Consider the following 57,671-nt stretch of genomic DNA (forward strand, 5'->3'; position numbering starts at 1 on the left):
AAGATGCGGATAAACTAGCGCTTATCAACAAACTTATGCCACGCTTACGCGGTGTGAGACAAGCCAAAGAAAGCAAATACATCATGCTTCACGCGCCAAAAGATAAACTGGATGAAATTTGCGATATTTTACCAGGCTCTGGCCAACCAACGGTATTAGCCCTAGCAGGCTCTGATGAATACGTTGCACTGCACATGGTGAGCAGCGAAACCTTATTCTGGGAAACGATGGAGCAATTAAAAGCGCTAGGCGCAAACTCTATCTTAGTTATGCCAATTGAAAAAATGATGGAGTAACTCAATGCTGCGCTGGAATGAGGTATCCGCAGATGCACAAAGTGCGGCGCTTATGCGCCCTGCTGTCAGTGCAAGTGCTGAAGTTGAAGACATTTGCCAAACGATTATGGCGAATGTAAAAGAGCAAGGCGATGGTGCCCTACTCGATATGGCGAAGCAATTTGATAACCGTGAAAAGCCACGGTTATTAGTGCCACAAGACGAGATAAATAATGCTGTGCAACAGCTAAGTCCTGAGCTTAAATATGCGATTGATACGGCTTATGCCAATGTGAAACGTTTTCACCAAGCACAACTACCTAAAGATATTAAGTTGACCACTCAACCTGGCGTGTTGTGTGAACTAAAATATCAAGCTATCGAAGCGGTTGGTATTTACGTACCTGGTGGTAGTGCACCTTTACCTTCGTCGGTGATTATGCAAGGTGTGCTTGCACAGTTAAGCGGCGCAAGTACTGTAGTGTTAGCAACACCAGTACAAGGCGACTTACCAATCAATCCAGCAATTTTATATGCGGCTAAATTATGCGGTATCAAAACAATCGTCGAAAGTGGCGGCGCCGGTGCAATCGCCGCAATGGCCTATGGTACAGACTCTGTGCCTAAGGTGAATAAGATCTTTGGTCCAGGTAACAGCTTTGTGACTATGGCTAAACAACTTGTTGCACAAACAATTCCTGGTATGGCAATAGATATGCCAGCGGGCCCTTCTGAGGTATTGGTGATTGCTGATGAGCGTGCTAACCCTGAATTTATTGCCGCAGATTTATTATCTCAAGCAGAGCACGGTGCAGACTCACAAGTTATTTTACTGAGTAACAGTGAATTGACTATCACCCGAACTGAACAAGCTATTGAGCGTCAGCTAGCCAAACTATCACGACAAGATATTGCAGCAAAAGCATTGGCTAATTCATCGCTTATTTTGGTTGATTCAATCGAGCAAGCATTTGATGTATCAGCGCAATATGGCCCTGAACACTTAATTTTGCAATTAGCGGACGCGAACCCGTATTTAGCTAAAGTAAAAAATGCCGGCTCTGTCTTTGTGGGTGACTACACGCCAGAGTCCGCAGGTGATTACGCCTCGGGTACGAATCACGTGTTACCGACATATGGTTACAGTGCCACGTACTCAAGTTTAAATTTACTGGATTTTTTCCGTACTTATACCGTACAAACAATCACCCAAAATGGGTTAAGAAACTTATCAAAAGCAATATTACCTCTGGCTGATGCAGAAGGACTTGATGCCCACGCAAATGCTGTAAAGGTACGTTTAGAGGCCATGAATAGAGGTAATGAACAATGAGTAATAACCCCTTATTACCAGCCAATATTGATGCATTAGCAGCATATAGCTCAGCAAAAAGTGAAAAACTTACCGGCACAACATGGCTAAATGCCAACGAAAGTCCGTATGTAAAAAGCGTTAATATCAGTATTGAAGATTTAAACCGCTACCCAGATCCGCAGCCTGCAACTGTGATAAACAGTTATGCAACTTACGCGCAATTAACACCTGAGCACGTATTGATGACCCGCGGTGCAGATGAAGGAATTGAGCTTCTGGTGCGCACCTATTGCCAGCCAGGGCAAGATTCAGTTGCGTTATTCTTACCAACTTATGGTATGTATAAAGTAACGGCAGATACTCACAATGTAGCGATTAACGGTTTAAGCCAAGCGCTGCTGTTAGATGGCTCAGTTGATGAAATAATCACAGCTGTTGGTAATAGTAAATTAGTGTTTATTTGCAACCCCAATAACCCTACTGGCAGTTTAACATCGCTTGATAAAATCAAAGCCATTGCCACAGCCTTAACTGATAAAGCCTTGGTGATTGTTGATGAAGCATATATTGAGTTTTGCCCTGAGCAAAGCGCAAGCAGCCTTATTAATGAATTTGCCAACCTAGTTGTGCTGCGTACACTTTCAAAAGCGTTTGCGTTAGCAGGCCTTCGTACTGGCTTTACCCTAGCCCAAGCGTCGGTACTTGCGCCAATACGTAAAGTGATCGCGCCGTATCCTGTGTCAACTGTGGTCGCGAGTATTGCTGCAAGCGCTCTAAGCCCAGATGCAATTACCTCAATGCGTCGCCAAGTCACCATTTTAAACGCCCTAAAAGTTAAGCTTAAGCAATGGTTAGCAGCGTCTCCTGCGGTTTTACACGTGCTCAGTGGTGAAGGTAACTTTGTCACACTTAAGCTTGCCGATAAAAACAGCTTTCACGTTGCACTTGAGCAAGGTTTAGTGATGCGTGCATTTACTTTATACGGTGAAAACGATTGGTTACGCATTTCAATTGGTAATGAACAAGAATTAGAACAAGTAAAAATTTGGTTAGATGGCTTAAGCCAATCTACCACGCAAAAAGAGCAGGAAGTATCATGAGTAACCCGTATTTATTTATCGACCGTGACGGTACGATTATCGAAGAGCCAATCACAGACAAACAAGTAGACAGCTTAGAAAAGCTGGCCTTTTTGCCCAATGTGATCCCTGCATTATTACAATTACAAGCTGCTGGTTATCGTTTAGTGATGGTGTCAAACCAAGATGGTTTAGGCACAGACAGCTTCCCAACCGCTGACTTTGATATCGCTCAAGATAAAATGATGGATATTTTATCAAGCCAAGGGATTAAGTTTGACGACGTATTAATTTGCCCTCACTTTGATCAGCAAAACTGTGATTGCCGTAAACCGAAAACCGGCCTACTCACCGAGCTTATGCGCTCTGGTAAAGTTGATTTAGGTCGCTCTTTTGTGATTGGCGACCGCCAAACGGATATTGGTCTTGCGCAAAACTTATGCTGTGAAGGCATTTTGTATGACGGCGATTGGAATGCAATTGTCACTAAACTCACCACTGCAGATCGCCAAGGCCGAGTTACTCGTAATACCAAAGAAACGCAAATAGATGTAAAACTCAATTTAGATCAAACTAAAAACGGTGAAATAAGCACAGGCCTTGGCTTTTTTGATCACATGCTCGATCAAATTCGTACTCACGCCAACATCGGCCTAGATATTCAAGCTAAAGGTGATTTACACATTGATGAGCACCACTTGGTTGAAGACATTGGTATTGCGCTGGGCCTTGCATTAAAAGAAGCACTAGGTACTAAATCGCAAATTGCTCGTTATGGTTTTGCGCTACCAATGGATGAATGCAAAGCGGAAGCGCAAATCGATTTATCAGGGCGTGCTTCGTTTGTACTAAACGCCAACTTTAGCCGTGAAAAAGCCGGTGATCTAGATGTGCAAATGGTTGAGCACTTTTTCAAAAGTTTAAGCGACAATGCTGCAATTAGTTTAATATTGTCTGTGAGCGACGGTAACTGTCATCACCAAGTTGAAGGTTTGTTTAAAGCGTTTTCTCGTGCGCTACGTATGGCCATTGCGGCTGATGCTAGCCAACAAACAGCCAGCTCTAAGGGGTGTTTATGATTGCCATCATTAATACCGGTTGTGCCAATATCAACTCAGTGCGCTTTGCATTTGAACGCCTTGGCCAGACGCCAGAGGTGATCACTTCACCTGAGCAACTTAAAAACTTTGAACGCGCCATTTTACCGGGCGTAGGCCACGCCTCTGTTGCCATGAAACGCTTGGTAGAAGGCGGTTGGCAACAGGCAATCAATGAATACCAACGCCCGCTGATGGGGATTTGTTTAGGTATGCAGCTTTTATGCGACAGCACTGAAGAAGGTAATGTACAGTGCTTAGGTAAAATCCCAGGACAAGTTAAAGCGCTGGATGTTGGCAATTTAACCTCGCCGCACATGGGCTGGAATAACCTGAACGTTAACCGTGCGCATGCGCTCACTAAAGGCCTTGATGTCAATGACCAAGTGTATTTTGTGCATAGCTTTGCTCATACCGTAAATGATGCCACCCTTGTGAGTGGCGAATACGGGCAAACCTTTTCAGCAATTGTTGCCAACGACAACTACGCAGGTATGCAATTTCACCCGGAGCGTAGTGCTAAAGTCGGCACACGGTTATTACAAAACTTTTTAGACTGGCAAGTTTAATCAACTATTAATAAAGAGAATTCAACGTGATTATTCCAGCATTAGATGTATTACAAAATCAAATCGTACGTTTATACCAAGGTAAGTACGACACAGCGCAGTTTTATCCCTTTGAACTTGGTGCACGATTACAAGAGTATGCACAAAGCGGCGCAGGTAAATTGCACTTGGTTGATTTAGAAGGTGCCCGCGATCCAAGCAAAAAGCAATGGCAACACATTCAAGCGGCCACCAAAGCACTTAATGTACCCTATCAAGTCGGTGGCGGTATTCGTACTGAGCAAGACGTAAGCGACTGGCTTAAAGCCGGTGCTAACCAAGTAGTAATTGGCTCTATGGCGGTTGAAAAACGCGATGAAGTAAAAAGCTGGATTGAAAAATTCGCTGCCAAGCACTTTGTAATCGCCCTAGATGTTAATAAAACCACAAGCGGCTGGGCCCCTGCTACCCACGGTTGGTTAAGTGAGTCTGAGTTTGGCTTATTTGAATTAGTCGATTTTTATGTGGCATTGGGCGTGATTGATTTTCTATGTACGGACATCAGTAAAGATGGCACCATGACCGGCCCCTCTTTCGCTCTGTACCAAGATTTAGCGAACCATAATGGCGACATTAAAGTGCAAGCATCTGGTGGCGTAAGCTCACTTGATGACATTAAAAAGCTTAAAGAGCTGGGCGTTGGCGGCGTTATTTTAGGTAAGTCACTGCTTGATGGCGCATTTAATGTTGAGGAGGCGTTAGCATGTTATCAAAACGCATAATCCCATGCTTAGATGTCAAAGACGGCCAAGTAGTGAAAGGCGTAAAATTTAAAGGTCACGAAATCGTTGGTGATATTTTAACGCTTGCGCAAGCTTACAGTGAAGCTGGCGCAGACGAATTGGTTTTTTATGAAATTAGCGCAAGCGTTGAAAAACGCCTACTCGATGTAAATTGGGTTGAAAGCATAGCGCGTCATATTGATATTCCGTTTTGTGTAGCCGGTGGTATTAAATCTGTAGCCGATGCAGCGCGCGTACTTGAGCGCGGCGCGGATAAAATCAGTATAAACAGCCCTGCTATTGCGCGCCCTGAGCTCATTAAAGAACTACATGATGAGTTTGGTAAGCAATGTGTGGTGGTCGGTATTGATAGCTTTTATGATGAAACAACTGGTGAATACCTAGTTTATCAGCTTACTGGCGATCCGAATGCATCAAGCCGCACCCGCTATAAGACCGAGGAGTGGGTAAAGCGAGTGCAAGACTTAGGTGCAGGAGAAATCGTACTAAACTGCATGAACCAAGATGGTGTACGTAATGGTTATGATAACCAGCAGCTATCTAAAATGCGTGCTTTGTGTGATATTCCCCTTATTGCCTCAGGTGGTGCTGGCACCATGCAAGATTTTGTTGATGTATTTAAACAAAGCCACGTTGATGGTGCACTCGCAGCCAGCGTATTTCATAAAAATGTGATCAACATTGGCGAATTAAAACAATATTTAACCGATAACCAAGTGGCGGCGCGACTATGCAACTAACCAAACAAAACCTTACCCAAGTTGATTTTGCAAAAAGCGAATTGATCCCAGCTATCGTACAAGATGCTCGCACTGGGGTTATTTTAATGCAAGGTTTTATGAACCAAGAATCACTTGAAGTCACCTTTGAAAAGCAAAAAGTGACCTTTTACTCGCGTTCAAAAAATCGTTTATGGACCAAAGGTGAAACCTCTGAGAATTACTTAGAAGTGGTGTCAGTGCATACTGATTGCGATTATGACTCTATTTTAGTGCTTGCCAATCCACTTGGGCCAACGTGTCACTTGGGCACACAAAGTTGCTTTGGTGATGCTGCAAAACCTGCATTAAGCTTCTTAGCCCAACTTGAGCAAGTGATTGTTGAACGTAAAAACGATGATCCAGAACAAAGCTACACTGCTTCTTTGTTTGCGAAAGACTTAAGCCGTAGCTGTCAAAAAGTCGGTGAAGAAGGTGTTGAGGTTGCCCTAGCTGCGATGAAACACGATAACGAAGAGTTGACCAATGAATCTGCTGATTTGCTATATCACCTAATCGTGTTACTACAGCGCCAAGGCTTAGAATTAAAAGACGTGGTTGCGTGTCTGCAAGGTCGTCATAAATAATATTTTGCGCGGCCCTGGTGCCGCGCTAAGTATTTTTTAGCTACTAAATTGTAGCTCAAGCTTTATCATCTAATGCTGCAAGTACATCACGGGTAAAATCATGTTCGCTAAATCCTTGTTGGCCAGCAAGATCGTAACCTCGCCTAACTATGATCAATTGTTTACTCGGAATAATAACCAAATATTGACCACGATTACCCCGTGCAGCAATGGTGTCATTAGGTAACTGCGGAAAACGCTCATTATAAAGCCACCACTGTGCTCCGTAACCAGGCGATTTAAGTGGTGGTTGTGCCATCGCTGGTGTACTTATGTAAGTTAGCCAATTACTTGGCAGTAATTGCTCATTATTCCATTTTCCGTTATGCAAATGTAATAACCCCAAACGAGCCAAATCCCGTGATGTGGTCCAAACCTGCGACGATAAAATAAAATCACTGCGCCAATCAGTTTCCAAAAAGGTATGTTGCATCCCAATTTTATCGAGTAAATTTTTATACGGATAAGTAAGGTAAGTTAATTCATCATCGAAAGTCTCACGTAGCGTACGCATTGCTAACATAGTATCGTTATTGGCATACTTCCAACGGCTACCAGGTTCAACCTCTAATGCCGTATGAGTTGCGGTATCTGAGACTAAACCACCGCCCATATACACTCTGTCTGTACGATTTCCTGCAACATTACTATCAAGCCCGGAAGCCATATGTAATAAATGCTGTAGCGTAATTTTATTACGTGGATCTAACGCATGTGACCAACTGCTTAGGCCCGCAGACTGAGTAACCTCAAGGCGCTTTTGTTGTAGCGCAACACCTATTATGCTTGCCCCAATACTCTTTGCTACTGACCAAGTACGTTGAGCCGTCTCTGGGGTAAACCCAGGTTTATAGTGTTCAGCTAAAATAGCATCAGGTGTCGCAATTAAAATAGCCGAGGTTCTTGCCCCTTCACCGTAATGCTTAGTGAATGCTTGCTCGATGACTTTATTCAATGCATGGTTAGCTGTTTTGTTATTCACCCCATTACGTTTAGTCCAAGGCGCACCGGTATCAGGCTTATCAGCTAAGTTTTCACTAAATGGCGATAACACCAACGCAGCCTGATCCACAGTTGCACCAACAGGTAAGTCGACACACCCTAAACGCGGTCGCCATACAGATATACGCTGATGTGCGCCATTATCATAACTAACAACAACCCGCTTATGCTCTTTATCAACTTTGGCCGATAAAGCGGCGACTTTATCAGCTATGACTGAATAGATACCGGTTAGCTCATCGTGTTTAATTTGTGCTGTTGTTTTTTTACTATTAAACGTTGCACTACAGGTAAAGTTTGCCACATAACCTGCCGCATACGCATTGATGGTGGTGTCAGTTTCTTGCGCTGATGCTGTTGCAGATACGTAAAGCAGTGCACAGAGGAAATTTATTTTTTTCATTATTTATCCTACTAAATTTGTCCTACTAAGATTCAACAATACAAAGCCGTTATACTATACTTCTTTGCGCCAAATGCTGTTGTTATTATTAAAGTTAGCAGATCCTTTTAGCAATTAAATAACTTTACGGTGGCTATGCCTTTATTAGCGACCAGCAACTTAACTTATGCAACAATTAAAACTCAGCCGTTTATTTTTTATTCCTTTAAACCTTTTCAATCGCTGTATGCGACTAAACTAAAAACACCACATAATAAAAGGGAATAATAATGAACAACGTATTTACACGAGTAACACTGATTGGCGCAGTATTAGTTTCGGCTCAAGCTCTGGCTTGGTGGAATAACGATATGACATTACAAGACACAAAACAGCTGACACTTGATACTCAATCGTTAACGGCATTAAATGTCGAAGCCGGCGCTGGTTTCTTAACGATTGTTGGCACTGAGACAGATTCAATCACTGTAAAGGCCGAAATTTATCAATATGAAGCGCACAAAAATTATTGTCTAAATTTAGCGAAACAAGGCACTGCAGCAAAGCTCACCGCAAATAATTGTAATAACAGTAATGATCAACAAACACGTATTGATTTAACGGTATCAATACCGAAAGCATTTACTCTTGATATTACTGATGGTTCTGGCGCAATTGCAATTGAAAACACCGCAACTACAACAATTCACGATGGTTCAGGTGAAATACAAGTGCGTAATATCGCAGGCGATCTAGACATTGAAGATGGATCGGGGGCAATTGAGGCACGTAATATTATTGGTAATGTGAACATTCATGACGGCTCAGGAAGTATTGAGCTTGTAAATAGTGAGCAGAACGTAAAAATTAGCGATGGCTCTGGCAGTATATATGTAAAAAATACTCAGGGCGATGTCAGCATTTCTGATGGCTCAGGAGGCATTACCGTTGATAAAGCAGCAAGCTTTACCTTGTTATCTGATGGTTCTGGCTCTGTTACGGTAAATAATGTGCCAAAACAAAACCTATAAATTATTTACTAACAAGGTGCATTGGCAGTCGTCTCGCTGTGCACTTTTAAAATGTTTAATTTATAGCGTTATTTTTTAGTCTTTAATGGCATTTTTTCAAGCCCTTAGGTATCCTTTAAGGAACTTCGAAGGATTAGCTATTACAAAAGGATAGCGCACTATGAAAAAATCTTTAACGGTATTATTTACTGGTGTTATTTTAGCAGGCTGTACGTCATTAGCGCCTGAGCAACAAGCAAAAATTGATAATCTTACGCCTTGTGAAAAAATTAATGGGCTATTAGCCTCTTACGATAAACGCTTTGAAGGTTTAAAGCGTACCCGCGTTAACACTAAATACATGGAAACCTGGACAGCTAAATATAATTTAGTAGGTGATCAGTGTCAGATCACCGCACTGGATGCAGATACTGTAACCTACCGTTGCCAAGATAATTACAAAGAACAAACTCAAGCAGTTGCGATACATCAAAAAGCAGTTAATTTTACCCGAGAATGCTTAGCCGCAAACAATTGGCATGAACAACAAAAAGAATCAGCAGAATCAATGCGAACTACTTTCGTACTTGATGAATCAACGCCTGTGATCTCAATTCATACCGGTAAAACGTTATCGCGTTCAACGCCATGGTCAACGTCATTAGAAATTGGTAAGCCTGTCGAAGGTAAATAAGTATGGCCACTGCAATGTGGCCTTATTTATTTTAAAGTAACTTTATATGAGTGGCTGGCTTTGGCGCTGATAACTTAATGACGTGCCCTGCCCGCATTAAGGTAAACTCAATAGCGGTGCCAGCTTTGAGCTCTTTGATGTAGCTGGTGATACGTTCAATATTGGTCTTTTCTCCAGTGATCACATGCGGTCCTACCGCTAAAATCACATCGCCGCCAAGTGTTAAAGGTTGCCCTTGAATAACGGCCTGTACCAAGCCGCCTTTTAAACCCACTTGATCAGCAAAGCTTTGCTTAGAAACTCGCTCGATTAATAACCCTGAACGCTGTGGAATGTTTAACGCCGCAGTAATACCACTGGGTAAAGTTGTATAGTGAGTACCAAACCAAATAGTCGGTCGCTCAATCAGCATTTGCTTAACAAGGTTACTGCTGGCAGCAAAACCCAAGCCTTCATTACCGCCTGATTGTGTTTGAATATAACTGACTACACCAATCAGCTGCCCTTTTTGATTAAACATAGGGCCGCCAGAATTGCCCTGATTAATGGCAGCATCGGTTTGTAAAAATTCTAGTTTCAGATTTTCATCACTACTTGGGTGAATACGACGACCACTTAAATGCCCGACCGTTAAGGTATGACTCAAACCATAAGGAGTGCCAATTATAAACACTTCTTCGCCAATTGCTGTTTTATCAGAGTCCGCTATTTTTATAGTTTTAAAATCAGTCTCGGTACTGATCAATTTTATGAGCGCAATATCAGCAGGAGCATAACTGGCTAGTACCTTTGCTTTAAAATGTCCACGATTTGGTACATCAACCGTTAACTCATCCGCATCATTTACCACATGTGCTGCTGTTAAAATAAGTCCTTCATCATTAATAATGGAGCCGGTGCCCAAACTACTTGACGTCGTTTTTACCGCGCGATCATTTTCAATTCGCTGTAAGTCCGTATCGGCGTAAATAACCACCACTGATTGGTCGAGTTTTTCATACAAGCTGCTATAATCTTTTGCGTTTGCTAAGCTTGTAACTAAGCCTAAGCAGACTAGAAAGAATAATTTCATTACTTAACCCTTTTATGAATAATCATTATTAGTAAACCCCAGACTCTTTAAAAAGTACAGCGAACTTTCCTATTATGGCGACAAAGAAAATTAAAAAACCAACATCTGCGTATAAAACAGACTGCATAGGGCAATGCGATCGTCGTAAAGGGATTTGCGAAGGATGTGGCCGAACTAGTGATGAAATTTTTGATTGGATTATTTTATCTGATAGCGAAAAACAAGCGATCTTAGCAACCCCAAGAAAAGGCTAAAGAGTGTAACTCATATTATAAAGCGACGCTGGCTTCTCCTGCTAATCTTTATTATTACCTTAATAATTGAGATATTTAAGTCGATTGCTATAATTTACAAAGGAAAAAGGGCGCTACTCTGAGCGCCCTATTGATTTTCTTATAACTTATTTTACGATTTTCATTTCGTCTAATAAGTTTTGTGCGTTATCTACTTTATCCATCACCCACAGCATATAACGTGAGTCAACGTGGATTGAACGATTAAGTGCAGGGTTATAATCCCAATCACCAATGATACTTTCGTAAACACCATCAAACAATAAACCTACCAGCTCAGCTTTACCATTGAGGGTTGGTGAGCCTGAATTACCGCCGGTAGTATCCACATTCGATAAGAAATTAACCGGCACTGTGTTCATACCACCGGTGTAATCGCCATACAGTTTTGCTTTGATCTGTTTTTGCAGATTTTCAGGCGCATTGAATGGTTCAACATTGGTATTTTTAGCAAGTAATCCTTCCAATGTTGTGAATGGTGTTGCTACTAAGCCATCCTGTGGTGAATAACCACCGACCGTGCCGTACGTTACCCTTAAGGTGCTATTTGCATCTGCATATACAGGCTTATTTTGTGCTTCATTAAACGCTATGATAGCGCTCATTAGCTGTGGACGCGCCGCTTGTAGTTTACCTGCAAGTGCTTTGTCTTTGTCTTCTTCTGCTTTCATTACAGCAAAAATTGCTTTTGCGTATTGGATAAATGGATCTTGGTTTTGTTCAAGCTCCGCAAATGATTGCTGTGATAATGCAACGCGCACTTCTTCATCATTAAGAGTAGAATTTGCATACATTTTATCTAGCAATGCGCTATGCTTCGCTTTATCAAAGCCATTTTCTAGCTTAAAGGCTTTATCCACTTCAGCAAAACGTTCTTGCTTTGGCAACGCTGCATATAACTCTAAAAAGTGCAGTAAAATAGCTTTATCAACGTTTGTATCATAACGACGTGTCATACGTTTTAAACCAGCTTCAAAGCGAGGTAAATCACGCTCTTGATAACCAGATTCACGCTCTTCATTTGGCTTTTGCTTTTCATAAGCAAGGCGGTATAAATTGCGCGCAGTGCTGATCATTTGCGAGCGGTGTACATAACCGAGCATACGGTCACGCTCATTATGCTGTTGCGATTGCGCCACCAGTGTTGATAAATCATTTAACACAGAACCATATTGTTGTTTACGTTTACGGTCGCTGTTTATCCAAGTTGTTAAATCTTGCTCAAACTGTTTTTTACGCTCATACATAGTGCCCTTGTTAAAGCTTTCTATCATTGAACCGTAGTTTTTAATGTAGTTATTGTAGCCTGCAACGGTGCTTTCATAAGCAATACGCGCTTTACTGCCGTCTTCTGAATTCTCTTCAATCAAAGACACATATTTTGAATTATGCTCACGCGATTTCGGATAGCTGGTATTAAATACATAATCGACTTCCGCGGCAATGCGATAACGGTTAGTACGCCCCGGATAACCCGTTACCATTACAAAGTCACCTTCTTGCACACCTTTAGCGCTGACACTGAGGTATGAATCTGGCACATATGGAACGTTATCTTCGCTAAACTCAGCTGGTTTGCCATCTTTACCAACATAAGCTCGATAGAAAGAAAAATCCCCCGTGTGACGCGGCCACATCCAGTTATCTATATCACCGCCGTATTTACCTACGCCCATCGCCGGTGCGTACGCTAAACGTACATCTTTAATTTCCAACGATTTAATTAAATAAAATTCTAAGCCACCGTGAAATGAATAGACATTACAACGGTAGTTTTTATCAGCTTCACACTGGGCGACTAGCGCTTTTTCGTTCTTCTCAAGGGCATCATAACGTGCTTTGGCGCTGAGCTTTTCAGTCCCTTTTATCACCTTGTCGGTCACATCAGTGACGGTTTCTGTCACGTATACCCGAGAGCCTGGTGCGGCGGGTAAATCTTCAGCAGGTGTTTTTGCCAAAAAGCCGTTTTCTAAAATATTATTTTCTGGTGTTGAGTTATATTGTATAGAGCCATAAGCGCAGTGATGATTAGTAACCACAAGGCCTTTTGGCGATACAAATGAAGCCGTACAGCCATCGAGGCTTATCACTGCATTCATTGGAAACTCAGTTAATTTAGAAATAGATTTAGCATCGATTTCCAGCCCTTTGGCTTTAAGAATTGATTCTAGAGCTGGCAATTGATGTGGTTGCCACATACCTTCATCAGCAAATGAGCTGCCCGAGGCTGCAATAGCAAGGGTTGCTATTAGAGGTTTTAAACGCATTTTTAATCCTTTTTATTGTTTCTATAACAGGTTACGCGGCAACACAGGTGAGGGTCAATATTTCTGCGATTAATGTAAGCGTTATAATGTAACAAAATATATAAACTTAAAACCCATGGTTAGCGGGTAAGTAAGCCAGTGCAATCAAATTGTCATCATTGATGATTATGGTTTACTTACTATTACTAAAAACGTAGCCCGTTATGCCTTCAATTTTTGTGATAAACCTAATTAGCTCCCCTGATCGATTAGCAAACAGCCAACGACAATTAGCCGCACATGGGCTAAGTTTTGAGCGTATCGATGCAGTTGATGGCGCAACACTTAGCCAGGCGCAGCTAAACAGTCATTATAGCGCCAGCCTTAATAAGCAAAACTACCACTACCCGCTGAGTGTTGGGCAAATAGGCTGTTACTTAAGCCACAGAAAAGCGTGGCAAACAATCGTTGAAAGGCAGCTTGATTACGCGATTGTGCTCGAAGATGACTTTATCTTAGAAAATGATCTCAGTAATACTATTAAAAACATTGCACAACTCCCCTTTGATTGGCAGATGATAAAACTCTCTGCTTATCAAAACCGGACTAGGCCTATTGCCTACCAAGTTCCTTTGCAGCATGAACAGCAGCTAGTCATTCATAAAAAATTGATGACAGGCTGTTGTGCGACTGCTATTAGTTATCAAGGCGCCAAACAATTATTAGCTGCTACAGACACATTTGGCCGCCCTGTTGATTGTGACTTACAGCATATATGGGAAACACAAGTAGCTGGGTATTCGTTACTGCCCTATCCCTTTGCTCAAAACTGTGAGCAAGTCAGTGATATAAAATCGCGCAGTGCAGTGCGTGTTAAAAAATCTTTTTTAACACGAAAAGTTCAGCAATTAAGCAGTGCTATTAATAATCACTTTGCCACGGCTGCATTTATTAAACACACTAAGCGAAGTACATTATCTTCAAACAATAAAAAAGGAGCCACTGCTCCTTTTTACTCATAACTTTTTAAAATAAAACAGCCGTTATTTTTTAGCTAGATTTGGGTGCTCAACACCCATCCATGCTTTAAATAACGCCATTTGTTGTGTTGTTGCATCTTTATTGGCAACCAGCTTTTTGTCTTTATCAAAGTCTTCACTGAGCACTAAAGTGCTGCTTTGTAGCGCATCACGGCGGATAAAATCTATGGTCACTTTATCGCCTGCTTTGAAGGTTTCTAAGCTTGATGTTAAATCTTTGCCAACATGCTTTTTATTAATAGCGACAATTTTATCATCCGTCGTTAAACCCGCCTGCCATGCTGCGCCATCACGTCTTACATGCGTTAAGGTGAGTAACTCACCGCTATTTTTTGCACTCGCATCAATACTGGCAACCGCTTTAGCACCTTTAGGACGTACTAACTCTAAACCCACTTTTGCAAACAAAGCATCAAAATCGATAGCAGCTGGGGCATCAACATTCGTTGCCCACCATTGGCTGTAATCACGCCCTGTTAGGTCTTTTAAGATGTTTTTAACGTCTGTTGCACTAAAGCCATGCGGCATTTTATACTTATTATAAAGTGCACGATGTACATCACGGTAACTTTGCTTACCTTGGCTTTTATCAAGTAAATCGATATCCAAAGCCATTGAAATCAATGAACCTTCTAAATAGATATTGGTGCTGTAGTTGCGTGCATGATCACCACCTTGACCAATCCACTTATCAAAGCTGGTTGCTGTGGCACTTTGGACTTCACGCCCCGGTGTTAATAAATGACGGTTAACCGTTTTCGTTAAGGTTTTAAGGAACTCATCCGTGGTTGAAATACCTGAACGCACCATTAGATGATCTTCAAAGTAGCTGGTTGAGCCTTCTGCAATCCACAGTAACTTATCAAAATTCATATGCGTATAATCGTATGGTACTAGACCTTCTGGTCTATATGCTTTTACATTCCAAGTATGAATAAACTCGTGGGCTGCGGTGCTAATGAACGCAAGGTAGTCTTCACGCGAACCAAAACGATCCCGTGGGCGTTGAATAATAGTCGAGTTTATGTGCTCTGTTGCGCCACCAGCCCCTGATGTAGCGTGCACCATAAATACATAACGCTGATATGGGTAGTCATCCCAAATAACACTGCCGGTAGTTACTAACTTTTTAAGATCAGTAAGCATTTGCTCAACATCGTAGTTACCTTCGCCCCAGATCACTAATTCATAATCTCGGCCATCTACGGCAAACTTATGGAGTTCGTTGATACCTGTTTCAATCGGTGAATCCACTAATACATCGTAGTCGGCGGCTTTAAAACTATGTTTTGATCCTGCATTGTCCATCCCTGAGACTGAACGCCATGCTTTTGGCACATCAAGTTTGACGGTAACCGGTTCTTGGCGGAATGATTCACTGAACATAAAAAAGCCTGATGCATCAATAAATGCATGGCTGTCATCAATATGACGTGCACGCATGCCAAGCTCGTTAGCGTAAACTTGGTAATCAATATTTACTTCGGTTGGCTCATCAAGGTGAACACGCCATGTACTGGCATCCACTTTTTCCCATTTTAATGCTTTACCATTTTCGTCTTTAGCCTCAAAAAAACGCACCCCATTAGCTAGATTTAAAATTTCGTAACGACCTGTGCGCCACGCAGGTAATTTTACATCAAGATGTGCTTGCGCGGTTTGCGGAAATTCAACACTCACATCGCCTAAATGATGCTCAGGCTGAGTTACAGCAAGTGAATAATTAACATCGGCCCATACCGATTGAGATAATGCGGCTAATACCGACAAAGCTAAAAACTTTTTCATAAAGGCTCTTAATTCTAATATCCAGTAATTTTATTGTGCTTGAGCCTAACAACGATGATGATAAATGTGAATTAAAAGCGATAAATTCACGCCTAGATAGGTTCGATGAATAAAAATCATCAACAAAAGCTAAGTTTTTGACTTAGTAACTACATTTGTGCAATTTTTGTTGTAAACTTAGGGCTATAAAACGTTTTAATCAATGGCGGTAACTATTAGTGTCACAACAGCTCGAAGTTTTAAATAAAAAACTTAAACAAGCCATTGATACTCGAATGGTTGTTGAACACGCACGGAAACATCAAGTAGACACACTGAGCAACTTTGCTGCAAAATTATCGTTAAGTTGTAAAGGCATGGATATCGAACTTGATAACCGCTTAGCAAAGTTTCGCAGCGCCCTCACTAAAGGAGTGGATTTTGAATTATTCGCTCCGCTCATTGATGACATTCTCGCACTGCTAAAAAGCCAAGAGGCCCAACAAGCAACACATCAACGCGAACTGCACAATAGCGTCCTTGATGCAGGTAAATTACTGCAAAAAACCAAAGGCTTACCCGATGATGCGCGCAGGACTTTACGTCATCTACTCGACCATGAACTGAATAACGTACAATCAACTCGGGATTTTATCCCACTGCTTAATCGCTTAGTAACTATTTACCATCAGGCATTACAAGTTAAGCTCACGATACCTGTCGCGCAACAAGCACCGATGCAGCCAGCTCTTGCTAAAGAACTGCTTAATTTAGCCAATGATTTAGTATTTGAAGATGAAGCTGCAGCGCAAGTAAAAACGATTAAAAATAATATTTCTGAGACCGATTCAGTCGATGATTTATTGGCTTCCGCAATTGACATTATTAAAATTATTGCCGGTAATATCAGTAAAGAACGTCAATCTGCACAAAGCTTTTTAGTATCATTAAATCAAACTCTTGAAGAACTACATCATTCAATTGTCGCTACCAGTAAACACTCTGAAGCAATGGGCGCTGAGTTTGATGAACTAAACAAACGCATTGAAGGTAAAATTAATAACCTAACGGCACAAACCCAAAATGCCACGTCAATTTCAGCATTAAAAGCACTCGTTGACAACGAATTAAAATCGTTAAGCCAAGACTTAATAGAAAAAGAACGTCTTGAACAAAAAGATCGAGAAATGTTATTGAACAACTTCCAAGGGATCAATCAACGTATTAACAGCTTGGAAACTAAACTATCTAAATATAAAAAACGTTTACATGAACAGCGTTTCAAAAGCTTAATTGATAGCTTAACAAAATTACCTAATCGGGCAGCGTTTGATGAACGGTTTAATCACGAGTTTCATTTATTTGCAGTACAAGAATCAGATGTTACATTAGTTGTGATTGATGTTGATCACTTTAAATCGATTAATGATAAATACGGCCATAGCGCAGGTGATAAAACACTGCAAGTGATCGCCAAAGCGTTACAAATGTCGATCCGTAAGTCTGACTTTATCGCCCGCTATGGCGGTGAAGAATTTGTATTATTAATGCCTGGTATGTCATTAGAATATGCCAGCCAGCCTCTTGAAAAACTAAGAAAAGCGGTGAAAGGAATTCCGTTTAAGTTTAAAGATAAACAAGTAGAGATAACGATTTCAATCGGCGCCACTCAGTTTAAAAAAGGCGACACGCCATTGAGTGCTTTTGACCGCGCAGATGATGCTCTCTACAAAGCAAAAAATACCGGTCGTGACCGTTTATGTGTCAATAAATAATAGCGACCGACCACTGCTTTTAAAAGCAAGGAGAATGCCTATGTTAATACAGTTAAACCCGACAGGTGTGTTAGATTTACTGTCGCAACTCGAAGTTGATTTATTAGAGCAATCATCCACCAGTGAGCGGTATAAGTTATTCAGAAATTGTGCTCTCGCGGTTCTTAATGTGGGCAGCCACACAGATTCAAGCTCAGAGATTTACAACAAATACGAAGATTTTGACATTCGTCTACTCAGTCGCGAACGCGGCATTAAAATTGAGCTACTCAACCCACCTGCAACTGCGTTTGTAGATGGTGAAATTATCACTGGTATTCACGAGCATATTTTCTCTGTTATTCGTGACATTTTATTTATCTGTCAAAAGTATGAAAAAGATTTAAGCGAACAAAAAGCCATTACCCATATGGTGTTTGACATGTTGCGTAATGCGGCGGCGCTTCAGGTTAATAGCGATCCGAGTATGATTGTCTGCTGGGGAGGACATTCAATCAATGAAGTTGAATATAAATACACAAAACAAGTTGGTTATGAATTAGGTCTACGCGGCTTAAATATTTGTACAGGTTGTGGCCCAGGTGCAATGAAAGGCCCAATGAAAGGCGCCACAATTGGCCATGCAAAACAACGAAATACCAACAACCGCTATTTAGGTCTAACTGAACCCAGTATTATTGCAGCAGAACCACCAAATCCAATCGTCAATGAGCTGGTTATACTTCCCGATATTGAAAAACGTCTTGAAGCCTTCATACGTACTGCCCATGCTATTATTATTTTCCCCGGTGGCGCGGGTACTGCTGAAGAATTATTATATTTATTAGGTATTTTACTGCATCCAGACAACGCCAAACAGTCATTACCGGTTATTCTAACTGGCCCTAAAGAAAGTGAGAACTACTTCATTGAGCTATGTCAATTTGTTGAAATGACGCTTGGTAAACAAGCCCTAGATAAATTTGAAGTGATCATTGATAACCCTGAATTAGTTGGGGTAAAACTAAAATCTGCGATGGCAAATGTGCGCGATTACCGTAAAAGCCAAGGTGATGCCTATTACTTTAATTGGACATTAAAAATCGCCAATGAATTTCAAAAACCCTTTGCTCCCACCCATGAAAACATGGCTGGACTTGACCTACACTTAGACCAAGAAAAGCAATTGCTTGCCGCTAACCTGCGGCGCGCATTTTCCGGAATTGTTGCCGGTAATGTAAAAGACGAAGGTATTCAAGCCATTAAACAGCGTGGTCGATTTGTGATAAGTGGTGAACCAGCTTTAATGAAGGCAATGGATAGACTGCTACAAGCGTTTGTTGAGCAAGGAAGAATGAAACTTCCTGGGAGTAAGTATGTTCCATGTTATGAAGTTAAAGCATAAGGGCTAATATAGTCGTGTCAGGTCAGTTACTTTTAATAGACGCGCTTAATTTAATTAGGCGCATCTATGCAGTTGATAGTAATCAAAATAAAGGCAGTGATGAACAAATGATCAATACCTGCTGCGCGCGGGTGGCTCATGCCTGTGAAAAACTCATCAAAATTACCCAAGCAAGCCATGCAATTGCTGTATTTGATGGCGATAAAAGCTGGCGTTATCATTATTACGCACAGTATAAAAGTAGTCGCGCACCGATGCCAACTACACTAAGAAACGCATTGGATAAATTTAAACAAGCGATTGAACAAACCGGTATTGTGGTATTTGCGCCAGTTAATGATGAAGCCGATGACATCATTGCAACCTTAGCCCATAAAATGGCTGAAAATAAGTTGTATAGCACTATTGTTTCTACCGATAAGGGCTTTTTACCTAGCTTAAATAGTTACATTAATGTGTATGACTATTTTAAAAAAGACTATTTAGATCATGCATCTATCGAACAACGTTTTGGTGTTGAGCAATCAAGATTAATAGATTTTTGGGCTATGGCCGGTGATAAAACCAACGATATTCCCGGTATTAAAGGCATAGGCACTAAAACAGCTATAGAAATTATCAGCAAACATACGGATATTACACAAGCTACTGAAGATGAGACGTTATCACCTGCAGTACGTAAAAAGTTAGCCGCAGGTATGGGTGACTATATTACCTCTAAACATTTGGTTGCTTTACGTACAGATATTAATTTAGGCTTTAGTTTAAAGCAGTTAAGACTCAATTAATCGCATTCTCATAGCACTGAATTTGAACTATGCGTATACTCAATTTAAGTCTCAGTGTAAGAGTGTAAAATGTTTAAGAAAGTTTTTCGCTATCTCATATTAGGTTTAGGTGTATATGCCTTGATCGCTACGTTAGTCATTACATTTTATAAAGATGATCCGCAGGCGATGATCTGGCAAGACCGAGAAGCATTCAATAAACGTTATATCGCTAAGTTAAGTATAGAAACGCCAACTACCTTAAACACTGTTTTAGAGTATTTAGGCAGCCCCGATCTCACTTTCGCTAAACGTGATAACGAACAAGTATGGCAAATTATTTTTTACCGTACGCAGCATGTCAAGTCAGATGGGATCACTACAATGGATGAATGTACTGGTTTGCTGTTTAAAAATGGTGAATTAATTTTGTGGGGACCCAGTGCATTTGATGTATACGAGCAACATGGATAATTGATTAACTATGGATAGTCCCTGCGCACACGATCTTGCCAGCCTTTTTGAAAAAACTCATCAAGCATTGCGGTTTTATCATAATAAGAGCCAATGGCCACAGATTTATCCGCTTTTGAGTCAACTCGCTGAGCAGTATTATAAACTCTATAGTTCGCATCCAAATGCAATGCAAGCACAGCTGACTCTGTATCTCGACACCCACGGATACACAACAAATTTAGTAGTCAATCAATGCGTTATAATCAGTGCTTTGTGCCGTTCGTTAAACTACGACAGTAAAATCACACAACTTCTTATTTGTGTGTGTTTAACCAATTATTTATGTGTGCAAACACAAACCAATAAATTGGCACTGCGCCAACCATTAAATTTACAAGAGAAAAAACAGTGGCAATCGCGTCATCAGCTAGCGGTAAAATTACTACAGTCGGCTAATGTACCCACAGAGCATATTGCGGGTATTTTATCGCGTTTAAATAAATATAAGCAGGCGTTGTTAAGCACACCAAAAATTATGATTTACGATGGACGCACTACCTTAGTTGCATTGGCAAATATTATTGCGATGAACATAACTTATCGCACACAAGATGATCATATTAATATTTACAAAGCGGTGGCTGATATTTATATCCGCACCCCTAACCTTTTTGCTCAACAGGCATTAAAAGCGTTAATTGCTCACCTTGGTCCCTACTTGCCGGGCTCTTTGGTACATTATCATGATCAGCAACTTACTTATATTGGCGAGGACTCACGGCAACGTCATTTGTTAATTGCATTAAATGAGCAACACAAATCTAAATGGTATAGTGTAAAAGCCCAGTTAGCATCGAATTCAAAACAACGGCCAAGCCAAGATAAGCGATTATTATTCAGCGTATGGTTTAATGAACATCTCGCATTACCTGTTGAAGCGCTAAACGCTGAAAAACAGCAGTTATTAATGTTGATAAGCCAAGTTAAAGTACAACAAGAATATTCATACAGTGCACTTGCTAGATTACTTAATCATCACCCTACAACCGTTGAATTACTGCGAGAAGCTGTAAAACCTTACAACAAAGAGCACTTAGCCGGTAAAGATTTACGTCATTGTTTATCGATGGTTGGTTTATATAATGCGCCAGCGATCATTCAACAAGTATTGTTTGATCAGCTAGTTAGTCACCATGCACACCCACTGATGCAGCATATCCAATTTCGGTTACAGGCAATTATCCGCTTGTTAGATCTTCTAATAAGTCATGATGAACATAATCAGTTTGAACATCTTGCCTTACCCATTTATGGCTATGTAAATTATTTAATTGAGTATTGTAGTACCACTATCAGCCGTAAAACATTGTATGAAAAACAGTTAAAAAGTGATGTAAGCATGCCATTTGCGTGGTTATTTGGCGTAACTACTTATGATAGTGATCAGCTAACTGATTATTTACTTGAGCTGCTAGGCGACAACCCATGGACACAAGCGCTATTGGATGCAGAGCAACAACAAAAACAACATTTATCAGCAGAGGCGCAACTATGGGTTGCCATAAAGCTCATCGTTACACATGTATTTCAGCCAGATGCAAAACAAAGTAGTTGGCAAACTGATACTTTAGAGCGGGTACTAAAACGCCTTAATTGGCAATCAAGCGAACAATTTTATAACGAGCTACCCAGCTTAGGTTTAAGTAACAGTGTATGAATACTTATTAGACATTGTGACTAATTTAGTGCATTTTCGTGGGTTTTACTGGCAAAAAGTTGAATAAATTGCTATAAAAGCCGCTTACATTTTCAAACTCATTCACGTAAATAATCTAACAAGTAATCGCTTAATACCAATCGTGTTAAGTTATTAGCCATTTATAGCGACAGATAAATAGAGTGATAACAAGGCATAAATTTCGACATGTAGTTGTTCTACTTGATAAATTCATAACGCAGTTAGCGCTTTATTTAGCACGCTAGAATGGTTAAATATTTAAGCCGATTGGTATAATAATGCGACATATTTACGTGCATTTCTAACTCGTAATAGGAAAAGTTCATGGCCAAACAAACCATCACAGTGATCAAAGGCGACGGCATCGGTCCGAGTATTATTGATTCAGCCCTTGAGATCTTAACAGCCGCAGGGTGCGATTTTGATTATGAATTCGTTGATGCAGGTCTTGCAGCCCTAGAGAAAACCGGTGAATTATTGCCACAAGAGACTATTGATACTATTGCGCGTAATAAAATTACATTAAAAGGCCCACTAACTACACCAGTTGGTGAAGGTTTTACGTCAATCAACGTAACTTTACGTAAACAATTTGGCTTATACGCCAATGTTCGCCCAGTAAAATCATTTGTTGGGACTAAAGCACGCTATGAAGATATTGATATCATCACGGTACGTGAAAACACCCAAGGTATGTATTCAGGTTTAGGCCAAATAACCTCTGAAGATGGTAATGAAGCACAAGCAATGTCTATGATCACCCGTGAAGGTGCTGAAAAAATCGTTACGTTTGCATACGAACTTGCTGTACGTGAAGGCCGTAAAAAAGTAACCGCAGTTCATAAAGCCAACATTTTAAAATCAACGTCAGGTTTATTTCTTAAAGTTGCCCGTGAAGTAGCTGAGCGTTACCCTGAAATTGAATCAACTGAAATGATTGTTGATGCAACTTGTATGAAACTGGTAATGAGTCCAGAAGAGTTTGACGTTATTGTTACTACAAACTTATTTGGTGATATCTTATCTGATTTATGTGCAGGTCTTGTTGGTGGTTTAGGTATGGCGCCGGGTGCAAATATTGGTGAAGATGCCGCCATTTTTGAAGCCGTTCACGGAAGCGCACCGGATATTGCAGGTAAAAATTTAGCTAATCCAACGTCTGTAATTCTAGCGTCTATCCAAATGTTAGAGCATTTAGAAATGGGCGATACAGCAGAGCGTATCCGCAGTGCTGTTGCTGACGTGATCAGAACTGGCGACCGTACTACACGCGATTTAGGCGGCAGCCACGGTACGACTGATTTCACACAAGCTGTTATTGACCGTTTATAATTACAACGAACAATAATCGCTAATAAAAAAGCCAGTTTCGACTGGCTTTTTTGTCCTTGTTTTATCGTATTTTCCTTCGCAAGAAGCTCACTGGCAGTAGCACTAGCAGCAACCAAAATAAGCTTCCGCCGCTGGATCCTGAACTAGCCGCTTGTTTTTGCACTGTCACTGTAAGCAGAATCGGTGGCAATATTTCTTCAATACCGCTTGGAGAAGTATTAGATACTGTCAGAGTCACAGTGTAACTTCCCGCTTGGGTATATGTATGAGAAGGGTTGGCAAGCTCACTGACAACACTGCCATCACCAAAGTTCCAGCTATAAGCATAGTTATTAAAACCACCTTGCACATCACTGCTAAAATTAACCCGTAAATCGTTTGCGCTATACTGAGCCTGCGCGGCGAATAAAACCTGTGCAGACACTAATGTTACAAAAGACTGCATTGCATCGTTAGCATCCGTTACGGTTACGTTTATTGTGTAGTCACCACTGTGTTGATAACTATGACTAATATTTTGTCCAGTAGCCGTTGAACCATCACCAAGTTGCCATCTGTAACTATATGGTGCTTGCCCGCCAGAAATAGTGACTTGTGCAGTTACATTTCCTTTATCTACACTAGTCTCTATTTTCTGAATCGATAATGGCTCTAACAACTGAAAAGTCGTGACTTCTGCAAACTGTTGGCCTTGTTCGTTAGTACGGGTAAAATTAACGGTATAGCTACCGTAGTCGGCAAATTTATGGCTAGGGCTTAATTCTTCACTGCTTTGACCATCTCCAAACTGCCAGTTAAAACTATCAGTCGGGGTAAACGTCATGCCATTAATTTCAAAGTTCGCTTCAAGATCATTAGTTACCACAGTGATCCCAGATTGTGGTGTATAGCCTAAATTCAATTCAATTGAACTATTATCAACAGCTTGATCAACAATAGAGAAATTAAAACCATAGGGCGAAAGTTTTACGCCAGATGCCGGTTGCGGGGCAAAGCTGTAATCATTACGATCATCAAACTCGGTGATCCCTGCAAGTCGCTGATCACCCAGACCTTGGCGCTGATCATAAAGACTAAACGCCGCATCCCGTAATTGAATCGTGGTGTTTGCAGGACTGTCGGTTGAGCCGCGATTAATGCTACTTTGATCTGCATCCACAACCAGTATCATTCCCTCACCTAGGTGCTCCGGAACATTGTTATCGGTAAACGCTTCATTAGCAGACCACAGTAATAAACCTGGCGAATACTGCTCAACTTGCAGGCCACTGTCTATGCCAAAGTAACTTCGTAATTGTAAGTAGTAGTGCTGTGGCTTGGCATAAATATAAGCACCAACACGACTAAAACCAGCTAATTGTGCAGACGATGGTTGCTCTGCATTATCGTGCCAAACTAAGGTATTACCTTGGCTAATACTTAAATCATCAACCACAAAGCCAAAATAATTTGTATAAATATCAGTTTGGTATGTAAAACTGATGGTGATAGTCTGCCCAGCAAAGTCTGACAAATCAAAGCGATGGCATAAATAATTATTCGGATGCTGACTACCTGGTTTAGCGCTTGATGAGCCTGTGATATAAGGTCCAATATCGCCATAAAATGGATTGTCCGTTTCAGTATATTGTGAAGCAATTGGCTGTGAATTTACCAGTACTTGAACATAATCATAATCCACTTCAATACTGTAATACGCAGTTAAATCAAGATAAGTAGGCTGCGAACTTGCGGGTAGTTCAATAGTAAACGTCATACTATTAGCAATATTATCACCGCTACCAGAGTGATACTGAAAGCGCCCTTCTACCGCATCATAAAATGGCTCCAATGCAACGGGTAATGTTACTTTTAGCTGATTCAGCTGGGTTGATGTACCACTACTGTGCTGTAATACCTGTTGTTTATTGGTGGCAACTTCATCTAAGGTAATACTTTTTTGATTAAGCCAATTACCCTGATAACGATTTTGCAAATACTCTAAAGCATAGGGGCTAAACATCACAGGCTGTGAGCCTCTGGGAGCCCCTGCCCAACTGCCCCCCGACATTACTGACCATGACGCCACCGGCTCACCAAGGTTACTCCCTGTTAAGTCATATTCATCAGGCAAACCTAAATCATGACCAAACTCATGCACTACCACGCCTATTCCAGCATCAATAGGATTGATCGTATAACCAAATAAACGTGTTGCGCTGCCCGCAACCGCAGTTGGTTGATTATTTTCATCGTACACATAAAAGCGATGAGACCAGATTGCATCGGTGCCAAGTAAACCACCACCGGCTTCTTCACCCACACTCGAATGAAAAATCATGACATGATCGATAATGCCATCAGGCTCATTAGTTATACCATCGCCATCTATATCATCGAGATCTGTTAAATCGTAATCGGCTAAATTGATGTTAAACTGGGCTACCGCTTTTTCTACCGCTTCATGTACTAAACTGGGGGCATCTATATCATTATTTTCACCTTGGCGTGCGCCGTATGTTTTAGCCTCATTATCAGCTCTGACCCAGCCATACACTTTACCTGTGAACGCTAAACTTTGCCCTGAAGCTTGCTGATAATATTGATATGCAGTTTGCAACGTTTGTTGCTCAGGCCCTGTATAGCCAGCGGTTGCGAATAACATTTGTTGATAGTGATCAATGCTGTAGTCTGTATAGTACATATCAGTATCAGCAGCCACTAAGCCGTTTTCGTCATGCGGCAGATCAGGAAAATCAACTAAAATAGCGAGTACCTTAACGGTGTTTTTTTGCGCATTAGGTAGCTGTGCAGACATGCTTGCCATACGCTTTTGCATAACTCGCTGCTGATTTAATATTGCTGGTGTACGCGGGCGATGAAAAAGGTGCGTACCACCGTGACCAATATAATCAGTTAACACAACATGCGAGTCTGGCTGGCCATCAAGTTGCCCGCGCTTATCTAACCAATAGAGGATCCGCTCTTTATTGATTATTCCAATGTCTGTTGGACTACTTGATTGCGGCTTTGCCACAGTCGATTGACTTAACGATGCCAAGATCAAGGCAAGGAACAATGGGGCGTATTTCACTTTATCACCTGTTTACCATTTTATTGTTGCTATCATAGCGAACAATTTCACAACGCACATGTTATTTTACGTGATGAACGAACAAATGGTTTACTTACGAAAAGTCGCATAATTTCTTTTGTTTTTGTCATTTTAATTACAAATTAAAGCAACTTTAAAATAAAAATACATTTAATTTGCAAATTTAATGCAAGTTTGCACATTCTCGGTTGACATCGAATAGCAAAAGCTTTAAAAATAAGGGTATTAAAATTAGTGAATGAATTGTGTTCTTTTAGTAGCGCAATGAGATCAGTCATTAAATAATTTATAACAGCACAAATAGAAGAAAAATAGCGCTATGAATATTCAACGTCACCTTGTCAATGTACTCGTACTGGTCTTAGTCTTAAGCCCAGCGGGGATGTATTAGAAGGTGAACACGCTTTTTAAAAACCCCCGCTTTCAGCGGGGGTTTTTTTATGCATTTAAAATACAATGCCATTGCGATTAAATAGTGAGAAGAGTGAAGCTACTCTGCTCTTTATTTTAACAAAGGTATTAGGCACGCAGAGGAATGAGGATGAGTACACAACAATATAATGGCTCCGAACTAGTTGTTCAGGCATTAAAAGCATTGAAGGTAAAATATATATTTGGCTACCCTGGTGGCTCAGTATTAGATTTATATGATGCATTATTTCAACAAGATGATGTTGAGCATATTTTAGTGCGCCATGAACAAGCGGCAACCCACATGGCTGATGGCTATGCTCGCGCTACCGGCGAAGTAGGTGTTGTTTTAGCCACTTCAGGTCCTGGTGCGACTAATTGCATTACTGGCATTGCAACGGCTTATATGGATTCAATTCCAATGGTAGTGTTATCTGGTCAAGTACCCACTAATTTAATTGGTGATGATGCGTTTCAAGAAACCGATATTGTTGGTTGCTCTCGACCTATTGTTAAACATAGTTTTAACTGTCGCAACGCGAAAGACATTCCGGCCATTTTAGCGAAAGCTTTTTACATTGCCAGCACAGGCCGTCCAGGCCCTGTAGTTGTAGAGTTGCCAAAGGATATGTTAAATCCGGCACTGAAATTTGATTTTAATTTCCCTGCAACAACCGAGCTTAGGACTTACAGCCCAAATACCAAAGGCCATCCAAAACAAATTCGCAAAGCAGTTACGGCTATTTTAGAGGCAAAGAAATTAGTCATCTATTCCGGCGGCGGGATTGTTATTTCAAATACCTCAGAGCAGTTAACTCACTTAGTTGAGTCACTCAATGCACCAATCACTAATACCTTAATGGGGTTAGGGGGCATTTCCGGTGTGCATCCTAATTTCGTTGGCATGCTTGGTATGCACGGCAGTCTTGAAGCAAATAAAGCGATGGCCAATGCGGATGTGATTTTAGCATTAGGTGCGCGTTTTGATGACAGGGTAACCAATAACGTTAAAAAGTTCTGCCCGAACGCCACCATAGTCCATGTTGATGTTGATCCGACTTCAATTTCTAAAACCATTAAAGCGCACATACCTGTGGTGGGTTGTTTATCCACGGTACTTGAGCAATTACAGACGGCAATCGATAACAGCCCGCTCAAAATTGATCGTAGTGCGCAAGAAGATTGGTGGCGTCAAATCATCAGTTGGCGTGAGCAAAAATGCTTAAGCTACAACCATGAAGGCGACAAAATTAAGCCACAGGCGGTCATTGAGGCAATTTATAAAGCCACCAATGGCGATGCTTATATTAGCTCTGACGTTGGTCAACATCAGATGTTTGCAGCGCAGTACTACCCGTTTAAAAACCCGCGTCAATGGATAAACTCAGGCGGGCTTGGCACTATGGGCTTTGGCTTACCAGCTGCAATGGGGGTAAAACTTGCCTTTCCAGATAAAGAATCAGTGTGTGTAACCGGCGATGGTTCGATTCAAATGAACATTCAAGAACTATCAACCTGTTTGCAATATAACTTAGCGGTAAAAGTGGTGTCACTGAATAACCGCTCGCTTGGTATGGTTCGTCAATGGCAAGATATGGTTTATGGTGGTCGCCATTCATCTTCTTATATGGAATCACTTCCGGATTTCGTCAAGCTTGCTGAAAGTTACGGTCATGTAGGCATTCGCGTTAACACGCTTGAAGAGCTACAACCTGCTATTGATAAAGCAATGGCGATAAATGATCGTTTAGTATTTTTAGATATTTTAGTTGATGAAAATGAACATGTTTACCCAATGCAAATTAAACTTGGGGCCGTTGATGACATGTGGTTACGTAAAGGAGTGAAAGCATAATGCGCCGTATATTATCTATTTTACTTGAGAATGAGCCTGGCTCGCTATCGCGCATCGTAGGCCTGTTTTCACAACGCGCCTACAACATCGATAGCTTAACCGTAGGCACAACCGACGATCATTCGTTATCGCGGATCACCATCACCACTATGGGTGATGACCGCGTGGTGGAGCAAATCACCAAACAGGTGAATAAGTTAGTCGATGTATTGAAAATTATTGATCTGACGGAAATGGCACACATCGAGCGTGAACTGTTATTAGTTAAAGTATTTGCCCAAGATGAAACTAAACGTGCCGCTGTAACGCGAGTTGTTGATGTGTTTCAAGGTGCTATTTTAGACATGGGACGTAACAGTTATACATTACAGCTTGTGAGTAGCACTGATAAAATTGAATCATTTTTAGATACTCTGCGACATGAAACAGACATAGTCGAAGTTGTACGCTCTGGTGCTGTTGGCATTGGTCGTGGTGATAAAGCGTTAAAAGCCTAAATCAAGATTTATCGCGGACACAAAAAAAGGGCTAATTAGCCCTTTTTTAATTAATCAATTAACTCGATTAAGGATTAACTTGATCTTTAAGACCTTTACCCGCTTTAAAGCTTGGGATAGTTGCCGCTGAAATTTGAATTTCTGCACCAGTTTGTGGGTTACGGCCAGTACGTGCAGCACGCTCTTTTACAGAGAAAGTACCGAAACCAACTAGTGCAACTGAATTACCATCTTTTAAAGAAGAGGTAACAGCACCAGTGAATGCATCAAGTGCACGTGTTGCTGCTGCTTTAGAGATCTCTGCATCAGTAGCGATTTTTTCAACTAATTGAGCTTTATTCATTTGTTAAATTCCTATTCGTTATTATTTTGCCTTCGCAAAACCTATCTTTATGCATTTTTTAAGGATTGGCAACAGCAAATTGCCTTTTTTACGTAAATTCTTAAAAAATGAGTAAATTTTAAATAATTGCCCAAATAAATATTGATTTAAACATTAACCAACAGTGAATAAAATCACTTTGTTAGTAAATCAATATGACAATTTGTTTATCATTCCACTTTTTCGATAACTAAGGTCACTTCCCCGACCTCGATACCAAACTTATCAATAGCAGTGCGGTTAATCAAGCGCGATTGTGTTACCAAGTACATCCAATCATCTAAATTCACTTCAATGGTGTCGTCTTGGTAAGGTAATTCGAGGGTGTATTGCCAATGAAATACACTACCATTACTGCTTCCTTTGGCAATACCAATGACATCAGACGCGGTACCCGTAAGTGTATTATCATCGTTTAAGGTGATTTTCCATACTCGTCGCTGAGTCTCACCATCATCATAAACAAAATCTTCTTCTATCACCCCCTGATTGCCATCCCAGCTAGCGTTCATATCAACGACCATCTTACGGGTTAATTCGCCGCTGTAATCCTGCACAACGCCATAAGCTTTCAATTTGCCATTAAAGAATTGCTTAAAATTAAATTCAGGATTACTGCCTTGATAATGCTCCACATCAGGAGCAACACAGCTGACTAATAAAAAACAAAAAAATAGTGTGAAGACTGACGTTAGCTTTTTCATTTTTGCTCCCCGATTAATTGTTTACGCATTGTTGGTTCAGACGTTTGTGGTGATAGCCAAATAGCTAAAAAGTTATCATCAAACTCACTGTCATCAATTCCACCAAGCTTAGAATCATTATGATAAAAGGTGCCGTCACCTTGCTCATCAGTTATAAATGAAAGTGTTTCTCCTTCTTTTATATCTGGCCATAAAGCAAGCAGTTCTTGATCGTACTTACCGATCAAGTTTGTTTTACCTAAATGTTGCCATTGCTCGTTGGTAGCCTTAACAATATCTTTGGCTGCAAAGTCCCTTAAATAAGTTAACGATAACTTACTCGGATGTTGACCAAACTGGTACTGCCCTGAGGGAGTGGCAAGCTTTGCATCATAGACATCCCAAAAATAATACTCAAAACGGCTCTGTCCTACCTGTTTAAACTCAATTGCCATGCTATTCATTGATAACAATAACAAAGGGATACTTAGTACAGAAATGATAGATTTACGCATAACGGATCCTGTTAGTAGTCGGTATTGATACACAATTACTGCTTTGATTGATCGCCTAAAAGAAAATAGGTCGCAATTTTTTTATTCACAAAGATAATGCAATTAAACATCAGTGCCCAGCTAAGACCATACACCAACCAAAACAGCCATAATGGCTGTGCAATTGTTATTACCTCAAACCTAGCACCAGCCCAGTAACTTGCCGGTGCAAACATAGCGCACACAACAACTGATAAATACCAAGGTAGTCGAGTTAAAAATTGCATTGAGGTATTCACGGTCAAAAGCAGTGCGCTCCACAATAATACAAACCAAATTGGATAAGGGTTTGATTTAAAGCCAAGGAAATTTAATTGCACCATAAGGTATTCAAAGCCAAGCGCGATACTAAGGCCGAGCAATAATAGCAGTGAGTCTTGCTTACGTTGTTTTGATAACAACAGCATCAGCACTATCACTGCCGCAATAGCTAAATTTGCGCTGTCTTCAAGGAGTAAGGCCATAAACCAAACACCTTGAAAAAGAGCGAAATTAATAACCGAGTGCAATATCATCACCCGAGTGGCTGAAACGAGGTTTACGCGCGACTAAATGCACTGTGCTGGTTGCTCGAGTACGAAATGCACCTTCGCAGTATGCTAAATAAAACAGCCATAAACGATAGAAACGCTGATCAAACTTTACTTTGTCAATCTCTGGCCAGCTTGCAATAAACCGCGTGCGCCAATCCGCCAACGTTCTAGCGTAATGAACACCAATGTCCTTAATACTGTGTACAACCATATCTGTTTGCTGTTTGATTTGCTTATTCATCTCATCAATACATGGCAAACAACCACCAGGGAAAATATATTGCTGAATAAAATCTGAGTTTTTTAAATAGTGCTGGTAGCGTTGATCGCCGATAGTGATGGCCTGGATCAACATAACGCCAGTCTCTTTTAGTAACTCATTACACTTTTGGAAAAAGCTTGGCAAAAACTCATGACCAACAGCCTCAATCATCTCTATTGAAACAAGCTTGTCATACCGTCCTTCAAGTAAGCGGTAATCTTGTTTCAATAATGTGATTTTATCTTCAAGCCCTAATTCGGCTACTTTCTGTGCTACATAGGCATGTTGCTCATCAGAGATCGTCGTGGTGGTTACATGGCAGCCGTAATGAGTTGCCGCATGTATCGCAAATGCTCCCCAGCCTGTGCCAATTTCAATTACGCTATCGCCGTGTTGTAAATCTACTTGCTGACAAATTAAATCCAGTTTATGACTTTGCGCTTGCTCAAGGGTTGCGTCTTTTGTCGGGTAAACAGCACATGAATACAGCATCTCTGTGCTTAAAAACGATGAATAGAGGTCGTTGCCTAAATCATAATGGGCAACAATGTTCTTTTTCGAACCATGCTGCGAGTTTTTATTTTTAAAATGATTAAGACGAAAATAAATATTACTAAAAAATGCAAACTTCTTCTCAAAGGCGTCCAACTCTGCCTGATTTATCGCAAAAATTTCAATTAATGCAGTTAAATTATCGCAGTCCCAATGGCCAAGAATATAGGACTCCCCCGCACCAACACTACCAGATAAAGCAAATGCTTTATACATTGCAGGATCATTTACGGTTAACTGCATTTTGAGCTGGCTGTGCTGATCACCAAAATGCACAATATCATTGCCATGAACTAAAGTAATATGGCCAACTTTGAGGCTGCTAAACGCACCAAATACAAGCTTTTTATATACTTTTACTAGCCAATCGCGCGATTGCCCACTTTCTAGATTGGACACTTTTTCCATAACTTCACCTAAAATTTTATTGCAGTGTCTTAACTGCCGTTACCTGAATGACCAATAAAAGGCACTCGCTTACAAAACAACTTAAACGCATGGACGTAGATACCTTTAAAAATAGTCCACGTCATTGCTGGAAACCGTTTTAACAAGCGACTGATCGTTGCCTTAGTTAATGTTTGTCGTTCAAGCCTCAGTGTGGCGTCAAACAACAATTGGTCATCTTTTTTATTTTCAATATGTATCATGGTGTTATCTTTATTAAAACGGATATGCCAATGATAGTTCATATCAAGATCCATGAAAGGTGATACGGAAAAAGTCTTTTTAAAGTTCACTTTTTTTTCAAGTGGTACTAAATAGTAATGTCGTTCATTCCATGGAGTATTACTCACCTCAGCAACCATGTGAGTAAAGTCACCTGTTGCGATTTGGTAGAAATAGAAATTTACCGGGCTAAAGTAAACCCCTAAGCAACGTAATTGCCCTAGCATATACACACCCGTAAATGAGTCTGAAACGCCAAGTTGGGCAATTCTAGTAAATGCACGTTGACTGATAGTGTGTTGCGGTTGCTCTGCATATTCTAGGTAATCTTGTTGACAAAATTTTAGTGCCTTCAATCCTTTCGTACCAAGCCAAGGATGAATGCCGTCTAAAGAATCCGGTGCCATTAAATCAACCCACATCATATACATGGGATATTTAAATTGATGTGCTTTAACAGCAAATCGGCGATGTTTAACATCGCCAATATAAACCGCGCTAGTCAAACTCAACCCCAAGCTGGCGTGCTACATCAACCGCACTTCTGACACCGTCTTCATGAAAACCGTTGTACCAGTATGCGCCGCAGAAAAAGCTATTATTAACACCATCTATCAACGGTTTTTGCTGCTGAGCGGCAATTGATGCTTTGTTAAACACCGGATGATGATAAGTAAATTCACGTAAAATCTTTGCTCTATCAATGCCTTCACGATGATTTAAGGTCACACAAAACTGAATATCGCTTTGTATACCCTGCAGAATATTCATTTGATAAGTTACCACTGCGGCCTTGTCAGTATGATCATTTAGCAAGTAATTCCAGCTGGCCCACGCTGCTTTTCGCTTTGGCAATAAACCTGTATCGGTGTGTAAGATCACTGAGTTCTCAGTGTAAGGAATCGCACCGAGTACCATTTGCTCATCCGCGCTTGGCTCATCGATTAAGGTCAGCGCTTGGTCTGAATGACACGCAAAAATCACTTTATCAAAAGTTTCACTGTGCCCATCAGCAAACTCAATGGTGATCATTTGCTCATTTCTTGTTACTGTTTTTATATGACTATTAAGCTGAATTTTGTCTGCAAAACCTTTTATAAGTGGAGCGATGTATTCACGCGAACCGCCGGGGATCACATACCACTGCGGTCGGTTAGTAATATCGAGTAAGCCATGATTAAAGAAAAACTTTACAAAAAACTCAACTCCCACATTACTCATTTCTTTAATGCTGGTAGACCAAATCGCCGCCCCCATTGGCAAAATGTAATGATAACGGAAAAAATCGTTAAAGCCGTGTTGATCAAGTAGCGCACCTAATGTTTGACCCTGTTGATATTGGTTAGCTGCGTGTAATGATTTACATAATTTATTAAAACGCACAATATCACTGAGTAATTTCCAAAACCGCGGACGAAATATATTACGTTTTTGGGCAAATAAACTGGTAAAGGTATGTCCATTGTATTCAAAGCCCGTTTGCTCATTATGCACACTGAAGCTCATTTGCGTGGGCTGGCGCTCAACACCAATACGCTTTAGTAATTTCTCAAAGTTGGGATAAGTGCGGTCGTTAAACACGATAAAACCGGTGTCTACTGCGTATTCATTGCCATCTACAAGCACATCGACTGTCGCTGTATGTCCACCAATGTAATTGTTTTTTTCAAAAACGGTGATATCGTACTTCTTATGCAGTAGCTGAGCACAACTTAGGCCGGCTATTCCCGACCCTATAATAGCGATTTTTTTCAACGCGTTAATCCTTTTGCAAGTTTAAGCCAAAGTGGTAATGGCAATATACGTAAACATTTTAAAATAAGAGTAAATCGATAAGGAAAATGCACTTCTTTGCGTCTTTTTGCTACGCCTTTAATAATATAATCAGCCGCTTTTTCAGCTGTTACGGCCATTGGCATGGGGAAGTCGTTTTTGTCTGTGAGTGGCGTTTTAACAAATCCTGGGTGTACTAAGGTGACATCAATATCGTTTAAATCAATGGCTAAACTTTTAGCTAAATAACTAACTCCAGCCTTGGACGCACCATACGCTTCTGAGCGCGGCAGGGGTAAATAAGTAACACTTGAGCTGACTAGCACCAGCTGGCCACCGGCTTTAATTTTAGGTAACAGTGCTTCTAGGCAATAGCCCATACTGAGTAAGTTGGTTGTCACAACGCGGGTAAATAAGCTGCTATCGAAGTTACGCGCATCATCAATATACTCACAATTACCGGCATTTAAAATCACTCGGTCTAAATTAGGATAAGCTGCAGTAGCAAGACGTATCTGTTGAATATCGGTGGCATCAAACTGACATGCTGTAATATTGTCAAACTGTGCAAGCGCATTTAATTTGTCTTGGTTTCGACCACACGCTATCACAGTATCACCTGCTCTCGCGTATTGTTTTGCTAGTTGCTCCCCTATTCCAGAGGTCGCGCCAGTTATCAGGGTGATCATGATTGTGCTGCCTTTTTGTCTATGTATTTAATAACAGATCCAAGGAGTGGGATCTGGCGATATAACAAAGCACCAACGTCAAAGTAATCTCGATGACTAATGATTTTCTCGCCAGCAAAGCGTAAGTGGCTGTGCCCTTCAACACTTATTTGCTGTGCACCATTGAGCTTTGGGTGCGCGTATTGCATCGTCCAGTACACAAATGCCCTATCATCCGTGCTGACGGTATCACTGATGATAAATTGACAATAATTCAGATTGCTATAAAGACCTGAAAAATAATCGCTTAATTCAGTTAAGCCACTTACCTCATGGAGAGGATCTTTAAACGCAATATCCGGATCATAAATCTCATCCAATAAATATAAATTGTCTTTATTGAGTGACTGATAAACTTCAATAAATTTTTCCGTTTTGTGGTTACCCATGTCATACCTTAAATGCGTCAAGTGCTCGTTGACGAGCCGCTTTATGATCTACAATTGCTGGCCAATACTTATTTTTCTCGCTTCCCTGTAGCGCTAAATATGCATGCGGGAAATGAATGTGCTTGTTCGGTACTGACGTAAGCTCAGGTATATACTTACGAATGAATTCACCTTCTGGATCAAAACGTTCGCTTTGTGTAATGGGATTAAATATTCTGAAATAAGGCTGCGCATCACAGCCAGTACTGGCCGCCCATTGCCAACCACCATTGTTTGATGCTAAGTCACCATCAATTAAATGCTGCATAAAAAAGCGCTCGCCTTTACGCCAATCAATCAATAAATGCTTGGTCAAAAAGCTGGCGACCACCATACGCAGTCGATTATGCATCCAACCCGTTTGTAACAATTGCCTCATTGCGGCATCAACCAGTGGGTAACCCGTTTTACCTTGGCACCAAGCAGTAAAATCAGCGTCATCGCTGCGCCACTGTACAGGATCATACTTTTCATTAAAATTTTGGTATTTGTTAAGCTTTGGATAAGCCACGATTAAATGACGATAAAACTCACGCCACACGAGTTCGTTCACCCAAGTAAATACGTTGCTTTTAGAACTGCTTAATACATCAATATGCTGTTGCTGTACCAAGGCGATTAATTGATGGACCGAAACTACCCCTAATGCCAAATACGGACTTAAACCCGATGTGCCTTTAATACTTGGAATGTCTCGTTGATCTTTATAACTGAGTAGCTTGTCGTGGATAAAACGGTTACAGACTTGACTGAGAGACTCGTCATCTACCGGCCATTTGTGGGAAGTGTTATCAGTGCTTAATAACGCACAACCCTGCCAAGTAATTGGGCTGAACATTGCCGGCAGGGGCTGAAAATAAAAATGCGTGTCTTGATACTGCTTTAGCCAAGCATTTTTAAATGGCGTAAATACTTTAAACATTTCACCGCTCTGATTAAGCACAGTACCCGGTGGCGCTATTACATCACCATCAAATAACCTCAGTGAAATGCCAACTTCATCAGCATCTTTTAAAAAAGCCTGATCACGCTCAACTTCATTAATTTCATATTCTTTATTCGCATAGATATTTGATACAGCATGTTGCTTGCAAAATGCCGTCAACTGCTGCACACAGCCGTGATAATCGCCGCCATCGATAATATGTAATGTAATGCCGTTATCAGCTAATAATTGACCTAAGTAGTCGAGCCTGCGTTTGAGTAAATCAATCTGGATCGGTGCAACATCATGGCGCTGCCATTGTTGCTCAGTGATAAAAAAAATAGCATCTTTACACCCATTTTCGATTGCTTGATAAAGGGCAAGATTATTAAAAAGGCGCAGATCGCGCCTAAACCAAAATACAGTGTTCATTAAATTCCGTAGCGTAGTTTTAATTCGTTAGGATAAGGATTAAAGTACACTTGCTTTGCTAAGTATTCATTTGGGTGCACTTTTAAATGATGCTTCAACAGTGTAAGCGGGACATACAAAGGCACTAAACCTGCTCGATACTCATCAATCGCATCGCGTAATTCTTGTTTTTCAATTTTAGACAGCTGCTTTTTAAAGTAACCCTGTAAATGCATTAAGGTATTACTATTATTTTTTCGTGATGCTGGCCTTTTCAAGGCAGCCATCAAACCACTAATATAACTATCTGCTAGTGCTTCAAAATCACGACCTTCATAGGTACCTAGTAAGTTGCCTAAGTCGCGATATGCTTGATAATTATGGGCCATTAACAGATATTTATATTGAGCGTGAAACTGGGTTAAACGATGAACCGTCACGGCTTGCTCGCGCAGTAGTTGCCAGTTTTTGAAAGTAAACACCCGCATTACGAAATTTTCACGTAAATGCATGTCGTTTAGTCGGCCATTTTCTTCACAAGGCAGTAATGGGTTATGCGCCATTATTTGCTCAGCAAAAAAACCCACACCTTCAGAGGTATTACCGGTGCCAGCTTCATTGTATATTTTGATGCGCTCCATACCGCAACTCGGGCTTTTAGCACAAAATACAAAACCACTCAGCTCTGCCGATTGCTCTGTCGCAACACGCTTGCCGTATTCGGTCAACTTAGGGCCCACGTCTTCGCTGCCATCAGGACGACACACTTTAATTGTATCACCTACTCTGACTTGTCTAATTGTAGGACGCGGGATTGGTAACCCGACTGCAACTTCTGGGCAAAAGCGTTTATATTCAACATGTTTAGCCAACTCATCCATACAAAAATTAGATTTTTTATGACCACTATCAAAACGTACTTTTTCACCTGCAAGGCAGGCACTGATACCTATTTTAATACTCGATTGCGCCATGATATTCCTAGTAAATAGTCCTAGTAAATTAAACTGCCAATTGGATTAAGTAACTTACTCAAGCCTTTATTAAAGTGTAGTGCACTACTGACAACTGTGTAGCATAAGCAACCATCTTTCGTGGTTGGAGTATGCTGATGACGGCCATCTAACCACATAAAATCGCCAGCAACATAATCACCGTCTTCATCGCTAAACTCACCATCGAGTAATAAAGTCAGCTCAAAACCTGTGTGTGTGTGCTCTGGGATCTCGCCACCAGCATCAATGTGCAATAAACTTGAGCGCAGCGCGCCATCTTCGAGGTTAATACGTGAACGTGATAATTTCCCCATTTGCATAAATTTGCTATGAGGAATACGTGCCAGTGCTCGTGGCAATTGATAATTGTATTGCTTTGTAATGGCAATGGTTTGCGGCGGCACTTCGTACACTTCATCAACTTCATCGCTGGCTGTGATAGCTGCAAATAATGACATTTCATCAACACTCAGCTCTTCATCAACAGACAAGTCAGGTTGAGTAAAAATAGCGTCTGCATTGTGTGCTTCTAAGCGTTTAACCTCGGCTTTACAGCATTCACACATTTCTAGGTGGATAGCCACGGCAACACTGAGGCTTGCTGGCAATGACGCATTACAATACTGCGCTAATAACGCATTGCTTGGGTGATGTTTAATCATGGCGGTCTCCCATTTCATTGCGTAATTTTTGTAACGCTAACCGTAAACGTGATTTAACAGTACCGACAGGAATATTTAACTGCTCTGCCAGTTGTTCTTGTGACATATCTTGGAAGTACACCCCTTTAACCACATCTCGTTGTGCTTGAGGTAATTTATCCAAGTAATTTTTAATTTGTTGATTTTCAAGGTGATCACTAAACTCGTAGTCTGAGTTAGCGTGTTGCTCAACCAATGGCCAAATATCTTCACTGATATGCTCTTCTTTATTACTTTTCATTTTTCTGAGCATGTCGAATGAAGCATTTCTCATCACTGTATAAACCCAGGTCGTTGCTGCACCTTTATCGTTATTATACAGGTGAGCTTTACGCCATACTGAGGTCAGGGTTTCTTGCACAAGCTCCATAGCTTGCGCATCAGAATTAAATTGTTTAATACCAAAACGTTTAATTTTTGGCGAAAAATAAGCAAATAAATAAGCAAACGCTTGTTTATCACGCTTAATGGCGACAGCCGATAAGGCATCTGCGAGCTCTTTGCTCGGCGTTTCTGGCATGGCAGTATAGTTACCTGTGTTAGGTTCACAACGTGTAGCTGGTTGTTGACTTACCATCTTAATATTCCTATTAGTTTTCTTACAGGTGCAATACGCTGCAAAAATACAGAGGGATCATATTAATTAGGAAAATTCGTTATTAATCACAGTATGGAGGAAAGAGTGAATATTCGCAAAGTCAGATTTAAAGGCAAGTTGTTGTTTTTTATCAATTGAGATAGGTAACAGCTCAAGCCAGCGAGCAACAACCCAGTTAAGCTCATCAAAATGAGTTTCGCGGTAAAGTTCATTTAACTGCACATTGCTAGCAAATAACTGCTCTAAAGCCATTTGTAAGCATTTATCTTTGTCTGTTAGTTGACGAGGTTGTTGAAACCAAAAAATGTCTTCAGTTGCCGTTAACTGACCATAACGGAGTTGCTGTTTGTTTTGGCTTACATCACTAATTTTAACCACCGATTTAGCAGCTACATCAATTAATAATTGCCCTTGCTCGTCTTGGGAAAAGTCAATAATATCAACTAAACAGCCGTATTGAGGAACATTGAGATAACTATCAACATCATATTGGCACAGTACAAATCCATGCTCGGCCTTTAATGCTTCTTTAACCATGTCAAGATAGCGAGGTTCAAAAATACGTAACCGCGTATACCCGCTAGGTAAAATAAACACTGGTAATGGAAAGATTGCACGTTTCATAAGGCTTTACTACATCAATTTAACTATGCATTACGTTACGTGCACCGCAGCGAATAAGATCAATGTTACCGATCATTACTTAGCTATACCCCAATCAACCTAAGTTTAGCCATTGTCCCACATTACGTAACAGTTCAACTGATGCATAGGCACTTAACAAGCTCACCACAGGTGCTAACATTAAAGCTAATAATCCAAGTTCGCTGCTCATTGTCTTAACCCTCAACCTTTGCATCATTGTTAGCGACAACAAGCTGGGGAGTGTTTTCAACAGCGTTAGCTTCAACGAGTTGCTCGCTTTTTACAGAAAAGAACTCGTTTAACATTTTTTGTGAATCATTGAACAAAGATTCTTTTAATTGACTTTGTAATTCATTACCTGCACTTTCAATGTAGTGCGCGATGTTGTTTGAAAGTGTTTGAGTAATGTCTAATTGACCGTCATTTGCACTTGCTTGTGTAGAACCAACAACCAATAGTGCTGCAACAGATAGTTTGATAATGCTTTTCATAATGGTATTCCTTATTGTGTTATTAAGTTAGTCGCTATTACTTAATCAAAGGTTGTGCCAAGTGAAAAATAAATTGTACCACATTGAAAAATAAAAGAATTATTAAAAAAAATTTCAGCGCATGTTCACACACATTTATTTTGACCAATTATTTTAGTCAAATTAACCACTATTTAGGATTTTTTTGGCATTGATAATTTCAGCGTACACTTGTACACTGAACTCACTTTTTTACTACCATTGAGTACACTATGAGTGTTGTACCTGCTTATTCTGCAAAGGAAGAGCAACTAAATGCGCTTTCACACGGTGCTGGGGTTATTTTTTCAATTTATGTACTGTGGGAACTGCTGACAAAATCGCAAACTTCTGCGCATATCATCAGTGCTCTAGTATATGGTGCGAGCTTATTTTTACTGTTTTTATCGTCTACGCTTTATCACAGCAGTCTCAACCTGCGTGCACGCGCTATCTATAAAAAGTGTGATCATTGTGCTATTTATATATTAATTGCAGGTACTTATACTCCCTTTTTAGTTTTATCATTGATTGGGCTGTGGTCTATTTTACCTTTAATATTTATATGGTCTCTGGCAGTAGGTGGGGTGTGCTATAAACTATTTGTAGTACAACAAAACAAAAAAGTGTCGCTAGCTACCTATTTATTAATGGGCTGGTTTGCAGTGGCGATTATTTATCCGCTGTATTTAAGTGTGCCGATCAATGCATTATGGTGGTTACTTGCAGGCGGGATTTTATATAGCCTAGGAACACTGTTTTACAGTGCTAAACAACGTCAATTTAGTCATGCTATTTGGCATCTGTTTGTGATTGCTGGCTGTGTTTGCCACTATGTGGCAATTAGTCACTATATTTATTAACTTACTGCCAACGATAAATACGCATATTCACTTTACCATTTTTAAAGATGATCCCCTCGCTCTGCAGTAATTGATATTGCTTAAGGTATTGAGGGGACCCTTCAGGAAACGATATCTTACCTTGGCTATTGATCACTCTATGCCACGGGATAACTGAATCTTTAGGCATCAATTTAAGCAATCGCCCCACCAAACGTGCATTACTTGCAAGTCCAGCCATTGCCGCGACTTGTCCATAACTTGCAACGCAGCCAAGGGGAATATTCGCCATCACAGTATAAATTTTATCTTCTTTGCTTGCTTGGCTATCATTCATTTAAAAACTGTTCACTTGCTTGCTTAAAACCTTGCCAGATCGCACGTGCAACTGGCCCATGGTGTACAGAGTACTGCCTAAATACTCTAATTTGAGCACTAAATGTATGCTCTCTATCAAGTACTTCAACTCGTTGTAAAAGTCCTGATCTAAGCTCTGCTTGGCAATGAGCTAAGCTTATCATCGCCCACCCTGCACCGGAAATTAAAAATGATTTTAGCGTAGCTATGTCATCTATTTTCATTATCGCTGAGCCTTTTGAATATGATAACCGCTCAGAATCAAAACTCATCTCACTTTCAAACATCGCTAAGCATGGATAGTGCTGTAGCTGTTGATAATTAAGTTGCTTTGGCATTAAGTTATTAGCACACACCAAACCAATATCAAGCTTACCTATGGGCATACTTTCTAAATCACCAGTGGCATGAAACAAATCAAACCACGGCCCTATCCCTAAATCAGCCTGTGATTTATTCACTTGCTCCAAAGAGGTAAAGCGTTTTCCACTGCTTACGCTAAACTCTGTGCTTTGATACTGAGTAAAAGCGTCACAAATTATATCGTTATATTTTGGCGCATGGCACAATTGTTCGTAACAAATTTTAAAGTTAGCTTCATTACCTAGGGCTAATTCATTGGCTAACTGTGTTAGATGAGATTGCGCACTGAGCAATAACTGTGCTTCTCGATGAAACAATCGCCCCTTTTCTGTAAGGGATAACCGATATTGGTTGCGATCGAGCAATGCAAAGCCAATTTCTGTTTCAAGCTTCTTGATTGCTAACGTTAATGCCGGCTGTGACTTATGTAATACACTAGCCGCTTTTGAAAGGCTTTGGGTACGCACAATGGCATCAAGCATTTTTAATTGGACAAGGTTCATAGCGGACTCTCGTGAATCTTCATAAATTTTATTTATGATCTTTTTAAAATTTAATAATTTTTATTTTATATGTTTGCGGCGTATGCTGCACTCAATTTATGTTTTCATAACCACGGAGAAGACCATGAAACTGTCGCCAGTTTTAATCATAACGACATTAATGCTGAGTTTAGTCGCTTGTAAGGAAGCCAATACTGATGCAGAGGTCGAGCAACCAATTCGCCCTGTAAAATTATTTGCTATAAATAGCAATTCCGACGAGACAATTCGTAGTTTTCCAGCCGAAGTGGTGGCAAATCAAGGCTCTTACTTAGCTTTTCGGGTCAATGGTGAGTTATTAAAATTCCCTGCACTGGCAGGTCAACATGTTGAAAAGGGTCAACTCCTTGCAAAGCTCGATCCGGAAGATTTTCAACTACAGTATGAAGAGCGTAAAGCGCGATTTGAATTAGCGCAATCGCAATTAGAGCGCGTGGCGACCCTATTTGATAAATCTATCACAAGTCAGTCAGAGCTTGATCAAGCCCTCGCTAATAAACAGGTAGCAGAATCAGCGTTAAAAATAGCGAAAACAAACTTAGATAATAGTGAGTTGCGCGCACCATTTAGTGGCACCGTGGCAAAAGTATTTGTTAAAAACTATGAGAATATTCAAGCCAAGCAAAATATTCTACGTTTAGAAACACGTGATTTAATGGATGTTATTATCCAAGTACCCGAAAAGCTGATTGCTCGTATAGATAAAGACGCGAACTATCAACCAACCGTTGTATTTGACGGTTTTCCCAATAAATCATACACATTAACAATCAAAGAATATGATACACAAGCCGATCCAGCCACACTCACGTACAAGGTGGTTTTTTCATTACCTGTCCCAGAGGATTTTAATTTACTCGCAGGTATGACCGGTCGTGTCGATATAGATTTGAGCAAGATAACCCATTCCCAATCTCGGTATGTTTTATTACCTGTTGAAGCGGTGTTTTCTGAACCCACTGAATCTGCAAATAACAGCTATGTTTGGGTATATGACCCAGAGACTGGCAAAGTGAATAAACAAGCCGTCGCTGTAGGGCAATTGCACCGCAGTGGCATTGAAGTGCTCTCAGGTATTAAACAAGGGCAAACTGTGGTTGCCGCCGGTGTACATTATTTAGAAGAAGGGATGCAAGTGCGTCCGTGGCAAAAAGAGCGAGGCTTATAACAATGAGTTTTGCAGAAATTGCCATTAAACAAAAAGTGGTTAGCTGGATGTTTGCACTACTGTTATTAGTCGGTGGTGCGGTGTCTTATTTTGGCCTTGGACAACTTGAGGATCCAGAGTTCACACTCAAAAAAGCCATGGTGATCACCTTGTACCCCGGTGCGTCACCTCAGCAAGTGGAAGAAGAAGTTACTTTCCCGATAGAAAATGCAATTCAACAATTACCCTACGTTGATTACGTAACCAGTATTTCATCTCCTGGTAAATCCCAAATCACCGTTGAAATGAAAAGTACCTATCGCAAACAAGACTTACGACAAATTTGGGATGAGTTGCGCCGTAAGATTAACGATAACGCAGCAACACTGCCCAGCGGCGTTTACCCAAGTACTATCTTGGATGACTTTGGTGATGTGTACGGCGTAATGTATGCGGTGACGGGTGATGGTTATTCATACGATGAATTAAAAGATTACGTGGATTTCTTAAAACGTGAGCTAGTCCTTGTTGAAGGAGTCAGTAAAGTCACTGTTAGCGGAGAACAGCAAGCGCAAGTTATGGTGGAAATATCAACCCGTAAACTGGCCCAACTAGGTATTGCACCCAATAGAATTTATCAATTATTACAATCACAAAACACAGTATCGAACGCAGGTAAGGTACGTGTCGGTGATGAGTCAATCCGCCTTCACCCAACGGGGGAGTTTAAAGACGTAAAAGAGCTTGAAAACCTATTGATCTCCAAGCCCGGAGCCAGTGAACTTATCTACTTAGGCGATGTTGCAACGGTATACCGAGAATACGCAGAAGTGCCTAATAATGTGATGCGCTTTAATCAGCAGCAAGCTTTGCTGGTGGGTATCTCTTTTAGCAACGGCGTTAACGTAGTGGATGTTGGCGATAACATTCACTCGCATTTAGCATCACTTGAATACCAGCGCCCACATGGAATGGAAATTAACACGGTATACAACCAACCCGTAGAAGTTGAAAAGTCTGTAAACGGGTTTATTGTCAGCCTATTGGAAGCCGTTGCTATCGTGATCATTGTATTACTGGTATTTATGGGCTTTAAAAGTGGCGTACTGATTGGCGCAATCTTACTGCTTACCGTGCTTGGTACTTTTATATTCATGAAGCTGTTCGCTATAGATTTACAGCGTATTTCGTTAGGCGCGCTGATCATCGCCTTAGGTATGCTGGTTGATAACGCTATCGTGGTCACCGAAGGTATATTAATCAACTTAAAGCGTGGACAAACAAAAATACAAGCTGCAACAAATATTGTTCAGCAAACAAAATGGCCTTTACTTGGTGCAACCGTGATTGCGATCACCGCATTTGCACCAATTGGTTTAAGCTCTGATGCCAGTGGTGAGTTTGCGGGTAGCTTATTTTGGGTGTTATTTATCTCGTTATTACTGAGTTGGATCACAGCAATTACCCTAACTCCATTTTTTGCTGATCTAATGTTTAAAGAGTCTGAGTTAACAGAGCAAAGCCACGCTGAAGATCCATACCAAGGTGTGATATTTAACAGCTATAAAAGCCTATTAAGTACCGCAATGCGCTTTCGCAAAACCACCTTGTTGCTGATGGTGGTGCTACTTGTCAGCTCAGTGTTTGGGTTTAAGTTTATCAAACAAGCATTTTTCCCCGCCTCTAACACCCCGATGTTTTACGTGGATTATTGGCATACTCAAGGCGCTGATATTCACGCGACATTAGATGGCGTTGCCAAACTCGAGGCCTTTTTACAAAAAGATGAGCTGGTCGAAGAAGTAACATCAACAATCGGCCAAGGCGCACCGCGCTTTATGTTGACCTATGCGCCCGAAAAATCGTATCCAGCGTACGGCCAATTGATCATTCGGGTTAAAGACCGTGAAGCCGTTGCAACCATGATTGCCAAAGTACGGGATTACGAAACTGCTCATGTGTTTGATGCCAAACTTAAAATTAAACGTATGGAAATTGGCCCCTCTACCGATGCAAAAATAGAAGCGCGTTTTTCGGGAGCGGATCCTGTCGTGCTTCGCCAATTAGCAAAACAAGCCAAACAGGTATTTAGTCAGGATGCAGGGGCCTACAATATTCGCGATGATTGGCGTGAACGCTCGAAACTTATTCGGCCACAATTAAATGAGCAAAAAGCCAGACGTTTAGGGATTGCTAAAACAGACTTAGACCAACTGTTGTTGACTAGTTTATCGGGTAAGAAAGTGGGCGTTTATAAAGATGGCACTCAACAATTACCGATCATTGCCCGCTCCCCTGCTGAAGAGCGCTTGAATGTTGAAAGTCTTCGTGATTTACAAATCTACAGCCCAGTATTAGGTGTATTTGTGCCCGTTACTCAAGTGGTGGATGACTTTGTTGTAGAGTGGGAAGACAGCCTGATTATGCGCCGTGACCGTAAACGTACAATCACCGTGATGGCTGATCACGATGTCATTGGCGATGAAACACCCGCAAAGCTATTTGCCAGAGTAAGAGCAGGCGTTGAAGCCATTAAACTCCCTCATGGTTATGAACTGCAATGGGGCGGCGAGTTTGAATCTTCCACTAAAGCACAAAAAGCCATTTTTGGCTCATTACCACTGGGCTATTTAGCAATGTTTGCGGTTACTGTGTTGCTATTTAACTCTGTTAAAAAACCATTAGTGATTTGGGCAACCGTACCGCTTGCCATAATTGGTGTAAGCGCTGGTTTATTACTAATGAACGCGGCATTTAGCTTTATGGCTTTATTAGGCCTATTGAGCTTAAGCGGCATGCTGATCAAAAACGGCATTGTGTTAGTCGATCAAATCAACCTTGAACTCAGTGAAGGCAAAGACCCCTACCAAGCGGTATTTGATTCAGGTGTCAGCCGTGTGCGCCCTGTTGCCATGGCAGCCATAACCACTATTTTAGGCATGATCCCGTTATTATTTGATGTGTTCTTCCAGTCAATGGCGGTAACCATCATGTTTGGGTTAGGTTTTGCAACGGTACTGACCTTAATCGTAGTGCCAGTGCTTTATACCGTGCTGTTTAGAATAGATATTCCTAAAAAGCATGATATCTAAGGTTAAGTATTACTAAGGTGCACAATGAGTGCTCCTTAGTAATAAATTATCGGCTAAGATATGACTGCAACTATTTTAGTCGCTATTTCTTTACCAACACCTTCAATGTTACGTAATGCATCAATATCTGCAGATAGTACACCTTTCACGGAACCAAAATGAGCCAAAAGGCGTTTAGCAAGTACAGGCCCAACACTAGGTAACCCCTGTAAAATATAGAGCTGCCTAGCTTTAACTGTTTTTGGTCTACGGCCGAAACGGGGTAAGTCTGTTTTCAATTGCTTGATTTGCTGCTGTGCTGCAAAAACCATTAAAGCAACTGACTCTCGGCTATCAGCTGCACGCAAAATTGATATTCCAAATACGATTGTCAACGTCACCAAAGCCCCAAGAATTGAATGGCGGTGTACTTTATAGTTCGCTATATCGCGCGCATTACCTTCTATTAAGATCGCAGTCTTAAAACCCGAATTAGCAAGACGACTTGCTTGGTTAAATAACCTCCCTGAAATAAGCGACTCCACAAGATCACACAGTTGTTTTCGTTCAATTAACAACCACCCATTAATGAAATAATCACCTATAGGTAAGCGTTCAACCGTGAACAAAATATCAGTTCTTTGTTTTAAAATACTAAGGGTATTACTTCGGCGTTCACGATCATCTGCAATAATATGAATGTTATCCATTTTACCCTCCTGCGCTACTCGAAAGCTTTCTCTTTTCTAACCTTTACATAACTTCAAGTTATTAATAACGATTTATTGGAAAAAAATACATTTTGACTATACAACCAGAAACTGTATATAAAAACAGTAGTGTGTGAATCAGCATTGTCAAATATTAATCTCAGCTTTGTAGTAAAATAACATCAAAAGGAGCATTATGAATTTATATCTAAATACTCCAAGGTCTAAAGCCCTTTTCGATTTACTCTTTCTCAGCTTAGTGAAGAAATTAATAGTAAGTTAAATAGCGCAACTAAAGCGGGAGCTGTAAAGGCTTATGGAGACAGTAATTCGTCCTTGGCTGTTTTTAAAAGCTCATCCCATCCCTCAGGAGGATGACCAGCCTTTAACATCTTTTCGAATACTTTGTAAGCATCAGTTTTGCTACAGTATGCTCGTTTATTCTTGTCATCATTAACCCATGCGTAAACGATAACTTTAGACTCTAGGTGATAACGAAAAAACAAACGGTATTGCTGGAAGAACTTTGCCCGAAACCAATGCTTGTTATCATCACCTAATGTGTTTCCTTGGCGAAATTCAGCGCTGGTAGGATCATGCGGTATTAATTCAAAGATTAGTCTTTGAATTGCAGCTAATCGTTTCGTGGCATTTTTTTTAAGGTAGCTCTTTGAATCTTTTTTACGTAGAGCCTCAACTTGCATTTTCAGGCTTAGATACTGCTCTTTAAACAACGGATGAGTGTAGAGTGTCCAACCATTTACGACCATAGGTATCGTTTTTTGCAAACTTACTCGTCCTCATCCAATAACGGAGCATCTAAATCAATTTCAACATTTTCAACCAACGCATCAACGCTTTCACGCATACTTGCTGAGAACGGCTCTAGTCTTTCAGGGTGAGCCTGCATATCACGCGCTATGAATGATAAAAACTCGCCAAGCACAGGGTCGCTTTCGTTTGTTTCTGCACGCGAAATAACCACACTGCCATCAGACTGAATAGCATATTTGATTTTGTCTTTCTTGTTTAAATGCAACGCCTGACGAACAGAGCTAGGCACTGTAGTTTGAAAACGGTCAGTAAGTGTTGATTCAGTTTCTAAAGCTAATTGTGCCATAACAACCTCTATCTTTTACTTGTTTCATTGGTTTTAATTTTAGTATGATTGAAGAGGTAATGCAAATGCATTACCTCGGTACGTGATGCGGTACTCACCCTTAGCCAATACTGCATCACTATAACCACCACGAAGGCCATCAGGTTGATATGAAACTGTATTACAACCAACTAAGAGCAGGCTGTAATACAACATCGTTACTTTTTCAGGCTTAATGTGCCTGTGCGAGTGGTGCTATTTCGTCTTGCAGGCTTGCTATTGGTTTGACTATGTTGAGACTTAAAGCGGCCTTTTTTTACATGTTTAGAAAAATCACGTTTTTTGTCATCATCTTTACGTGGTGCTCGCTCTTGCGAAGGTGTGCTAACTTTAGCGGCTTGTTTGTTTTTATCCACTGACAACTCTTCGGTTTTACCAGAATCGGCTATTGAGTCATTGATCAACGCCATCTCTTGCTCAGTTAAATGACGCCACTGCCCTACTTTTAAGCCTTTAAGCGTTACATTCATAATACGTGTTCGCTTAAGTGTAACTACTTCATAGCCTAAATATTCACACATTCTTCGGATTTGGCGGTTTAAGCCTTGAGTAAGAATTATCGTAAACTGTTGCGGGCCAGTTTGCGTAACTTTACATTTTTTAGTTACAGTATCGAGGATGGGAATGCCACCAGCCATTTTGTTTACGAACTGGCGATTTAATGGTTTATCTACGGTTACTACATATTCTTTTTCATGGTTGTTGCCGGCACGAAGGATTTTGTTAACGATATCACCTTCGTTGGTTAGAAATATTAACCCTTCAGAAGGTCTATCTAAGCGACCAATTGGGAAAATACGATCAGGATAATTTACCGCTTTAACAATATTACTTTGAATTTTACGCTCTGTAGTACACGTGATGCCAACAGGTTTATTGTAAGCAATATACACGCGCTTAGGGACTTCCTTAAGCGGTTTACTATCGACTAAGACGACATCGCTAGTTGCAACCTTTACACCCATTTCAGGGCGCTGGCCATTGACAGTAACACGACCATCTTCAATATATTTATCCGCTTCGCGTCGTGAACAAAAACCAGTGTCACTAATAAATTTATTTAATCGTTTTAAATCTGTCATTACCATTTCATCTTAATTTCAAAGGCCAGTATTGTATACCCAAACCACCTCAAGATACGAGCATGAGGTGGAATTAAAAGCGATTTAGGCAAGACTGTAAGGCGTGTCTATTATAAAAATAACCTGAAAAGGTAAACACGAATTAACGTGCTAACTTTCGCCAAATAAATTCCAGTGGCCCTTGCTTAAAATAACGCAGGTAAATCACGCTGCAAACCAATTGTGTAAGGACAAGTAAGCTCACAAGTAACCAGTACTCAATGCGGTTGAAGCTTAGTATCCAATGTGGAAAGAAAACCTTAAATAACAATAACAAACAAACTGTTTGCATAATATATAATGTCAATGCCAGTTTTCCTGAGCACTGCAAGGCTTTAAAATGAAAACCATATTTTGTTGTAAGAGTCACCACCATATGGATCATTAGCAATGCTGTAAATAAGGCTGCTAACCAATTTACAGGTTCTTTTAAAGCCGTAATTAATAGGCTGGATTGATACTCAAAACTGATCCTTATTGCGCATAAGAGAATTGCAATAAGCAGCACCCTGAGTTGCCATGATTTCGGTAAACCGGTGCAAAAAAAATCATTTTTGTAGCCATAAATACCGAATAACATTAATCCTGCGGTCATCCACAAAGTGATCAGCGGAATTACTATTATCATCACCAGAAACATCACACTATTACTGGCGATCATGTCAATTGCGGATCCACGATGCATATCATAACTTGCTAAAAATGCCTCGGAGTCCCTAAAGTAATTGGGAGGCGGTTCGACGAGAGTGATTAATACTGTAACGCCCATGCCTAATAACAAAAACTGCCAGCCACGTTTTAACAAGCGCTCATCGCTTGCGTCGAGAAACTTTATTACCAGCCAGCCTGCACACGCATAGATCAGTAAAATATCCCCAGCCCACAGTAAAAAACCGTGTAATAAACCAAACACAGCTAATATTTTTAACCGCTGTTTAAGCAGCTCCATTTGCTGATAACGTTGCCATTGGATATATAAACCAGCGCCAAACAAAATACAAAACAGGCTACGAAAGCGACCATCAACAAAAATTAGGCTGAGCCATTGAATAATATGATCAGAAACGGGCGGATCAGCTAATGGCACATAACCAAACTCAAACAAACCGAAGAAATAGGCGTTCATGTACATTAAGCCAAGTACTGCAAGGCCGCGAATAATATCCATATTGTGATTGCGCATTAATAGCTCAACTATATTAATTGTACTGGTGTGTGTTTGACCAGTCTAACGCATCTCGATAAAATTTGGGTAGTAAATCACTGTTTATATTAATGAATACAACTGCTTGTTCCATTGCCCACCAACTGCCAGATTCATACGCTTTTACTGTTTCAAGAATATAATACAAAGTATTTTTTTCTTGCAGTAAGGCAGCTTTGATTGAATCAGGAAACGGTAAACGGGTGAGCAGCTGCTCCATTGGTCGATCTAAAATCGCATCTAGCAGTGAAAATAACCCGGTTAAAAAAGCACTATTGGCTTGACTGGGTGCAACTCTGTTCGCAATGAGTTCACAAAACCGCGCACGGATAATACACATTTTTATTAATTCGCTGGGCTTGGTTTGCGCAACATGGGCGGTGATGATCAAACTAACAAACTTTTTAATATGATCATGACCTAAATAAACCAATGCCTGTTTCAGTGATTCAATCTCTTTTTGCACAGGAAACACACCGCTATTGATCAACCTCAACAACTTAAATGCCAGCGCCGTATCTAATTGAAACAAACGTGCAATCGCATTGATATCAGGATTCTGTTTCATGACTTGCGCATAAATTGTCAATGCAAGTGCATAATTAATATCAATATCTTTTTGTTGAATGACCACAGGTTTGGCAAAAAAATAGCCCTGAAAATAATCGAAGCCCATCCTGTGCGCCGTTTTAAAATCATCTACCGTTTCTATTTTTTCAGCTAATAATTTTAATTTATTGTACTTTTTTAGTTTTTTTATCAGCGGTGCAATTTGCTGTAATGGGGTGATTTGAATATCAAACTTAATTAGTTTAATCAGCTTTAAAAACCTTTCCCACTTAGGTTCATACACAAAATCATCCAGTGCTAAGACAAAGTTTTTATGGAAAAGCGCACGACATAGCTGATAGTTTTCTTCAGTTGGTTCGATTGTTTCTAACAGTTCTAGGACTACATCTTGTGACGGCAAAAATGCACACAAGTCCATTTTCAATGAATCTGGACCTATATTAATTAATGCTTTTTTGCCGGACGTGATATGTCGGGTACCAAAATTAAGCTGATTTTCCATAATCAGCTTGGCAGTCGCGACACTTTCTTCGATATCTGGAAAGTAATTCGCCGTGCTGTTGCGAAACAATAGCTCGTAAGCAACAACATGCTGGCGACGATTAAAAATTGCTTGGCGGGCAACAAATACTTGCACTAATTCACCCTTTAAGTAGGTTATTGGTCATTGCTCAGAACAAAACCAATACTAAGTAACTAATATATAATGTTATTACAGTACATTATAGCTAGTAAGAGGGTAAATAGCAGTATTAATTATAAAGTTTACTCAAGTAATCCGTTGCTACTTGTGACCAAGTAAATCGAGCCGCTTTTGCATTACTGACTATTTGCTGCCATTGATTTGGCTGTTCTTGTCGCAGTGTTAGTGCTTTTTCAAAACAGTTTAGTAACGCTTCACTTTGCATTTGTAATGTGTCACCACTGAAGCTAAAGCCATTTTCTAAATCAGTGATGGTGTCCTTTAAACCACCAACTTGGTGTACTAAACACGGTTGCCCTGCACGCATCGCCAGCATTTGGCTAATACCACACGGCTCAAACGAACTCGGCATCAAGAACAAATCCCCTAATTCATACAGTAAATCGCCAACATTGTTACCATAACCTTTTAAAAATAACAGATTACTATTGCGAGCCATTGCAGCTGTGAAGGTGTTTTCAAGTAGTGGATCACCTGAGCCTAAAATAATCATTCGTCCTTGCTGCTCAGCTAGCTTTTGGCATAATTGATCAAGTACTTGCTGATTTTGATAAGGTTGGCGCAGCAACAAAGCTTTTTGGTCGGTCAGGCGCCCTACACTTGTTACTAAAGGCCCGCTCATGGGTTGCGTACTAAATTTTAGCAACCGTTGATGAGCAATATAGTAACTGCTTTGTAAATTAACCTCTTTTGCCATCCAAGCAAATAAAGCCTGGTCTATTGCAGCGTAAAGATCGGATAACTGACTATTTGCGAGTTGTTTGTCGGTGTTGTATTCGCAGCCATTTAATATGCCAACCAGTTTATTCTTCGCACTGGCTTGCTTTAAATCTTGCTCTAAACCCTCACCACCAAAGTAACCATTATGCGGTTGACTGGCTTGCAATACTTCTTGCGCGTAACTTGGCGAGACTAAATGTATTTTATCAACTAAATTAATTGCGCTGCGCATCGGGTTAAAACAATGAGGATAGCGTGGATCGCACAACAGCTCACCGTTATAGCTTAGCGATGGAAACCATGCTTCGAGGCTTGAATCATCACCCTTAAATGGTCGTATCCCTTGTAGGGCAATATTGTGCACCGTATACACGGTACGTAAAGAAGAAAAAGATGCAAACCGCTGGTCAAATTTTAATAGCACGGCCACACAGGCACTGTGCCAATCATGCAAATGCAATACATCAGGGCGGGTGATCACACCTTTTAACAATGCCTCACATACACTTGCATTAAATAGCGCAAACTTAGTCGCATCGGTAGCAAACGGCCGGTCTCCATCATCGTTGCAGTACACGTCACCATTGTGTTGGCTAAATAATGAGTGCGATAACACAATTTGCCTCACCTGTTGTTGCCCAACATATACTTGCCACACTTGAACTGAGTGGATACTGCCTGCAAATGGTACCTCTACAGTACCTAGTTGTATTCGCTCTAGTGCACTAAAACCGTAATCAGGAATAACCACATCGACGGTTAAGCCATGCTCTACCAATGCTTTTGGGCAATCCCGTAGTACATCAGCAACACCGCCGACCTTGGCATTTGGTAAAGCGTCATTTTCGGCCGCAACCATTAATACATGCATCTTTTTCTTATTTCCTACTGCTGTTTAAACTTCAGGCCAATTGCTTGCTCTCACGTTCTAGGCGCTCAAGCTTTTTTGAAAGCTCAGTGAGCATTTCGCGAGTTACTAACACAATACCTTTTTTCGATACTCTAAAGCCATTTTCTTCATCTGCTTTACGATCATAACCAATTTCAACACCGGCTGGCACTTCACAACTACGGTCAATAATAGCACGGCGAATACGGCAATTACGTTGAATAATTGCACCCGGTAATATCACCGATTCTTCGATTACGCAGTATGACCGAATATGAACATTGGAGAACAATAATGATTTTCTCACTACTGAGCCTGAAATAATACAGCCGCCCGATACCGTCGAATCAACAGCCATGCCACGTCTATCGTCATTGTCAAAAATAAATTTTGCCGGTGGCAGTTGCTCCTGATAAGTCCAAATTGGCCAGGTTGGATCATATAAATCTAACTGCGGCTCTGGCATTACCAGTTCCATATTTGCTTCCCAAAATGAATCCAGCGTACCTACATCACGCCAATAAGGTTGTCCTTCATGGCCTGGATCACGAAATGGGAAAGCAAATACATTATGCTCCTCAATAATGGCTGGAATTATATCATGCCCAAAATCACGGCCTGAGCCTTCATTTTCAGCGTCTTTTTTCAACTGCTCAAATAAAAAATCGGTATTAAAAACGTAATTTCCCATTGATGCTAAACATGTTCCCGGCTTACCTGGTATTGAACTTGGCATTTTCGGCTTTTCATCAAAGCGTTTTACACGTTTGGCTTCATCGACCGTCATAACACCAAAGGTATCAGCAGCTTCTTCACACGGTACTTCAATACAGCACACTGTCATATCAGCACCGGTTTCAACATGTTTCGCTAATAACGCACCGTAATCCATACGGTAGACGTGATCGCCAGATAAAATCATCACATATTTGGGTAGCTCATGGCGGATGATATCCATATTTTGAAACACCGCATCGGCGGTACCGCAATACCACTCATCACCATAGCGTTGTGATGCTGGTAAAATCTCAACAGATTCACCCAACTCTTTTTTAAAGTGGCCCCAGGCGCGATTAACATGGCGAATTAACGAGTGTGACTTATATTGAGTGGCGATCCCGACACGGCGAATACCTGAATTAATACAGTTTGATAGCGGGAAATCGATAATACGATGCTTACCACCAAAATAAACCGCAGGTTTTGCCCGCCAATTAGTTAATTCATGTAAACGTGATCCGCGCCCACCCGCTAAAATGAGTGCATAGGTTTCCCGTGTCAGACTACTTATGTAGCGATTTGCATAACTTGGCATAATTATCTCCGTATTAATCTGTGCTATTAGTGGCTGTGTCGGCCATTTTAGATGTTGTTAATGCTTGTAAATGCCAAATATCATCACTGTATTGGCCAATCGTTCTATCACTTGAAAAAATGCCACTGGCTGCGGTATTTAAAATACTCATTCGCGTCCAGTGTTGTTGATCTTGGTAGGCGTGCTCTACAGCCCGCTGTGCTTGAACAAAGCTGTCAAAATCATGGGCAACTAACCAAGGATCGTGGGGACTTTTGATTGCGCCAATAATGTCGTCAAATAAACCAGGTTCAAATAAATTAAAGTGGCCACTTTCCAGTAGCTGCATCACATTGAGTAAATCAGGGGTGGTATGAATAATATGCAATGGATTGTAGCTTTGCTTTATTCCTTCAACCTGCTCCGCTTGCGCGCCAAATAAAAAGAAGTTATCCGCGCCAACGGCATCGCGAATTTCTATATTGGCACCATCTAAAGTGCCAATCGTCAATGCACCATTCATCATAAACTTCATGTTGCCGGTACCTGACGCTTCTTTACCCGCAGTTGAAATTTGCTCTGATAAGTCCGTTGCAGGACAAATCGTTTCCATAGCTGTGACATTATAGTTAGGTAAAAATGCGACCCGTAGAAACGGCTGCGCTAATGGATCTTTATTAATAACGTCTGCCACATTATTGATAAGCTTAATAATACGTTTTGCCATGTAATAGCCAGGTGCTGCTTTGCCACCTAATAGGACACAACGCGGCACTAGGTTTTCCGTGTCACCACGGCGAATACGGTCATATAAATGGATCACATGTAGCACGTTTAATAATTGCCGCTTGTATTCGTGAATACGTTTTACTTGCACGTCAAAAAGCATACTAGTATCAAATTCAACGCCGCAACGCGCTTGCACTAAATCCACTAAACGTTGTTTATTTTCAAGCTTGGCCTGTTGCCATTGCTGATGAAACTTTACGTCATCGAAATAACGGCGTAGTTGACTAATCTGCGCAAAATCCCCGACCCAATCTTGACCTATTTTTTCACTAATCAACTGAGTGAGCTTTGGATTGCAATGAGCTAGCCAACGGCGCGGCGTCACACCATTGGTTTTATTGTTGAATTTTTCTGGCCACAACTCATAAAAAGTTTTAAATAAACCCTCTTTTAGTAACTCCGTGTGTAGTGCGGCAACACCGTTGACTGAAAAGCTGCCAACAATGGCCAAGTACGCCATTCTTACTTGTGGATCGTGGCCTTCTTCAATAAGTGATAAGGCTTGCTGTTTTGCAACATCGCCAGGCCATGCCAAAGCAACTTGTGCAAGAAAACGTGCATTTATCTCGTAAATGATTTCTAGAATACGTGGTAATAATCGTGCAAATAACGACACCGACCACTTTTCTAAGGCTTCAGGCAGTAAGGTGTGGTTAGTGTATGCCATAGTACTTGTGGTGATCTGCCATGCAGCATCCCAATCTAAGTCATAATCATCAATCAACAAACGCATTAATTCTGCAACTGCAATACTTGGGTGCGTATCGTTGAGTTGAAATACATGGTACTGAGCGAAGTCGCTAAAGTCTTCACCGTGTTGAGCAACCCACACGTCAACAATATCTTGTAAACTTGCTGAAGATAAAAAGTATTGCTGCCTTAGGCGCAGCTCTTTGCCATTTTCACTGCTGTCGTTTGGATAAAGTACCATGGTAATTTGTTCAGCTAGGTTTTTATGTGCCACAGCTTCTGAGTAACTACCAGCATTAAACTCCCCTAAATCAAACTCATCGGTGGCTTCTGATTTCCAAAGTCGTAAGGTATTGACGATGTCATTTTTATAGCCAGGAATCGGCACATCATACGGTACAGCTAAGACATCTTCAGTGTCTAACCATTGGCGATGAACCCGGCCGTGTTTATCGGTATAGCTCTCAACATGGCCAAAAAATTTAACTCGCTTAGCTTGCTCAGGCGCACTGAGTTCCCACGGGTGACCTTCACGTAACCAATTATCAGGCTGCTCAATTTGATGGCCATTTTCGATTGATTGGTTGAACATGCCATATTCATAACGAATGCCATAACCGGTAACTGGTAATGCTAAGCTTGCACAACTATCTAAAAAGCAGGCTGCTAATCGTCCTAGGCCACCATTACCAAGCCCAGCATCGTGCTCTGCTGCTGCTACATCTTCTACTTGTGCACAGTAATTATTGAGTGCTTGTTTAACTTGCTCATCTAAATCTAAGTTTAAAATAGCATTACCCATCGCCCGCCCCATTAAGAACTCCAGTGAGATATAG

54 protein-coding genes (2 of these 54 running past the window's edge) are annotated in these 57,671 nt (G+C 40.8%); 23 read left to right on the forward strand and 31 right to left on the reverse strand.

From position 1 onward, the window contains the following. The 8 genes in view from hisG to hisIE are tightly spaced (at most 26 nt apart) and all read left to right on the forward strand, a layout consistent with a single transcriptional unit that may run on beyond the window. On the forward strand, positions 1-296 hold the end of the coding sequence (gene hisG, locus A7968_RS02360; RefSeq protein WP_064664961.1) for an ATP phosphoribosyltransferase. The gene continues 604 nt to the left of window position 1, outside the view; 296 of the gene's 900 nt are visible here — the last part of the coding sequence; its start codon lies off the left edge, out of view; the stop codon is at positions 294-296. 4 nt (positions 297-300) lie between these two features. Further along, positions 301-1,608, forward strand: a complete 1,308-nt coding sequence (gene hisD, locus A7968_RS02365; RefSeq protein WP_064664962.1) for a histidinol dehydrogenase — start codon at positions 301-303, stop codon at positions 1,606-1,608. Then, on the forward strand, positions 1,605-2,690 hold the full coding sequence (hisC, locus tag A7968_RS02370) for a histidinol-phosphate transaminase (protein ID WP_064664963.1): 1,086 nt from the start codon (positions 1,605-1,607) through the stop codon (positions 2,688-2,690). Before hisD ends, hisC begins: the two co-directional genes overlap by 4 nt. Beyond that, entirely contained in the window at positions 2,687-3,748 is a 1,062-nt protein-coding gene (gene hisB / locus A7968_RS02375) for a bifunctional histidinol-phosphatase/imidazoleglycerol-phosphate dehydratase HisB (RefSeq protein WP_064664964.1), read from the forward strand. The genes hisC and hisB overlap by 4 nt, the downstream gene beginning before the upstream one ends. Next, entirely contained in the window at positions 3,745-4,335 is a 591-nt protein-coding gene (gene hisH, locus A7968_RS02380; protein ID WP_064664965.1) for an imidazole glycerol phosphate synthase subunit HisH, read from the forward strand. Before hisB ends, hisH begins: the two co-directional genes overlap by 4 nt. A gap of 26 nt (positions 4,336-4,361) precedes the next feature. Then, entirely contained in the window at positions 4,362-5,096 is a 735-nt protein-coding gene (locus tag A7968_RS02385; protein WP_064664966.1) for a 1-(5-phosphoribosyl)-5-[(5-phosphoribosylamino)methylideneamino] imidazole-4-carboxamide isomerase, read from the forward strand. Further along, positions 5,078-5,857 carry an imidazole glycerol phosphate synthase subunit HisF gene (gene hisF / locus A7968_RS02390; protein ID WP_064664967.1) on the forward strand — a complete coding sequence of 260 codons (780 nt, stop codon included), beginning with the start codon at positions 5,078-5,080 and terminating at the stop codon, positions 5,855-5,857. Before A7968_RS02385 ends, hisF begins: the two co-directional genes overlap by 19 nt. Then, complete coding sequence (hisIE, locus tag A7968_RS02395) at positions 5,848-6,462, forward strand: bifunctional phosphoribosyl-AMP cyclohydrolase/phosphoribosyl-ATP diphosphatase HisIE (RefSeq protein ID WP_064664968.1); 615 nt, start codon at positions 5,848-5,850, stop codon at positions 6,460-6,462. The genes hisF and hisIE overlap by 10 nt, the downstream gene beginning before the upstream one ends. A 55-nt stretch (positions 6,463-6,517) precedes the next feature. On the opposite strand, the gene A7968_RS02400 is transcribed toward hisIE, so the two are convergent. After that, a complete protein-coding gene (locus A7968_RS02400) occupies positions 6,518-7,906 on the reverse strand; it encodes a serine hydrolase domain-containing protein (protein ID WP_064664969.1) in 1,389 nt (462 codons plus the stop codon). Between the two features lie 269 nt (positions 7,907-8,175). Between A7968_RS02400 and A7968_RS02405 the strand changes: the two genes are divergently transcribed. Both A7968_RS02405 and A7968_RS02410 read left to right on the forward strand, forming a co-directional pair. Then, on the forward strand, positions 8,176-8,916 hold the full coding sequence (locus tag A7968_RS02405) for a DUF4097 family beta strand repeat-containing protein (RefSeq protein WP_064664970.1): 741 nt from the start codon (positions 8,176-8,178) through the stop codon (positions 8,914-8,916). Positions 8,917-9,076: 160 nt separating this feature from the next. Then, a complete protein-coding gene (locus tag A7968_RS02410; protein WP_064664971.1) occupies positions 9,077-9,589 on the forward strand; it encodes a hypothetical protein in 513 nt (170 codons plus the stop codon). A gap of 31 nt (positions 9,590-9,620) precedes the next feature. Here A7968_RS02410 and A7968_RS02415 read toward each other — a convergent pair whose 3' ends face one another. Beyond that, positions 9,621-10,661, reverse strand: a complete 1,041-nt coding sequence (locus A7968_RS02415) for a S1C family serine protease (protein WP_064664972.1) — start codon at positions 10,659-10,661, stop codon at positions 9,621-9,623. A gap of 74 nt (positions 10,662-10,735) precedes the next feature. Between A7968_RS02415 and A7968_RS02420 the strand changes: the two genes are divergently transcribed. Then, on the forward strand, positions 10,736-10,915 hold the full coding sequence (locus tag A7968_RS02420) for a DUF1289 domain-containing protein (protein ID WP_157586616.1): 180 nt from the start codon (positions 10,736-10,738) through the stop codon (positions 10,913-10,915). 146 nt (positions 10,916-11,061) lie between these two features. Here A7968_RS02420 and A7968_RS02425 read toward each other — a convergent pair whose 3' ends face one another. Then, a complete protein-coding gene (locus A7968_RS02425) occupies positions 11,062-13,221 on the reverse strand; it encodes a S46 family peptidase (protein ID WP_064664973.1) in 2,160 nt (719 codons plus the stop codon). A 203-nt stretch (positions 13,222-13,424) separates the two neighbouring features. Between A7968_RS02425 and A7968_RS02430 the strand changes: the two genes are divergently transcribed. Continuing rightward, positions 13,425-14,222 carry a glycosyltransferase family 25 protein gene (locus A7968_RS02430; RefSeq protein WP_064664974.1) on the forward strand — a complete coding sequence of 266 codons (798 nt, stop codon included), beginning with the start codon at positions 13,425-13,427 and terminating at the stop codon, positions 14,220-14,222. A 21-nt stretch (positions 14,223-14,243) separates the two neighbouring features. Here the strand turns inward: A7968_RS02430 and A7968_RS02435 are convergent, their stop codons facing one another. Then, positions 14,244-16,028 (reverse strand): M61 family metallopeptidase, encoded by a 1,785-nt coding sequence (locus tag A7968_RS02435; RefSeq protein ID WP_064664975.1) that lies wholly within the window; start codon positions 16,026-16,028, stop codon positions 14,244-14,246. 275 nt (positions 16,029-16,303) lie between these two features. Here A7968_RS02435 and A7968_RS02440 point away from each other — a divergent pair, with 275 nt between their 5' ends. The 6 genes from A7968_RS02440 to A7968_RS02465 all read left to right on the forward strand — a co-directional run bounded on the left by A7968_RS02440 (position 16,304) and on the right by A7968_RS02465 (position 23,459). Next, entirely contained in the window at positions 16,304-17,782 is a 1,479-nt protein-coding gene (locus tag A7968_RS02440; protein ID WP_064665360.1) for a GGDEF domain-containing protein, read from the forward strand. A gap of 40 nt (positions 17,783-17,822) precedes the next feature. Beyond that, complete coding sequence (gene ppnN / locus A7968_RS02445; RefSeq protein WP_064664976.1) at positions 17,823-19,166, forward strand: nucleotide 5'-monophosphate nucleosidase PpnN; 1,344 nt, start codon at positions 17,823-17,825, stop codon at positions 19,164-19,166. Between the two features lie 14 nt (positions 19,167-19,180). Further along, positions 19,181-19,954, forward strand: a complete 774-nt coding sequence (gene xni, locus A7968_RS02450) for a flap endonuclease Xni (protein ID WP_064664977.1) — start codon at positions 19,181-19,183, stop codon at positions 19,952-19,954. Between the two features lie 69 nt (positions 19,955-20,023). Continuing rightward, on the forward strand, positions 20,024-20,407 hold the full coding sequence (locus A7968_RS02455; RefSeq protein ID WP_064664978.1) for a DUF3192 domain-containing protein: 384 nt from the start codon (positions 20,024-20,026) through the stop codon (positions 20,405-20,407). Between the two features lie 10 nt (positions 20,408-20,417). Then, positions 20,418-22,106 (forward strand): hypothetical protein, encoded by a 1,689-nt coding sequence (locus A7968_RS02460; RefSeq protein WP_064664979.1) that lies wholly within the window; start codon positions 20,418-20,420, stop codon positions 22,104-22,106. A 345-nt stretch (positions 22,107-22,451) separates the two neighbouring features. Next, on the forward strand, positions 22,452-23,459 hold the full coding sequence (locus A7968_RS02465) for an isocitrate dehydrogenase (RefSeq protein ID WP_064664980.1): 1,008 nt from the start codon (positions 22,452-22,454) through the stop codon (positions 23,457-23,459). Positions 23,460-23,520: 61 nt separating this feature from the next. On the opposite strand, the gene A7968_RS02470 is transcribed toward A7968_RS02465, so the two are convergent. After that, positions 23,521-26,532 (reverse strand): immune inhibitor A domain-containing protein, encoded by a 3,012-nt coding sequence (locus A7968_RS02470; RefSeq protein ID WP_064664981.1) that lies wholly within the window; start codon positions 26,530-26,532, stop codon positions 23,521-23,523. A 562-nt stretch (positions 26,533-27,094) separates the two neighbouring features. On the opposite strand from A7968_RS02470, the gene A7968_RS02475 reads away from it, so the two are divergent. Then, positions 27,095-28,819, forward strand: coding sequence for an acetolactate synthase 3 large subunit (locus A7968_RS02475; RefSeq protein WP_064664982.1), 1,725 nt, complete (start codon positions 27,095-27,097; stop codon positions 28,817-28,819). Next, entirely contained in the window at positions 28,819-29,316 is a 498-nt protein-coding gene (gene ilvN / locus A7968_RS02480) for an acetolactate synthase small subunit (protein WP_064664983.1), read from the forward strand. Before A7968_RS02475 ends, ilvN begins: the two co-directional genes overlap by 1 nt. 67 nt (positions 29,317-29,383) lie before the next feature. On the opposite strand, the gene A7968_RS02485 is transcribed toward ilvN, so the two are convergent. The 15 genes from A7968_RS02485 to A7968_RS02555 form a co-directional block, all read right to left on the reverse strand. Next, positions 29,384-29,659 (reverse strand): HU family DNA-binding protein, encoded by a 276-nt coding sequence (locus A7968_RS02485; protein WP_064664984.1) that lies wholly within the window; start codon positions 29,657-29,659, stop codon positions 29,384-29,386. 209 nt (positions 29,660-29,868) lie between these two features. Then, complete coding sequence (locus A7968_RS02490; RefSeq protein ID WP_064664985.1) at positions 29,869-30,402, reverse strand: DUF3833 domain-containing protein; 534 nt, start codon at positions 30,400-30,402, stop codon at positions 29,869-29,871. Next, on the reverse strand, positions 30,399-30,896 hold the full coding sequence (locus A7968_RS02495; RefSeq protein ID WP_064664986.1) for a chalcone isomerase family protein: 498 nt from the start codon (positions 30,894-30,896) through the stop codon (positions 30,399-30,401). The genes A7968_RS02490 and A7968_RS02495 overlap by 4 nt, the downstream gene beginning before the upstream one ends. 35 nt (positions 30,897-30,931) lie before the next feature. Continuing rightward, positions 30,932-31,450, reverse strand: a complete 519-nt coding sequence (locus tag A7968_RS02500) for a DUF2878 domain-containing protein (protein ID WP_064664987.1) — start codon at positions 31,448-31,450, stop codon at positions 30,932-30,934. Beyond that, a complete protein-coding gene (locus A7968_RS02505) occupies positions 31,428-32,690 on the reverse strand; it encodes an SAM-dependent methyltransferase (RefSeq protein WP_064664988.1) in 1,263 nt (420 codons plus the stop codon). The genes A7968_RS02500 and A7968_RS02505 overlap by 23 nt, the downstream gene beginning before the upstream one ends. A 29-nt stretch (positions 32,691-32,719) precedes the next feature. Further along, positions 32,720-33,457, reverse strand: coding sequence for a DUF1365 domain-containing protein (locus A7968_RS02510; protein WP_064664989.1), 738 nt, complete (start codon positions 33,455-33,457; stop codon positions 32,720-32,722). Further along, the gene (locus A7968_RS02515) at positions 33,450-34,706 is read right to left on the reverse strand and encodes an NAD(P)/FAD-dependent oxidoreductase (protein ID WP_064664990.1); all 1,257 of its coding nucleotides are present in this window, start codon (positions 34,704-34,706) and stop codon (positions 33,450-33,452) included. Before A7968_RS02515 ends, A7968_RS02510 begins: the two co-directional genes overlap by 8 nt. Continuing rightward, positions 34,703-35,413, reverse strand: coding sequence for an SDR family NAD(P)-dependent oxidoreductase (locus tag A7968_RS02520; RefSeq protein ID WP_064664991.1), 711 nt, complete (start codon positions 35,411-35,413; stop codon positions 34,703-34,705). The genes A7968_RS02515 and A7968_RS02520 overlap by 4 nt, the downstream gene beginning before the upstream one ends. Beyond that, positions 35,410-35,841, reverse strand: coding sequence for a nuclear transport factor 2 family protein (locus A7968_RS02525; RefSeq protein ID WP_064664992.1), 432 nt, complete (start codon positions 35,839-35,841; stop codon positions 35,410-35,412). Before A7968_RS02525 ends, A7968_RS02520 begins: the two co-directional genes overlap by 4 nt. Before the next feature lies 1 nt (position 35,842). After that, positions 35,843-37,237: a deoxyribodipyrimidine photo-lyase gene (phrB, locus tag A7968_RS02530; RefSeq protein WP_064664993.1), complete on the reverse strand. Its 1,395-nt coding sequence runs from the start codon at positions 37,235-37,237 to the stop codon at positions 35,843-35,845. Then, positions 37,237-38,190 carry a YbgA family protein gene (locus A7968_RS02535; protein ID WP_064664994.1) on the reverse strand — a complete coding sequence of 318 codons (954 nt, stop codon included), beginning with the start codon at positions 38,188-38,190 and terminating at the stop codon, positions 37,237-37,239. The genes phrB and A7968_RS02535 overlap by 1 nt, the downstream gene beginning before the upstream one ends. A 20-nt stretch (positions 38,191-38,210) precedes the next feature. Next, positions 38,211-38,873: a ChrR family anti-sigma-E factor gene (locus A7968_RS02540; RefSeq protein WP_064664995.1), complete on the reverse strand. Its 663-nt coding sequence runs from the start codon at positions 38,871-38,873 to the stop codon at positions 38,211-38,213. Further along, positions 38,866-39,489 carry a sigma-70 family RNA polymerase sigma factor gene (locus tag A7968_RS02545; RefSeq protein ID WP_064664996.1) on the reverse strand — a complete coding sequence of 208 codons (624 nt, stop codon included), beginning with the start codon at positions 39,487-39,489 and terminating at the stop codon, positions 38,866-38,868. Before A7968_RS02545 ends, A7968_RS02540 begins: the two co-directional genes overlap by 8 nt. A 66-nt stretch (positions 39,490-39,555) precedes the next feature. Further along, positions 39,556-40,134: an LON peptidase substrate-binding domain-containing protein gene (locus A7968_RS02550; RefSeq protein ID WP_064664997.1), complete on the reverse strand. Its 579-nt coding sequence runs from the start codon at positions 40,132-40,134 to the stop codon at positions 39,556-39,558. A gap of 215 nt (positions 40,135-40,349) precedes the next feature. Then, complete coding sequence (locus tag A7968_RS02555; protein ID WP_064664998.1) at positions 40,350-40,646, reverse strand: hypothetical protein; 297 nt, start codon at positions 40,644-40,646, stop codon at positions 40,350-40,352. Between the two features lie 251 nt (positions 40,647-40,897). On the opposite strand from A7968_RS02555, the gene trhA reads away from it, so the two are divergent. Continuing rightward, positions 40,898-41,527 carry a PAQR family membrane homeostasis protein TrhA gene (trhA, locus tag A7968_RS02560; protein ID WP_064664999.1) on the forward strand — a complete coding sequence of 210 codons (630 nt, stop codon included), beginning with the start codon at positions 40,898-40,900 and terminating at the stop codon, positions 41,525-41,527. 1 nt (position 41,528) lies between these two features. Here trhA and A7968_RS02565 read toward each other — a convergent pair whose 3' ends face one another. Further along, on the reverse strand, positions 41,529-41,843 hold the full coding sequence (locus tag A7968_RS02565) for an MGMT family protein (protein WP_064665000.1): 315 nt from the start codon (positions 41,841-41,843) through the stop codon (positions 41,529-41,531). Further along, a complete protein-coding gene (locus A7968_RS02570) occupies positions 41,836-42,729 on the reverse strand; it encodes a LysR family transcriptional regulator (protein ID WP_064665001.1) in 894 nt (297 codons plus the stop codon). Before A7968_RS02570 ends, A7968_RS02565 begins: the two co-directional genes overlap by 8 nt. 124 nt (positions 42,730-42,853) lie before the next feature. Here A7968_RS02570 and A7968_RS02575 point away from each other — a divergent pair, with 124 nt between their 5' ends. Both A7968_RS02575 and A7968_RS02580 read left to right on the forward strand, forming a co-directional pair. Continuing rightward, complete coding sequence (locus tag A7968_RS02575) at positions 42,854-43,936, forward strand: efflux RND transporter periplasmic adaptor subunit (RefSeq protein ID WP_064665002.1); 1,083 nt, start codon at positions 42,854-42,856, stop codon at positions 43,934-43,936. Between the two features lie 2 nt (positions 43,937-43,938). Further along, the gene (locus A7968_RS02580; RefSeq protein ID WP_064665003.1) at positions 43,939-47,007 is read left to right on the forward strand and encodes an efflux RND transporter permease subunit; all 3,069 of its coding nucleotides are present in this window, start codon (positions 43,939-43,941) and stop codon (positions 47,005-47,007) included. A 53-nt stretch (positions 47,008-47,060) separates the two neighbouring features. Here the strand turns inward: A7968_RS02580 and A7968_RS02585 are convergent, their stop codons facing one another. The 9 genes from A7968_RS02585 to A7968_RS02625 all read right to left on the reverse strand — a co-directional run. Beyond that, complete coding sequence (locus A7968_RS02585; RefSeq protein ID WP_064665004.1) at positions 47,061-47,696, reverse strand: ERCC4 domain-containing protein; 636 nt, start codon at positions 47,694-47,696, stop codon at positions 47,061-47,063. A gap of 314 nt (positions 47,697-48,010) precedes the next feature. After that, complete coding sequence (locus tag A7968_RS02590; RefSeq protein WP_064665361.1) at positions 48,011-48,466, reverse strand: type II toxin-antitoxin system YhaV family toxin; 456 nt, start codon at positions 48,464-48,466, stop codon at positions 48,011-48,013. 20 nt (positions 48,467-48,486) lie between these two features. Continuing rightward, positions 48,487-48,816, reverse strand: coding sequence for a type II toxin-antitoxin system PrlF family antitoxin (locus A7968_RS02595; protein WP_064665005.1), 330 nt, complete (start codon positions 48,814-48,816; stop codon positions 48,487-48,489). Positions 48,817-49,013: 197 nt separating this feature from the next. After that, a complete protein-coding gene (gene rluF / locus A7968_RS02600) occupies positions 49,014-49,937 on the reverse strand; it encodes a 23S rRNA pseudouridine(2604) synthase RluF (RefSeq protein ID WP_064665362.1) in 924 nt (307 codons plus the stop codon). A 142-nt stretch (positions 49,938-50,079) separates the two neighbouring features. Continuing rightward, entirely contained in the window at positions 50,080-51,159 is a 1,080-nt protein-coding gene (locus A7968_RS02605) for a DUF418 domain-containing protein (RefSeq protein ID WP_227008947.1), read from the reverse strand. Positions 51,160-51,175: 16 nt separating this feature from the next. Beyond that, entirely contained in the window at positions 51,176-52,387 is a 1,212-nt protein-coding gene (locus tag A7968_RS02610; RefSeq protein ID WP_064665007.1) for an EAL and HDOD domain-containing protein, read from the reverse strand. Positions 52,388-52,502: 115 nt separating this feature from the next. Further along, entirely contained in the window at positions 52,503-54,044 is a 1,542-nt protein-coding gene (locus A7968_RS02615) for a glycogen synthase (protein WP_064665008.1), read from the reverse strand. Between the two features lie 31 nt (positions 54,045-54,075). Next, positions 54,076-55,377: a glucose-1-phosphate adenylyltransferase gene (glgC, locus tag A7968_RS02620; RefSeq protein ID WP_064665009.1), complete on the reverse strand. Its 1,302-nt coding sequence runs from the start codon at positions 55,375-55,377 to the stop codon at positions 54,076-54,078. Positions 55,378-55,390: 13 nt separating this feature from the next. Then, a protein-coding gene (locus A7968_RS02625; protein ID WP_064665010.1) for a glycogen/starch/alpha-glucan phosphorylase crosses the window boundary here: on the reverse strand, positions 55,391-57,671 show its 3' portion. It continues 242 nt past the right edge of the window; only the last 2,281 of its 2,523 coding nucleotides appear in the window; its start codon lies off the right edge, out of view — the gene reads right to left on this strand; the stop codon is at positions 55,391-55,393.

Origin of the sequence: Pseudoalteromonas prydzensis, assembly GCF_001661495.1 — a bacterium.
In the GTDB taxonomy this organism is placed as follows: Bacteria; Pseudomonadota; Gammaproteobacteria; order Enterobacterales; family Alteromonadaceae; genus Pseudoalteromonas; species Pseudoalteromonas prydzensis.

Coding starts and splice junctions, on each gene's coding strand:
- A7968_RS02425 (WP_064664973.1), bottom strand. CDS start 13,221: ATGCGTTTAAAACCTCTAATAGCAACCCTTGCTATTGCAGCCTCGGGC.
- A7968_RS02415 (WP_064664972.1), bottom strand. CDS start 10,661: ATGAAATTATTCTTTCTAGTCTGCTTAGGCTTAGTTACAAGCTTAGCA.
- ilvN (WP_064664983.1), top strand. CDS start 28,819: ATGCGCCGTATATTATCTATTTTACTTGAGAATGAGCCTGGCTCGCTA.
- A7968_RS02440 (WP_064665360.1), top strand. CDS start 16,304: ATGGTTGTTGAACACGCACGGAAACATCAAGTAGACACACTGAGCAAC.
- A7968_RS02420 (WP_157586616.1), top strand. CDS start 10,736: ATGGCGACAAAGAAAATTAAAAAACCAACATCTGCGTATAAAACAGAC.
- A7968_RS02485 (WP_064664984.1), bottom strand. CDS start 29,659: ATGAATAAAGCTCAATTAGTTGAAAAAATCGCTACTGATGCAGAGATC.
- rluF (WP_064665362.1), bottom strand. CDS start 49,937: ATGACAGATTTAAAACGATTAAATAAATTTATTAGTGACACTGGTTTT.
- hisC (WP_064664963.1), top strand. CDS start 1,605: ATGAGTAATAACCCCTTATTACCAGCCAATATTGATGCATTAGCAGCA.
- A7968_RS02435 (WP_064664975.1), bottom strand. CDS start 16,028: ATGAAAAAGTTTTTAGCTTTGTCGGTATTAGCCGCATTATCTCAATCG.
- A7968_RS02430 (WP_064664974.1), top strand. CDS start 13,425: ATGCCTTCAATTTTTGTGATAAACCTAATTAGCTCCCCTGATCGATTA.
- glgC (WP_064665009.1), bottom strand. CDS start 55,377: ATGCCAAGTTATGCAAATCGCTACATAAGTAGTCTGACACGGGAAACC.
- A7968_RS02495 (WP_064664986.1), bottom strand. CDS start 30,896: ATGCGTAAATCTATCATTTCTGTACTAAGTATCCCTTTGTTATTGTTA.
- A7968_RS02405 (WP_064664970.1), top strand. CDS start 8,176: ATGAACAACGTATTTACACGAGTAACACTGATTGGCGCAGTATTAGTT.
- A7968_RS02410 (WP_064664971.1), top strand. CDS start 9,077: ATGAAAAAATCTTTAACGGTATTATTTACTGGTGTTATTTTAGCAGGC.
- A7968_RS02525 (WP_064664992.1), bottom strand. CDS start 35,841: ATGGGTAACCACAAAACGGAAAAATTTATTGAAGTTTATCAGTCACTC.
- trhA (WP_064664999.1), top strand. CDS start 40,898: ATGAGTGTTGTACCTGCTTATTCTGCAAAGGAAGAGCAACTAAATGCG.
- A7968_RS02570 (WP_064665001.1), bottom strand. CDS start 42,729: ATGAACCTTGTCCAATTAAAAATGCTTGATGCCATTGTGCGTACCCAA.
- A7968_RS02545 (WP_064664996.1), bottom strand. CDS start 39,489: ATGGTAAGTCAACAACCAGCTACACGTTGTGAACCTAACACAGGTAAC.
- A7968_RS02550 (WP_064664997.1), bottom strand. CDS start 40,134: ATGAAACGTGCAATCTTTCCATTACCAGTGTTTATTTTACCTAGCGGG.
- hisB (WP_064664964.1), top strand. CDS start 2,687: ATGAGTAACCCGTATTTATTTATCGACCGTGACGGTACGATTATCGAA.
- hisIE (WP_064664968.1), top strand. CDS start 5,848: ATGCAACTAACCAAACAAAACCTTACCCAAGTTGATTTTGCAAAAAGC.
- A7968_RS02500 (WP_064664987.1), bottom strand. CDS start 31,450: ATGATATTGCACTCGGTTATTAATTTCGCTCTTTTTCAAGGTGTTTGG.
- A7968_RS02505 (WP_064664988.1), bottom strand. CDS start 32,690: ATGGAAAAAGTGTCCAATCTAGAAAGTGGGCAATCGCGCGATTGGCTA.
- A7968_RS02475 (WP_064664982.1), top strand. CDS start 27,095: ATGAGTACACAACAATATAATGGCTCCGAACTAGTTGTTCAGGCATTA.
- hisD (WP_064664962.1), top strand. CDS start 301: ATGCTGCGCTGGAATGAGGTATCCGCAGATGCACAAAGTGCGGCGCTT.
- A7968_RS02575 (WP_064665002.1), top strand. CDS start 42,854: ATGAAACTGTCGCCAGTTTTAATCATAACGACATTAATGCTGAGTTTA.
- ppnN (WP_064664976.1), top strand. CDS start 17,823: ATGTTAATACAGTTAAACCCGACAGGTGTGTTAGATTTACTGTCGCAA.
- A7968_RS02595 (WP_064665005.1), bottom strand. CDS start 48,816: ATGGCACAATTAGCTTTAGAAACTGAATCAACACTTACTGACCGTTTT.
- A7968_RS02605 (WP_227008947.1), bottom strand. CDS start 51,159: ATGCGCAATCACAATATGGATATTATTCGCGGCCTTGCAGTACTTGGC.
- hisH (WP_064664965.1), top strand. CDS start 3,745: ATGATTGCCATCATTAATACCGGTTGTGCCAATATCAACTCAGTGCGC.
- A7968_RS02455 (WP_064664978.1), top strand. CDS start 20,024: ATGTTTAAGAAAGTTTTTCGCTATCTCATATTAGGTTTAGGTGTATAT.
- A7968_RS02490 (WP_064664985.1), bottom strand. CDS start 30,402: ATGAAAAAGCTAACGTCAGTCTTCACACTATTTTTTTGTTTTTTATTA.
- phrB (WP_064664993.1), bottom strand. CDS start 37,237: ATGAACACTGTATTTTGGTTTAGGCGCGATCTGCGCCTTTTTAATAAT.
- A7968_RS02465 (WP_064664980.1), top strand. CDS start 22,452: ATGGCCAAACAAACCATCACAGTGATCAAAGGCGACGGCATCGGTCCG.
- A7968_RS02520 (WP_064664991.1), bottom strand. CDS start 35,413: ATGATCACCCTGATAACTGGCGCGACCTCTGGAATAGGGGAGCAACTA.
- A7968_RS02585 (WP_064665004.1), bottom strand. CDS start 47,696: ATGGATAACATTCATATTATTGCAGATGATCGTGAACGCCGAAGTAAT.
- hisF (WP_064664967.1), top strand. CDS start 5,078: ATGTTATCAAAACGCATAATCCCATGCTTAGATGTCAAAGACGGCCAA.
- A7968_RS02535 (WP_064664994.1), bottom strand. CDS start 38,190: ATGGCGCAATCGAGTATTAAAATAGGTATCAGTGCCTGCCTTGCAGGT.
- A7968_RS02580 (WP_064665003.1), top strand. CDS start 43,939: ATGAGTTTTGCAGAAATTGCCATTAAACAAAAAGTGGTTAGCTGGATG.
- A7968_RS02590 (WP_064665361.1), bottom strand. CDS start 48,466: ATGGTCGTAAATGGTTGGACACTCTACACTCATCCGTTGTTTAAAGAG.
- A7968_RS02400 (WP_064664969.1), bottom strand. CDS start 7,906: ATGAAAAAAATAAATTTCCTCTGTGCACTGCTTTACGTATCTGCAACA.
- A7968_RS02540 (WP_064664995.1), bottom strand. CDS start 38,873: ATGATTAAACATCACCCAAGCAATGCGTTATTAGCGCAGTATTGTAAT.
- A7968_RS02460 (WP_064664979.1), top strand. CDS start 20,418: ATGGATAGTCCCTGCGCACACGATCTTGCCAGCCTTTTTGAAAAAACT.
- A7968_RS02565 (WP_064665000.1), bottom strand. CDS start 41,843: ATGAATGATAGCCAAGCAAGCAAAGAAGATAAAATTTATACTGTGATG.
- A7968_RS02615 (WP_064665008.1), bottom strand. CDS start 54,044: ATGCATGTATTAATGGTTGCGGCCGAAAATGACGCTTTACCAAATGCC.
- A7968_RS02555 (WP_064664998.1), bottom strand. CDS start 40,646: ATGAAAAGCATTATCAAACTATCTGTTGCAGCACTATTGGTTGTTGGT.